This is a genomic window from Brucella tritici, from assembly GCF_008932295.1.
In the GTDB taxonomy this organism is placed as follows: Bacteria; Pseudomonadota; Alphaproteobacteria; order Rhizobiales; family Rhizobiaceae; genus Brucella; species Brucella tritici.
Map to the genome: position 1 here is coordinate 57,356 of NZ_WBWA01000018.1, position 40,756 is coordinate 98,111.

Below are 40,756 nucleotides of genomic sequence, written 5' to 3' on the forward strand. Positions count from 1 at the left end.
ATAAAGCGCTGCCAGAATGGATTGCGTTCCAACCATACCCGCCACGATATCGGTCATAGCAACGCCGATGCGCATCGGCTCGCCATCGGTTTGTCCGGTGATCGACATCAGGCCGCTTTCAGCCTGAACCACGAAGTCATAGCCGGGGCGGCGTGCTTCCGGGCCGGTTTGGCCATAACCGGATATTGAGCAATAGATGAGCCCGGGATTGAGCGCCTTCAAAGTCGCGTAATCAATTTTCAGACGTTCGACAGTTCCGGCACGAAAGTTCTCGACCACAACATCCGCCTGCTTGGCCAGTTCGTAAATTATGTTGAGACCTTCTGGCGACTTCAGATCGAGCGCCAGGCTTTTCTTGCCCCGGTTGGCACAGAGAAAATAGGTGCTTGCCCCTTTATAATTGGGAACCGACCACGCGCGCGTGTCATCACCGCCTTGAATATTCTCGATTTTCCAGACCTCGGCTCCAAGATCAGCAAGGCTCATCGTGGTCCAGGGACCGGCAAGAACGCGCGAAAGATCAAGAACCTTTATTCCAGCCAGCGGAAGGGCAGAGTTGTTATCGCCCATAACAGGAACCTCAAGTTCGTTCATTATTTTCAAGGTCACGTCCTTCTCAAACATCCGCGATAAGCGGCACCTGATAGTCAAAGTTAGTCACGGGAATTACTGAGGTGATCGCCATTCCTGCGGGAAGTGACACGCGACCGCGTGTCCGTCTCCCTGAAGCTGCAATTCCGGCCTGACTTCCGCGCAGATCGCTTCCGCCCTGAAGCAGCGGGTTCTGAACGGGCAACCGGATGGAGGATTGATCGGGCTCGGTACATCACCCTTGAGCAGAATTTGCTGCCGCTTCCGCTCAATGACCGGATCGGCAAGCGGAACCGCCGACATCAAAGCCTGCGTGTAAGGGTGCAGCGGTCGATTATAGAGTTCTCCAGCCGGAGCCTTCTCAACGATCCGCCCAAGATACATCACTGCAACCGTGTGCGAGATATGCCGCACGACAGACAGATCATGAGCAATGAAGATGTAGGACGTGCCGAACTCCGCCTGAATTTCCTGCAAGAGATTCAGCACCCCAGCCTGCACCGAAACGTCGAGCGCCGAGACAGGCTCATCGAGCACCATAACCTGCGGATTAAGCGCCAAGGCGCGCGCGATCACGACACGTTGCCGCTGGCCGCCTGACAACTCATGTGGATAACGCTTGCCGTGCTCCGGGTTAAGCCGCACCAGCCGCAGCATTTCCTGAACACGCTCTTTACGCTGCTGTTGCGAGAGATCACTGATACGAAGCGGCTCGGCGATGCTTTCTTCGATGCGCATACGCGGATGAAGTGAAGCAAACGGGTCCTGAAACACGAATTGCAGGTGCTTGCGTGCAGCCCGCATTTCTTTCGGCGAGAACTGCGCCACGTTCTGTCCCTGAAACAGAACCTCTCCGCTCGTCGGCTCGATCAGCCTGAGCAGGCAACGCCCGAGTGTGGATTTTCCGCAGCCGGATTCACCGACCAGACCAAGCGTCTCACCCTTGGCCAGATCAAACGAAATATCATCGACCGCCTTAACCTCAGCCACATCACGTTGAAAGATCGTGCCGCCTTTGATCGGAAATGATTTGCGAAGATTGCGGACCGAAAGAGCGGCATCCGACACGGAGGATGGAGCTGTTTGCGATGAAAAACTCTGGTTCATAGCGCGGCCTCGTTACTGACCGGTATGTCGGCCTTTCGTTGATATGCAGGCAGACTGTCGGCAAAGTGGCACGCCGATATGTGGCGTCCGAATTGCTGATATGTGGGAGCCGACGTCTTGCAGATTTCCTGTGCATGTGTGCATCGCGGATGAAACGCACATCCTTTGGGAAAAGCACCCAGAACAGGCGGCGCACCATCAATGGAATAGAGTTTGCCGCCGCTATCATTCAGTGTCGGGATCGAAGCGATCAGCCCGCGCGTATATGGATGACGAGGATTGTCGAAAAGTTCATAGACATCCGCTTCCTCGACCACTTCACCGGCATAGACAACGGCAACACGGTCAGCATGGCCCGCAAGGACACCAAGATCATGCGTGATGAGGATAAGTCCCAGACCAAGTTTATTCTGCAAGTCCCGCAACACTGCCATGATCTGCGCCTGAACCGTGACATCAAGTGCCGTGGTAGGTTCGTCCGCAATCAATAGGTCCGGATCATTAGCGACAGCCATGGCGATCATCACCCGTTGCCGCATCCCACCTGAAAACTCATGGGGGTATTGTCTCACACGCTGATCAGGTTGCGGAATGGAGACTAGCTCCAGCAACTCAATCGCCCGCGCCATAGCGGCTTTCCGATTGAGCTTTTTTTGATGAAGCTGCAAGGCTTCTATCAGCTGATCGCCAACCTTCATCACCGGATTGAGAGAAGACAGCGGGTCCTGAAAGATCATCGCAATTTTCGAGCCGCGAAGGCTCCGCATCTCACGCCGCGATTTACCAACCAGTTCTTCGCCCTGAAATGTAACCGAACCTGAAACCTTGGCATTGGGTGGCGTCAGGCCGATTGAGGCCAGCATCCCGATAGACTTGCCGGAACCAGACTCGCCAACGATACCCAGAACTTCGCGCCGCTTGAGTTCGAGATTGATACCTCTGACCGCGTCAAGCACCACACCATCGCGGCCAAAGCCGACACGCAGGTTTTCAACTCGGAAGAGACTGGCGTTCTCATTTGGATTTGTCATGTTGTTCTCCAATCACTTCGAACGCGGGTCGAAATAGTCGCGAAGACCATCGCCGATGAAATTGAAACCAAGAACGATCGTCAGGATTGCAAGGCCGGGACCCATGGCTATCCACCAGTTGTAGAAGTAGACTGCGCCTTCGGCGATCATGGAGCCCCATTCCGGCGTGGGTGGTGTTGCACCAAGGCCGATAAAGCTGAGCGATGCGGCAAGCAAAATGACCTGCCCCAGATCCATCGTCGCGCTGATCAATATGGGGGTCCAGCAGAGCGGCAGAATGTGCTTGAAGAGAACACGGGAGCCGCTGGCGCCAGATGCTATTGCCGCCTCCACATGCTCCCGCTCGCGCACTTCCAGCACCTGCGCCCGCATGAGGCGCGCATAGACAGGCCACCAAACAATGACCATGGCTATCGCAGCATTTTCGAGTCCGGGGCCGAGTGATGCAGCAACAGCCATTGCGAGAAGCATCGGAGGAAATGACAGCGTAATATCGACGAGCCGCATGATCGCCGAGCCAATCAAGCCGCCCTTATAGCCTGAGATAGCACCGGCCAGAGCACCAATGATAACCGCGCTCGCCACCACTACGAGGGCAATTGGCAGTGAATGTTTTGCACCGTAGAGCGTACGTGTCAGAACGTCTCTTCCGAGAGCATCCGTGCCAAGCCAATGCGACCAGCTTGGCGCCTGCAAGCGTCGTCCAACCATATCGAGCGGATCGTAGGGCGTCATGTGAGGCGCAAAGAATGTCGCAATGATCCAAAACGCTACGACTATAATCCCGATTGCGACCGGTAGGGTGAACCAGCGGGGTATTCTTATTCTAAGCTGACGCGATGGGGTGTTTACTACTGAAACCATCTGCTTTCCCCTAACCCAAACGCACGCGCGGATTGGCGAGAACATAGGCAACATCGGTGAGCAGGTTCGTTATCAGGAACATCACACCGCCGACGATGGTTACACCAATGATTGCTGGAAAATCCAGTGATCGCGCGGCCTCAACCGCATAAGATCCCATGCCAGGCCAGGCGAAAATTGTTTCGGTCAGCACGGCGCCCGTGATGAGATAAGCAAACGAATAGCTGATGACCGTCAGAACCGGCACAAGAATATTGCGCAGCGCGTGGCGGAACACCACCCGGAGTTCGCCAGCACCTTTGGCGCGTGCGGTGAGGATAAATTCACGCCCGATCACATCGAGCATATTGGCGCGTACGAGACGCGAAATCGTACCCGCGACGGTCCAGCCAAGCACCGTTGCCGGAAGAATCAGATGAGCGAGAGCATTTTTGAAAGCCGTGAGATCTCCCGCGAGCAGACTGTCGATTGTCATGAAACCCGTAACTGCGGCCGGCGGCGCCATGCGTGGGTCCAACCGCCCAGGTCCGGGTAGCAACTCAAACTGCACTGAAAAGACGAAGAGAACGGCAAGCCCCAGCCAGAAGACGGGCAAAGATGATCCCAGCAGCGCAAAAAGCCGCGCCACGTGATCGATGGCGCTGTCACGATAATAAGCCGCCAGAATACCGAGCAGAATACCGACAACAGAGCCTAGAATCATTGCCGACAAAACCAGCTCCATCGTGGCTGGCAACCGAGACATCAGGTCTGTGCTGACCGGGCGTTTCGTGACAAACGATGTGCCCATGTCGCCCGTCAGCAGGTTCTTGAGATAGATGACATAGCGTTCTGGAAGACTGCGATCGAGCCCCCATTTTGCTTTTGCCGCCGCCACAACTTCCGGATTGTTCATCTGCTGCTCGGCAACAATAGATGTAAGCGGGTCGCCCTTTGTGATTGTTGTGAGCGCAAAGGCCATGGTCACGATGCCCAGAACTAAAAATGGCATCGCAATGAGGCGCTTGAAGAGATAATTTGACATGCACGGTTCCCATTCTGGAAATCTGGCGCGGTTTTTGGTGCGTACTTGCACATAGTATTGACAAGCAAATTTGACGCCGTCAATATAATTGGAATTAAATTTCATTTTCTGTTGCGATATTCCTTTGAACTGAAACCGAGCACGCTCAGGAGACAACGTGAAGAAAAGAACGAAGCCCAGCTCATTGGACCTCGATAAAGACAGCGCTCAGGTTTCCAGCGCCCTGGTAAGGGGGCTTGAGATTCTGCGAAGCTTCACCCCGAATGATATTTCTTTAGGAAATCAGGAGCTTATTGATCGCACAGGCTTGCCGAAAGCTACCGTGTCGCGGCTGACACTCACCCTGGTCAATCTGGGCTACCTCAACTACGACGAGAATCTTGGGCGTTACAGTATCGGCCCTGCAACGATTGCTCTCGGCTATTCGGGCCTTAGCGCAAACGCCGTTGTCTATATGGCGATGCCGCTTATGAGAAAGCTCGCAGAGAAGACCGGCGTTGCTGTTGCAATGGGACTGCGTGAGCAACGCGAAATGGTCTATATCGCCAATGCGCGTTCGGAAAACCCGGTTTCTCTGCGTCTCAATGTTGGCTCGAGATTGCCCCTCTGGCGAACAGCCATGGGGCTTTCCTACTACGCGGGGATGGAAGAAACCCAGCGCGAAGCCCTGCTTGAACAGATGCTTGCAGCAGAGCCAGATCATGCGGAAAAAATTCGCCGCCTGACCAGCCACGCGCTTGAGGACTTTGCAAGAGACGGCTTCGTTGTTTCATGCGGTGACTGGTACAGTTACATTAACGCTGTTGGCGTTCCATTTCGCCCAACAGATGGCACCCAGCTTGTTGCAATTACCTGTGGCGGCATCACCGATATTGCACCACGCGGCGTCTGCTATGGCGAAATCGGACCAGCGCTCAAGCAACTGGCAATCGAGTTGCAAGAGCGTCTGATCGGCAAGATAGAAGCGCCCTCACCTTCCTTATCATAGTCATCCATAACGCGACGTCGCAGATTGTTGCAGGAAATCTCATGGCAACCGACATTCTCTATCCAAAAGTCAGTCTGGAAACGAATTCCGGCACAATCTCTCGTTGGCATGTGAAAGACGGTGATACAGTCAGCCAAGGACAGCTCCTTTTTGAAATAGACAACGATAAAACCGTTGTTGAGGTGGATGCGCCTCACAGTGGAATACTTAAAATTCTAAAGCCTTCGACATCAGATGAAATCGACGTCGGCCAGAGTGTGGCAAGCCTTTTTCTTGAAGGCGAAGCCATTTCCTCGGTCACTTCAAAACCCGCATCGGAACCCGCTGCCGTTTCGTTACCCCAAGCCACAAAGTCTTCGGAAACACCGGCGTTGGATATCCGTTCACACACCACACAAGCCGGCAGGACTGTAGCAACGCCACTTGCAAAACGTCTGGCCGGAAACGCTGGAATTGATCTTTCGCAGATCAACGGTAGCGGGCCGAGCGGGCGCATACAGAAGAAAGATGTTGTTGCGGCCATCGAAACGCAACAGCCCGCAGCAAGCAGCTCGTCCCAAACTATCAATGGTACTGAGCTGAACGCGGTATGGCTGCGCAAAGGAGAAGGAACGCCGATTGTCCTTCTGCATGGCTTTGCCTCGGATCATAATAACTGGCGTGGCTTGTTTGCCGGCACCCAATGGCAGCAACCCTTGCTGGCGATTGATCTGCCATCGCATGGTGCCTCACCGCTTCACGTTGTTGACGACATCGACGCAATTGCAGAACGCGTAGAAAAGACAATCCAACGGCTCAACCTCTCGCAAACGATTGTTGTCGGGCATTCTTTTGGCGCGGCAGTGAGCGCCCGACTGGCAGTCCGAGGGAATATCGATATCCGTGCGCTGGGATTGTTTTCACCAGCGGGTCTGGGGCCGGAAATCAATAATGGCTTTGTCGAGAACTTCGTTAAAGCCAAATCCAAAGAAAGCGTCATACCTTGGCTGCATGAACTTGTTCATGCAAGGGACGCAATTTCAGACGCCTTCATTTCAGCCGTGGTGCAACAGCGACAGAACCAGCCGCTGAATGACGCGATGAGCGCTTTTGCAAAACAGTTCTTTGCCGATGGAACACAAACCATATCAATCACGAACGACCTTGCATCGCTCGAAATACCGGTTCGAGTTGTCTTTGGAAAACAGGATCGCATCCTGCCTTTCAAACATAGTCGCAACCTACCAGACAATGTAGCGCTCCACGCTTTTGACGCCTGTGGACACATGCCTCATTTGGAAAAATGCGGCCTGTCGCTCCGTATCCTGCAAGAGCTTGCAAACTCTGTTCGCAACTAAAACATCATGGCAATAAAAAAGGCCGGAGATTTCTCTCCGGCCTTTTTTGTTTCATCTGCGATAGCTTATTTGGCGACTGAAATCTCAGCCAATGGCAGGTTGCAGCAAGCCGAATAGCGCACGCCGTTCACCTTGCTATTATATGCCAGAATGACGTCCGGGCTCAGCATCGGAATGATGACATTGGCAGCGGCCATTTTCTCACCAGCCTGGAACCAGACTTTATCAGCCTGATCGGCAGGCGCTTTAAGAGCATCGGCCATAACCTGCTGAATATCGCCGATCACGAATGACGGGTCACGCGCTTCACCGGCGCGCTTGGCCCAGAGGCTGCCCTTTGCCAGACCGAATGCATCGACATATTGCGATGTGCCATAGAAGTCAGGTGCATAATAGACGACAGTCAGCGGCGTGCCGTCACCATTCACCTTCTCACGCCACGTTGCAAAAGAAACAGGCTGCAGTTCAACCTTGATGTTTACCTTGGACAGATCCTGCTGGATCTTCTGCATCATCTGCGTGAAGTCGACGCCGTAGACGTTGAGATTTGGATAAGTCGCCTCAAGCTTGAAGCCATCTGGATGCCCTGCCTTTGCAAGCAGTTCCTTTGCCTTGTCGGGGTTGTATTCAGGTATCTTGTGATCAGAGCCACCCGGGAAGCCAATCGGAATGGCGGCACCAATCAGTTGGCCTTTGTCGCCCAGCATGAAATCGAGCAGGGTTTCACGATCGATTGCCGTGGAAATTGCCTCGCGTACTTCAGGTGTCAGCGGCACTTCGTTGGATTTTGCACCTGGTGAAAGTGCAATATAGATGAAGTTATAGGAGTGAATGGAATCGATCTTCACGTCGGGATTACGGATGGTCTTGGCAGTTTCCGGATCGATCTGCATGGCAATATCTGCAGAGCCATTTTCAAGCATCTGCGCCTGTGCAACCGCATCCTTCACCTGACGGATGACGACTTCCCCTACTTTCGGAGCCTGGCCCCAATATTTTTCATTCCGTTTCAGACGAAGTTCGGAATTGGGCTCGTAAGCAGCCAGAACGAATGGACCACTGCCAGCTGAATTGGCGAGAAACCAGGCTTCAGCATTGTCCTTTTCTGCAGCATCTTCGCCATTTACGGCCTTGGCTTCAGACGTAGCAACCTCACTATTGACGATGCCGAAATATGGCGAAGCCACAACATTGAAGAACTCCGAATTTGGCGCCTTGGTCTTTACGACCACCGTTGCCTCATCAGGCGTATCGATGGAAGCAATCGTATCTGCCAGAAATGAAGGGCTTGCCTTCACATTCTTGAGGCGCTCCCAGGACCACTTAACGTCCTTGGCTTCAACCTTTGAGCCATCCGAGAACACAGCTTTCGGATTTATCTTGAAGGTAAATTCGGTCTGATCGCCATTTGCAGTATAGCTCTCGGCGAGCACCGGCACGACCTTGTTATCTTTGTCGAGCGACAAGAGGCCTTCATAAACTGCCGAGTCATAAATCTGGCAGGTGTCGCAGAAGGTGCGATGCGGATCGAGCGAGTTGATGTCCATGTTGCGTGCGATCACAAGAGAATCTGCATTTTGCGCATAGGCTGCGGGAACCGCAGTCAGCAACGTCGCAGCCATCATCAGGCTTTTGAAATTCGTCATCAAAAGGCGGTTCAGCCCTGTTTTCCCATTTTTCATTTCGTTCCTCGTTTTTCTCTTCTTATGTTCAAACTCATCAGGCATTACGCGTGATTTTTTCCAGCGCCGCCCGAACCTTTTCCGACGACCCGAGAGCCGCCTTATTCAAGACCAGTGAAACCACAGGCGACGACAAACTGCCGGTCACATGGAGAATTTCATGGTCAAGATCGTTGAAGAAACGCCGCTGAATTTCAGCAGCCCAATGCCGTCCGAGCGAAAGCCCGCTCGCGACCTGCTCGGCAATCACTACACGGTTGGTCTTGGCTATAGACTGGCCGATAAGCTCCCAATCAATGCCCGTCATATCGAGGCTGCGCATGTCGATAATCTCGGCATCTATGCCGGATTCTTCCGCGGCTTTAACCGAGGCCTGTACCATCACAGATGTTGCAAGCACCGTACATGCCGAGCCTGATCTCACGATGCGGGCCTTCCCGAGAGGAATACAATAATCACGGTCTTCCTTGGGCACGAGGCTTTCACGCTGATAAAACTCAACATGCTCGATAATGGCCACAGGGTCATTTGACTTGAGCGCGCTGTTCATCAACCCGACATAGTCAAAGGCATTGGTAGGAGATACGACACGCCATCCCGGAAACATGGCAAACAATGCCGATGGATCACCCGAATGCTGTGAGCCGTAGCCAGTGTGCGGCGACACGCGAACGCGCAACACGATCGGCACGGGAAAACCATCGCCGAACATATGACGGACTTTGGAAATACCATTGGCAATCTGATCAGCCGCAACAAAGCAGAAGTCACCGAACATGATTTCCACAACCGGGCGCAGTCCCCGCAAGGCCGCTCCCAGCGCAACGCCCGTAAAACCATTTTCCGCAATCGGCATGGCGAGCACTCTTCCCGGAAACAGCTCAAGTGCGTTCTTGGTGAACCCGCTGACGCCACCGGCAAAACGGTGAACATCCTCACCCATGACGATGATTGTCGGGTCCTTCTCCATTGCCCGACCAAGAACATCGGACGCAGCCGCCGCAAAACGCACCTTCACAAGCTCGTCGGCGGAATAGTCCTCAATCTCGCTAAAGCGAGCATCAGAGAACTCCTGCCCGTCGCCAAGTATGCCTTCATCGACGCTTTCTGCTGAAGGCCATAGAGCATTAGGTATCCGCAGCACATTGCTACCGGGTGCTGTTTCGGTCAGGCGAGATCCTGCAGCCTGCACTGCAGCACTGACTTTCACGTCGATCTCGGCAAGCTCTGCATCGCTGGCAATGCCAAGCTCCTTCAAGCGCCGCTCTGCCTGCGCGATTGGATCACGGCGCTTCCACTCTTCTTCTTCTTCGCCTGTACGATAGCCGAAATCGCTCCCGGCCTTACTCCCGCTTTGATGAAGGTAGCGATAGCATTCCGCTTCAATAACGACCGGGCCGCCTTCTTCTTCAATGATCTGACAGGCATCACGCATTGCCTGATGAACAGCGACAACATCCATTCCGTCACACTCAATGCCAGGGAAGCCCAGCATTGGACCGCGCGACGCAATGCGTGTTTCGCGCGTGGCATCCTGAATGTGTGTCGATACCGCGTAGAGATTGTTTTCGACGTAGAAAATCACCGGCAAACGATAGAGTGCAGCGATGTTCATCGCTTCATAGGTAGCTCCCTGTAAGGAAGCACCATCGCCAAAGAATGCGACCGATATACCCTTTCTACCAAGCAGTTTATCGGCAAGCGCATAGCCGACGGCATGAGGAATGTTGCCCCCAACGATGGCACTTGTGCCTGCAATGCCGGATGCGGCATCGCGCATATGCATGGAGCCGCCACGACCACCGCAATAGCCGGGGTTAAGCCCCATAATCTCTGCCATCAAACGATACACGGCATCATTCATGTCGTCGGTAAAATCGGATTGAAGAATGTCGAAATCCGATGGCGTCTGTGCATTGATCAGCTTCGTCAGCACCTGGTGATGCGCACGATGTGTACCATTGATCTGGTCATTGGAACCGAGCATCGACATGGCGCCCACTGCTGCAGCTTCCTGCCCGATACTGGCATGAGCCGGACCATGAACCAGCCCCGCTTTCTCAAAGTCGAGTATTTTTTCCTCAAAGCGCCGGATGAGCTTCATCTGGCTATACCATTTCAGCAGATCACCGGCTTTTGCAGCGCGCCAGTCATCTTCCGTCACATTGAGCCGATACCAGGGCGCAGAAGGTTTCAGTTCAATTTTCTCGGCCATGATAAAGGTTCCCTAATTGCATTCTGCCAATGGCAGTTTCAGTTCTGCCCTGCGGCGCAGCCAAAGGCTGGCGCGATATCGCGGATCGCCAGTTCTCCCAAACATGCGATCCAGAATATGGACGACGATATCGGCTCCGATCCGGTCGCCCCATTCAAGCGGGCCATATGGATAGCCGAGTCCCAAACGCACGGCAGCATCGAGGTCATCGACTGATGCTATGTTTTGATGAACGATATCGGCTGCGATATTCACAATCATTGCCAGAACACGCTGGCAAACAGTTCCGCATGTATCTCCAACCAGCGATGCTTTGACTCCATCGGACTGCGCCAAAGCGAGAGCCTGTTGCCGCGTAAGGTCAGTTGCTCCCGGTGAAGCGACCAGCGTTCGGTGTCTGTCGATGCCAAATAGCGGATCAAAGCCAATGGTGTTGGCAGAGTTCAGACCTTCCCGCACAATTGCCGAGGTTAGATCATCACCGATCAAGCCGATCAGAACCAGCGCGCTCGCGCTTACATCATTGATGACTGGAACGCCTGCCTGCTTCGCGAGCTTATGCAGCGCCTTGTCAGGTGTATCGCCGATAATCGTCACCGATTTGGGCAGGCTCCGCGCGCCATCGCTTGCTACAGCTGTGGTGGCATCGTCTGAATAATCATAAAAGCCGCGGCCGCTTTTGCGTCCAAGCAGACCTGCATCAAGGCGCTGCCGTGTGATAACCGACGGACGATAACGGGGTTCGTGATAATACTGCCCGTAGATCGCTTCCATGACGGGATGCGACACATCAAGTCCCGTCAGATCAAGAAGCTCGAAAGGCCCCATGCGGAACCCGGCAGCATCCCGCAGAATTGCATCAATCGTAGTGAAATCGGCGATATTTTCCCGGATCATCGCAAGCGCTTCCGTGCCATAAGCACGACCAGCGTGGTTGACAATGAAACCAGGTGTGTCGGAAGCCATCACAGGTCGATGACCAATCCGCACAGCTAACTCTTTTAGAACATCAAGAACCCTGTCATCAGTCAGTGCAGCTTTGATCACTTCCACAACCCGCATTAGCGGAACGGGATTGAAAAAGTGAAATCCAGCTATACGCTGTGGACGTTGAGCTTTTCCGGCAATTGCAGTTACCGACAAAGACGATGTATTTGTCGCGATGATTGCTTCAGACGGGAGGCATTTTTCGAGAGCGGCGACCAACTCCCGCTTCACACCAATGTCTTCAAGCACAGCTTCTATGACAAGGTCGGCCACATCCAAATCGCCAAGAGCATCAACAGGCGTGATCCGATCAAGAACACCTGCAGCCGTATCTGAGTCCAGTTTCCCGCGCAAAACCCGGCTATCCAGGCGCTTTGCAAGCTCCTGTTTTGAAGCCTCGGCTTTTCCGGGAAATTGGTCGAATATATGAACAGTCAGGCCAGCCGCAGCCATGGTTTCGGCTATGCCGATCCCCATAATCCCGGCACCAACGATACCAACTCTATTGATAAGACTATATTGCTCCGACATCGCAGCCATACTAGCGCCCCTTGAACTGAGGCTTGCGTTTGGACAGGAAGGCGTCAATGCCTTCCCGCTTATCTTCCGTGTCGAAGAGAAGCTGGAACGCTTTACGCTCCAATCTCAGAGCCGTTTCAAGAGGTGCATCTTCGCCGTGAGTGACAGCCTCTTTGATTTGTTCCGCTGCAAGCGGTGGCATCAGGGCAATTTTTCCGGCGAGCTTTAGCGCTTCTTCCAACGCCTGCCCTTCGTCGGTCAATCGGCTGACGAGACCGTATCTTTCCGCGTCCACCGCCGAGATCATTTCTCCTGTCAGAGCAAGCAGCATGGTCTTATATTTGCCTATCGCGCGTAAAAGCCGTTGCGTACCTCCTGCGCCAGGCATCAATCCGAGCTTGATTTCCGGCTGACCGAAATTTGCTGTTTTTGATGCAACGATAATATCGGCGTGCATTGCAAGCTCACAACCACCGCCCAACGCATAGCCTTCCACGGCAGCGATCACAGGCTTGGGGCAACGAGCGAGGCTCTCCCAGTAACGATGAAGCCGCTGGGCGAGAATTTCTCCAGCACCAGTCTGTGCGAACACTTTAACATCTGAACCAGCGGCGAAATTTCCACCTTTGCCTGCAATGACGATAACCCGCGTTTCCGCATCACTTGCAAGCCGATCAACTGCTTCTGACAGTTTCTGGCGGATATCCATATTCAATGCATTGAGTGCTTCTGGACGATTGATTTCCAGTAAGGCCACACCTGCCGCCTGACGGCTTTCGATCACCACATCGGTAAGCTCGGTCATCCTCTCCCCAACTTCCCCTGAACCCATTCCAATCATGGCAAAACCACAAATGGAATTTAATTTCATTTTATATTGTCTCGAACTTTAATCTATGAAACATTCCCTTAGCAATAGGATATTTCTGCAAAACGCGACGTGTTTCATCTTTGTTGAAATCACCCGCGAAGGGGCACTTCATGATCCGCGACCCGGAGACCTTTCAATCACTGTTAGAAACGATCAGACGCTTTGTCAGAGAGCGGTTGATGCCCGTCGAAAGACAGGTGGAAGAAACAAACAGCATCCCCACCGATGTCATAGACGACATGCGTGCCATGGGCCTGTTCGGCCTCTCAATTCCTGAACAATATGATGGACTTGGGCTGACAATGGAGGAAGAAGTCCTCGTCGGTTTTGAGCTCGGCTACACCTCTCCGGCATTTCGTTCTGTCATCGGCACAAACAACGGTATCGGGTCGCAGGGGATTATCGCTGACGGCACCGACGCCCAGAAAACCTATTGGTTGCCAAGACTTGCCAGCGGAGAAATCATTGGCTCCTTCGCCCTGACAGAACCCGATGTGGGGTCCGATGCAGGTGCGGTCAAAACCACGGCTGTAAAAGACGGCGATGCTTACATTCTCAATGGCGTAAAACGCTTCATAACCAATGCGCCGATTGCTGGCGTATTCACGCTCATGGCACGAACAGGCGAAGCCGGACCTTCCGGCGTCACAGCATTTCTGGTTGACCGCAATTCACCCGGCCTCACCGTTGGTAAGGCGGACCATAAGATGGGACAACGCGGCACGCAGACCTGTGATGTCTATCTTGAGAATGTTCGTGTCCCTGCGGAAAACATCATTGGTGGTCTGGAAGGCCGTGGCTTCAAGACAGCAATGAAAGTTCTCAACCGTGGTCGGCTGCATATATCCTCCGTCTGCACAGGCATGGCAGAGCGATTGATTGATGAAGCCGTCGGCTTTGCCAAAGCCCGTGTTCAATTCGGCAAGCCCATTGCAGAACACCAGATGATACAGGCAATGCTGGCGGATATGAGCACCGAAGCCTATGCCGCACGATGCATGGTACTCGATTCAGCGCGTGCTTTCGATGATCGGGACCCCGCAATCATTCGCAAGGCAGCAAGCTGCAAACTCTATTGTTCTGAAATGGTGGGACGCGTCGCCGATCACGCCGTGCAGATACATGGTGGCTCCGGCTATATGCAGGACTATGCTGTCGAGCATTTCTATCGCGATGTGCGCCTGTTCCGTCTTTATGAAGGCACGTCACAAATTCAGCGGATCATCATCGCACGCGAAATGACGAGGGCTTAACCCATGGAAGTTACCGGCAAGAGCAAAATTCTTTTCGTTCTGGCACATCCAATCGGTCATGTGCGGGCAAGCCACGTCTTCAATACCCACTTCGATAAGACAGGGAAGAACGCAGCGGCGGTTCCCTTGCACGTTCATCCTGAAGATCTTGCACAAGTCACGCAATCCATTCGCAAAATGGGCAATGTAAGCGGCTTTGGTGTGACTATCCCACACAAGATCGCAATCATTCCACTTCTCGATGCTGTGACAGACGCAGCGCAAGAAATTGGTGCCGTCAATTTCGTGCGCCGGGAGGAAAGTGGTCGCCTTGTTGGTGACAATTTGGATGGCCCCGGCTTTATCGAAGGATTGCGCAGCAATGGTATCGAACCTAAAGGCATGTCTGTTTTGATGCTGGGAGCAGGCGGCGCCGGGCGTGCTGTGGGCTTTGGGCTGGCAAAGGCGGGCGCGCGTTCCTTGTAGATCGCCAATCGCGATACTGCAAAAGCTGCAGCACTCGCCACGGATATACAGTCGGCCTATCCAGACTGCTCATTTCAAAGCGGACCGGATCATAGCTCCCATTTCGATCTCATCGTCAATACGACTTCGCTTGGCATGGCCGAGCAAGACGAGCTTCCGCTTGATCTGACAGGAGTCTCGTCCGACACCATAATATCCGACATCATCGTCAATCCGCCAATGACGCGCTGGCTGGAATTGGCGCAAGCTAAAGGATGCAGGATCATCAATGGTGTCCCGATGCTTGATGCACAGATGGTTCTGGCATGCAAACATATGGGCATTTGAGTCGTGGTGATGAATTGATATATTCGACCGCTCGACAAGGATACGTCCGGCAATTGGAGCCTATTGATGAATGTTGTAAACGAACCGGACAACAGCTTGACTGAAACCGATGAAGCTATCGCGGAAGAAGCTCAGGCGGAATCTGGTGAGGTGTTGTCCAACACTGTTTACAATACGCTCAAATCGCAGCTAATGCAGGCGCAACTTCTTCCGCTGCAGCGGCTCAAGGTCCGCGATCTTGCGCGCTCGTTAGGAACATCTGAGACCCCTGTCCGTGAAGCTCTGATTCAGCTTTCGCGCGAAGGCGCCATCGAGATCAAGCCGCGCTATTACATCCGCGTGCGAAAGCTTTCAGCCGATGAATACGAAGAGATTCGTGCGATGCGTCTGGAACTTGAACCTATGGCGGCGGAGCGCGCATTGCCGCATATCACCGAAGACGACATTCTCCAGCTTGAAGACCTGCATAATAGGCTGATCGCTGCAGAAAAATGCGGCGACTGGCCTGAAGCATTGCAGACAAACTTCGATTTCCATTTCATCATCTATCGTCGTTCAGGCATGAAACATCTGATTGATGTGCTTGAAGCATTCTGGATGCGTATTGGTCCAATCCTGTCGGAACTCTATCCCAACGCTGTGCCTTCTTATGCCGGACCTCACCAGCACGAACAGGTTCTGGCAGCCTTGCGTGATCGAGACTCTTACGCTCTGCGCATGGCCATCCGCATGGACCTGATCGAAGGCGGAGCAGCTCTTGTCAGACATCTGAAATCGTCAGCCTATACAGATTGATCCAAACAAAAAGCCGACGCCACTCGGGCGCCGGCCTGACATTGCATTGGGACTTTGCTTATTCAGCAAGCCAGTTCTGCCAGCGCTCACGAAGCATGTTGCGGTTTTCACCAATCCATTTGAAATCCGGGACAAGCAGCAGCTTGTAGTTATCCGGCGACGTTGCGTAGTTCTTCTGCTCAGCTTCAGGCAGCAAAGCCACACCTTCTTTTGAATGGGTCGCGTAGTTTGCTGTCTTGATGAAGGCAGGATGGCCTTCTGCATGACCGTAGAAGTAATTGATAAACTTCAGCGCGCCTTCCGGATTAGGGGCATCTTTCAGGATAGCGAAATAGCCTGTATCCATCACTGCATCGTTCCAGCTTACATTGAATGGTGCGCCATCATTCATGGCGCTCAATGCTCTGCCGGAATAGGACATCGTCATGGCGACTTCCTGATCGCGCATGATCTGTGCCACCTGATTGCCAGTCTTCCACCACACGCTGATATGCGGCTTGATCTCGTCGAGCTTTTTATAGGCCCGGTCCAGATCCATCGGGAAAATCTTGTCGCGTGGCACGCCATCAGCGATCAGTGCGATAGCCGGCAACCACCAGTCACGATCACCGGTGTCCGGCAATCCGCGCGGGCCGGGAAACGTGTTCACATCCCAGAAGTCGGCCCATGTCTGAGGCACCTTGTCCTTGTAAACGGATGTGTCATAGGCCAGCAGCATGCCGCCCGTCGTTCTTGCAACACCCTTTTCCTTGCAGGAGCCTTCGACGCCTTTCGCTTCGACATTCGGTAGTTTCGAGCAATCCATCGTCAAAAGAAGATCAGCTTTGTCGACCAGATCGGGACCCGTTGCCGTAACAATATCAAACTCAAATTTGTTGGCGCGCTTCATGGCTTCGACACGCGCCCATTGATCCGGCACCTCAATATCAAACGGCACGACATCCGTGCCGCTTTCTTCCTTGAAAGGCCCGTAGAACTCTTTCTCGAGCGTCTGGCGCATCTGTCCGCCAGTCGTCGCATAAACAACGCTGTCAGCTTTGGCCACTATCGATCCGGCTGCAAGCAGCAACCCGGCGCACATCAGCAATCTGGTAGTTTTCTTGAACATGTTTCCCTCACTTCTATGGTTTTCTTATTCTTCAGACACAGCCTGCTGTGAACGCGTAGCAAGCGCGCGCAGCCCTGCGGCCCCCACCAGAACGATGATGGAAAGCAGCGTGAGCATCACGGCAATCGCTGGGATAATCGGTGTCAGATTCTGCTCGATATCATCGAACATCATGCGCGGCAGGGTCTTGTCGCGCACACCTGCGAGAAAGAACGAAATTACCGGTTCATCAAACGATATGACGAAGGCAAACAACGCGCCCGATAAAACATTCGGCCATATCAGCGGCAAGGTCACGGCGCGAAAAGCCAAAAAGCGATTGGCGCCACAACACATTGCCGCATCTTCCAAAGCGGGATCGACCTGCGAGAGCGCTGCTACAATCGTAAACACGCTGAAAGGCAATGCTATAATTGTGTGCGCAAAAACGTAACCGGCCGTTGTCTCTGTCAGTCCGACACTTTGAAACATCAGATAGAGCGCAATCGCCAAGGCGATATGCGGCACAACGATGGGGCCAATGAGCAAAGTCTGGAAAATGGTCGCGAGAGCACCCTTGCCGCGCACAATCGCATAGCTTGCACATAACCCAATAATTGCACTCGAAATCGCCGTGAAAAATGCAATTTTCGCGCTGAATGCCGTTGCGCTCATCCATTGTGCAGATTGAAAGAAGGCACCAAACCACTGCCACGTAAACCCGCGTGGCGGAAAGGTGATGTAATCCGTCTCACTAAACGCCATTGGCAGAATGATAAGGATCGGCACAACGAGAAAACACAGCACCAGATAGACATAGGCATTGAGGAGCAAATTGCGGCTGTTCATGCATTGCCTCCCATCATCCGGTTGAACTTGAACACACGACCGAAGACCAGCGAAACAGCCATCACCAGAAGTGTAAGAATCCCCACCAGTGCTGCTGCGAATGGCCAATCCAGTGTTTCACGCAGCTGCTGGGAGATCAGCGTCGCAATCATCATTTCTTTCGGCGAACCAAGCAGCGAAGGCGTGATGAAATAGCCAAGTGCGGTGAGAAAGGTTAGGATCATCCCGCCCATAACTCCCGGCAGGGTGAGCGGAAAAATGACCTCGAAAAAGGTTCGTATGGGGCCAGCGCCGAGGATGGCGGCAGCTCTCGCATAATCCCGCGGCACGTTGCGAATAGCGCCATAGATTGGCAGAACCACAAACGGCAGGAGAACATGCGTCATAGCAATGAGAACTGCGGTTTGGGTATAAAGCAGCTTCAGCGGCTGATCTATGAGGCCAAGTTGAAGCAAACCTTGATTGACCAATCCATTACGCTGCAAAAGCACTGCCCAGGCAGCGGTTCGCACCAGCACAGACGACCAGAACGGCAACAGGATACAGGCGGTTATAAATATTAGTTTTGGTCCGCTCGAATGCGCCATCAACCATGCAATGGGATAAGCCATCAGCAGCGCGATCACGCTGACCAACGCGGCAATCAAAACAGTGCGTCCCAGCACATTGAGATAAACCGGATTTGAGAAAACCCGCTGATAATTGTCCAACGAGACCGATGGCTCTGTCACGGATAAAGCGAGCAGACTGACCAACGGATAGATAAAGAACAGCAATAGCAACGAGAAGAATGGCAAAAGCAGAAGAAGCATTCCGCCTTTCGATAGCTTGCGCCCGTCTGGCTCAAAGAACATTTTCAACATCGGCTCAGCTCGCACGGGAATAGACGAGGCTTGCTTCGGAAGCAAAGCCCAATCGCAGCTTTTGTCCTGCGCCAATGTCAGGAACCGCTGCACTCGCCAGTCTTGCGCGCAGTTCTGTTCCGTCGGCCATTACCCCTAGAATAGCGGTGTCCGGACCGGCATAGATCACATCACGAACGGTGATTTCCAATCCCTGCTCCGCAGGAATTAAGCGTTCCGGACGAACTGCCATCAACGCATTGCCGGATTTGGCTCCCATGACATTTTCAGAGGGTATCGAAACCACGGTGCCGTCAGCGGCTTGCGCCTTGGCCCCATCCCACACGATCGGGATGAGGTTCATTTCACCGACAAAGCTTGCGGAAAACAGATTGGCGGGACGGTTGTAGAGTTCACGCGCGCTAGCAATTTGTTGGATATGCCCGCCTTGCAGGATAGCAACGCGATCCGCCATCGTCAGCGCTTCACTCTGATCATGGGTGACGAATACGATGGTCATGCCCAGTTCGGCATGAAGGCGCTTGATCTCGATCTGCATTTCTTCACGCAGATTTTTGTCCAGCGCCGACAAAGGCTCATCCATCAGAAGAACGCGCGGCGAATAGACAATAGCGCGAGCCAGCGCAACACGCTGCTGCTGCCCACCCGACAATTGCTTCGGGCTGCGATTGGCGAAATCGGCAAGTCGCACGCGTACAAGTGCCTCGCGGGCAATACGATGCCGTTCTTCTTTTGGCACCCCCCTTGTTTTAAGTGGGAAAGCCACATTATCGAGCACCGTCATATTGGGAAACAGCGTGTAATGCTGAAACACCATGCCGATATTGCGTTTATGCGGGGGTACGCGGGTATAATCGTTGCTTCCAAACAGAATACGCCCTTTGTCGGGGCGCTCGAACCCGGCCAGCATCATCAGGATAGTTGATTTGCCGGAACCCGATGGTCCCAGCAGGGCAAGGAACTCACCCGGCGCGATCTCCATATCTAGACCGTCTACCGCTGTGTGGCTCCCATAATTTTTAGTCACTCCCTGAATGCTAATACCCAGCCCGGAATCGGGCGTGCTCTTCTGGCTAGCCATGCTTTCCCCTGACGTTTTTGTTGTTGGCAGAGCTTAACCCGCATTTCGCATTCATGTCTATAATGATATATCAAATTTATCGATCAAAATAACAGAACCCGATTTTCCGCACTGTTCTGCCTAGTATCTCCCTCCGATCATGCTGCAGAATGCCCGAATTCTCTCACCAGTGACGCCAAAACCCCTCGCTGCGGCAATATTTATCTCAGTTATTGGAATCACCCTTGACATATCATCGCTACACGGATCATTTTTGATATATCATAATTTGAGGTGATGAACGTAAAAGCGTCGTCAAATGGGAGACTATCAATGCCTGCGCATTCCACTTCGGCCCAAACCCTGAGCGAACACAATCCAGACGCAGAGCTTCGTGCACGCGCAGAACGTGTGATCCCTAACGGCATGTGGGGACATCAGCGCGCAGCGTCGCTTCCAGAGGGATATCCGCAGTATTTCGCATCAGGCGAAGGCGCGCATGTTACGGATGTCAACGGCAACAGCTATATTGATTTCATGTGTGCTTGGGGTCCCATCATTCTGGGTCACCGCCATGCGCAGGTGGACGCGGCTGCACTCAGCCAGATAGAGGCAGGCGATTGCCTCAATGGTCCAACAGCGCACGCTGTTGAACTTGCAGAGCTGCTCGTTGAAACAGTCCCCCATGCCGACTGGGCATTGCTGCAGAAGAACGGCACCGACGCCACGACCAGCTGCGTAACAATCGCACGTGGCGCAACCAAACGCCGCAAGGTGCTCGTCGCAAAGGGCGCCTATCACGGCGCTGTGCCATGGTGTACGCCATCACTGGTCGGCGTAACGGCCGAAGATCGTGCTCACCTCGTCCACTATGTTTACAACGACGTTGAAAGCCTCACTGCCGCCGCAAAACAGGCCGGTGACGATCTGGCTGCGATCATTGTCTCCGCCTTCAAGCACGACCTTGCCATCCCACAGGAACTTCCCTCCACAGAATTCGCCAAGACGGCACGCGCCCTTTGCGATGCGGCGGGTGCGGCGCTCATTCTTGATGATGTGCGTGGCGGCTTCCGCCTTGATCTGGGTGGAAGCTGGCGCGGAACCGGCGTTGAGCCGGACCTTGCTGCTTATTCCAAGGCAATCGCCAATGGTTATTCGCTTGCAGCAGTCACCGGAACCAACCGTTTCCGTGAATCTGCAGGACAAGCTTACATGACTGGTTCCTTTTGGTATGCCGGTGCATCCATGGCCGCTGCGGTTGCCACCATCAAGGAACTGAAGCGTATTGATGGACCTGCACGCATGAAACATGCGGGCGAACGCCTGCGCACCGGCCTTGATGCTCAGGCACGCGCACATGGTTTTGAGCTGCTGCAAACCGGACCTGCCGCAATGCCGCTGGTGCAATTTGTCGGCGATATGGATGCACAGCTTGGCGCACGTTTCTGTCGCGAAGCGCTGAACCGCGGCGTTTACCTGCACCACAAGCACAACATGTTCATCTCCTGCGCACACACGGATGCGGTGATCGACGACGCTCTTTCCCGGACGGAAGACGCTTTCAAGGCAATCTCCACCCGGTAAGGAAAAAGCGTGAGTGAACAGCCGGGCGACGAAAGGGATAACCTTTCAGACATTGTGTACCAGCAGCTCAAATCAGGGCTGCTGCGGGCACAGTTCAAACCGCATCAGCGATTCAAGGTTCGTCAACTGGCTCAAGATCTGGGCACATCGGAGACACCTGTTCGCGAAGCGCTCATGCAGTTGTCACGCGAAGGCGCGATTGAAATCAAACCGCGCTTTTATATTCGTGTACGACGTTTAACGCTGGCTGAGTACAATGAAATCCGCGCGATGAGGCTCGTTCTGGAGCCTCTCGCAGCCGAACATGCGCTGACAAACATATCCGATGAAACCATCACCAGACTGGAAACCATTCATCAGCATCTGACCGAAGCCGAGCGCATGGAAGATTGGCGCGCGGCCCTGCAGATAAATTCGGATTTCCATTTCACGCTCTACAAACAAAGCCAGATGGCACATCTGATAGATGTGCTTGAAAGTCTCTGGATCAGGGTCGGCCCACTTGTTTCAGAGCTCTATCCAACGGCAAAACCGAGCTATCCCGGACGCCACCAGCACGAGAAAATTTTAACGGCGCTCAGCAACCGCGACAGCTATGCGTTACGCCTCGCCGTCCAACTCGACCTCATCGAAGGAGGCGCTGCCCTTTTGAAGCGCCTTCAGCAATACGAACAAGACAACCCCTGCGATGCCGATCGTTCAGCATTGAACAGCAATCAGAATTTTTGATTCAAGGAGGAAGCTCACAATGTCCCGCGACAAGTTCAATTTTCCCGAAATGGGGCCGCATGCGATCAAGCCATGGGCGGTTCGCAAAGGCTTTGCGGACGAGCACTTTCTTTCAGACTATCGCTATCAGTTTCCACGTGAAGACCCTGCTCTGCCCGAAGTTTTCGTCTACACGGAGAAGATGTCTTACGACCCCGGTGAAACGGTCGAGTTTCATGGTTCCACCACAGCCAAAACGTGGTCGATCCAGATATATCGGGACGGCCACGAACCTCAGATGATGGATGAGGCTTTCGACCTTCCAGGCAGCTTCACCAAAACATCAGAAACGGCCTATATGGACGGCTGCGACTGGCCAGTTCTTTATAGCTGGAAAATTCCCGACGATGCGCGCTCGGGCTTCTATCGCGTTGTCTCGACATGTATGCGCCCCGATGGCGAGCGCTTCGTTCAACATCATTTCGTTGTGGTCCGCCCGACGAAGAAGACCCGTTCGGGCCGCATTCTCCTCATGTTCGCAACTGGCACCTGGATGGCTTACAATGACTGGGGCGGCGCGAACCACTATTTCGGAACATGGGGTCCAAATAAGAATGAAGGCTCGCCGATCTTGAGCCTGCGTCGTCCATGGTCGAAAGGCATGATCTGGCTGCCGCAGGGGGCTGCGCGCGTTTGTAACCCGGTCTGGCAGGACATGGGCGATGCGACCCGATACCCATCCAAGGAGTGGGGCTATACGATGGGGTTCTCGCAATATTATTCGTCTGCGGGCTACGCCCAGTATGAGCGCTATTTCGTAACCTGGGCTGAAGCAGCGGGCTATCAGATCGACTATATAACCCAGACCGATCTCCACTATAATCCCAGCATCCTTGATGATTACAATTGTCTGGTCACTGTTGGCCATGATGAATATTGGTCATGGGACATGCGCAAAACCGTCGAGGATTTCGTCGCTCGCGGCGGGCATCTCGCACGTTTTGGCGGCAACTTCCTCTGGCAGATCCGTCTTGAGAACGATGGTCAGACACAGGTTTGCTGGAAAACCAAAGCGCCTACGCAAGACCCCATTATGCAAACCGATCAGAAACACCTATGCACTGCGAACTGGGCAAGTGGTGCGGTTAACTGGCCGGGGGCTTCGACTGTCGGTGTTAACGGTGAAAACGGAATGTATGGCAGCTGGGGTGGTTTCTCTCCCCGTGGCTCTCGCGGGCTCACCGTCTACCAACCAGAGCATTGGATCTTCGAAGGCACGCATCTGCGCTATGCAGATATCTTTGGTCACGAAGCCCAGATCTTCGGTTATGAGGTCGACGGGCTCAATTACTCATTCAAGAACGGCTTCCCCTATGCCGTTGAAGAGCACGGTGTGCCGACCGAAAAGATCGAAATTCTCGCCATGACGCCAGCATCGATCTACGAATATGAACTCGACGGTCAGGGACATCGTTACTATGTTCGCGATAGCGATCTGCAGGGCATCTGCGAAATGGCGCCTGATGGTTATGAAGCGGCGCGCAAACGCCTGGCACATGGTGCGGGTATGCTCGTTTCCATGAAGCAAGGTGACGGTGAAGTGGTAACTGCCGGGCTTTGTGAATGGGTAATGGGCCTCAAGCGCAACTGCGCCTATACCACCACCATTACCCGCAATGTGCTGGACCGGTTTCAGGAAACGGGACCTTCCCGCGCCTGATCCATAATGCAAATCAGGCCCGAATTTTCATTCGGGCCTGTTCTTATCGGCGATCAGCGCGGCATCGGTTTGCTGCCGTAATATCCATAACGCGCGCGAACTTCATCCAGTTCAGCTTCGCTCAGAAGAACCGGATCGCCAATCTGGCATGCCAATATGTACTGGCGTGCCAGCGTTTCAAGTTTCTCTGCCAACAATGTTGCGTGGGTCATATCCCGGCCCCACACCACCATACCATGGCTTGCCATCAGACAGGCGCGATGGTTGCCCATAGCGCGCACGATTTCATAGGCCAAAGCATCAGAACCAAATACGCGGTAATCAGCACAGGGAACCTCGTTCCCGCCAAATGAAGCAATCATATAATGGAAAGCGGGCAATGGCTTACGCAGACACGACAATGCAACACAGCTATCCGCATGCGAGTGGATCACAGCACCTGCTTCGGGATGATTACGCATGATTTCCGTATGGATGCGCCATTCGCTGGAAGGAACCCTGCCCCCCAGGTGCTCACCTTCAACCGAAACCAGGCTCATGTCTTCGGGCTTCATAAGCGATGTAGCGCCAGTCGGCGTAACCCAGATGTGTTCACCTTCCCGAATACTGATATTACCGCTGCTGCCGTGATTGAAGCCCTTCTGTTCCATATGACGCATCGCATCCACGATGGCGCGACGTGCTGTAAGGCTCTGATCATAATCGGTTGGCATCGTCTGTTCCCCGTTGTTGGCAGCCAAGAGTTTGTGATGATGCCTAACTTCATAATCCCGGCAATTGACGTGGTCTATCAAAATGATACCTAATTGGAATTAAATTTCATTATCTGCGACGCGCAATTACGCATGGCATGATACGAGGATAAAAATGGGAAATAACGGCACTCTTGGGATCATCGCCGACGATATGACAGGCGCGTTGATGGTCGCTGCTTATTATGAAACAGCAGGCATTAGAACCGCTGTCGTGACAGATATCGAAGCGATCCGCGAATGTGCAGGCGAAGCTGTCGTCATATGGGCCGGCAGAACGCGTCTTGCTGAGCCGGATGAAGCAAAACGACAGATCACACGCGCAGCTGATGCATTTGATGCAATCGGTTGCGATCAGGTCATTTACAAAGTTTGTGCCAGTTTCGATTCAACAGAACAGGGCAACGTCGGGCCTGCCGCCGATCTGTTGCGCGCACGCTATAACCCCAGCAGTCTTCTATTCTGCCCCGGCTTTCCCAAGTTCAACGCCACGGTTCATCAAGGCTATCTCTTCTATCGAAGCCGCCTCATCTCTGAATCCGTGAAGCGTTATGACCCGGCCACTCCAATGAGCGATCCCGACATGGTGCGTTTCATCGGAAAACAGACGAACGAGCCGATCGGGCTTTTGCCCCACTCCGTACTGCTTAAAGGCAAAGACGCAGCACAAGCACATCTTGATGAGCTCGCAAATGCAGGCAAATGCTATTGCGTTGTCGATGCGAGCGATGACGGTGACGTCAGGATAGCCGCCGAACTGGCACGGGCACAGCCAACAATGGTCAGCTCCGACGCTGTTCTCATTCAGCTTGGAATTGATCGCTTTGCGCCCAAGCCAGCCATCACCGTTGCACCACCATTACCAAGCCACGGAACTGCCGCGGTTCTGGTGGGAACAGTTGGTCCCATTGCGGATGGACAGATTGCGGTTTTTGCCAAACAGCACCCGGTTTTGACTCTGGACCTTACAAAAGATGGCGATATCGACGCCATGGTGTCAAAAGCAATGGAATGGGCAAAAGATCATCACGGCAAACAGCCTTACCTCATTTCAACGGCGGTCAGTGATACTCGTGTCAAAGAAATCCAGACAGAGCTGGGCGTTCGCGGCGCAAGCGAAAAGGGTGAAAAGCTTATATCTGAGCTTGCTGCAGCAATTTCCGAACTCGGCGTCGACAAGCTTATCGTGGTTGGCGGTGAAACATCAGGTGGTGTCATCAAGCGCCTTGGCTTGCAGCGACTACGCGCCCTCCCTGATAACGGGATTGGAACCGGTTTCTGTCGAAGCGAGGGCAATGACCAGATCATCTTCTTCTTCAAATCCGGAAAAACAGGAACAGAGACGGTCTTTCTCGATTCACTGGCCGCGATGTGACGTCAGATAAAATGACAGCACAGGGCGCTTCAAAAAGTAAGGCATATAATTGTAGAAACCAGGCTCATGTATAAGCCTGACACGATTTGAACTGCGCAAAATACTAAAGGGAGCATAGAAAGCTCTTAACATATGGCAGAATTGTACTTCTGTCACACGTTGAAGCTCGTCAGCTCCTCCATATTTCCCGATTGCTTGCTTCACAATGACATTCGATATCAACTTTTCTGGAACAGAAAAAGCAGGAACCTCGCGTGCCTTTCTGTCGCCAATCAGATAAACTCAATGACCTGGCGAATAGCGTTACCTGCCGCCAGGCGTTCAAAGCCTTCATTGACGTCGTCCAGTTTCAAGCGGTGGGTCAGCAGCTTGTCGACAGGTAATTTCCCACGCTTATAGAGATCAAGGAACATCGGAATGTCGCGAGAGGGTACGCCCGACCCCAGATAACTGCCACGTATTGTCTTTTCTTCCGCAACCAGACTGACCGCTGGAATGGAAAGCATGTCCTTTGGATTGGGCAAGCCGGCAGTGAGCACCTGACCACCGCGTCTAGTTAGCGCATAACACATGGCGAGAGCCTTGGCAGAGCCAGCATATTCAAAAGCTGCGTCGACGCCGCCCCGACTATAGGATTTCACGGTATCAACGACATTTTCATCCATAACGTTGAAAGTCTTGGTCGCACCGAGTTGCCGTGCATGTTCAAGCTTGTCATCATTTACATCCAGGGCAATGATTTCACTTGCCCCTGCCGCAACCGCTCCCATCACAGCCGACAATCCGACACCGCCGAGCCCCGCAATCGCCACCGTGCAGCCCGGCCGGACCGCGCCACTGTTGAAGATCGAACCAGCGCCGGTCAGGACTGCGCAGCCCAGCAATGCAGCGATCGACAGCGGAATGTCCTTGTCAATCTTGACCATCGAATAACGCGACAGAATAGCGTATTCGGCATAGGCTGAAACGCCACAATGATGATAGACATCAACAGCCTCACAGGACAGGCGCAAGCCCCCGGCCAGCAATTCGCCCTTGCCATTGGCCACAGCACCGGGTTCGCACAAGGCCGGGCGACCTTCCGAACAGGGAGCGCAATGACCGCAATTGGGTGCAAAGAAACACACAATATGATCGCCGGGCTGGAGATCGTAAACTGCGCGCCCTACACTCTCTACAATGCCAGCGGCCTCGTGCCCCAACACCATCGGCGTCTGGCGCGGCCTGTCCCCATTTATGACCGAAAGGTCGGAATGGCACAGACCTGCCGCAGCAATACGAACCAGAACTTCGTCCGGCTTTGGATCAGAGAGCTCCACTTCCCGAATTACCAGCGGTCTGGTTTGATCATAGGGTCGTTGGACTCCGGAACGTTCCATAACCGCCGCACGAAATCTCATCATTCGCTGCTATCCTTTGAAAAGCCAGGTCAATTGTTCAGTTTTTTAGTTGAGCCGCGCAGTGCCAGCCCACTCGGCTGCAAAGTTTTTCCATCCGGTCGTTGTCCAGCCGCGCCAAACTCCAGTGTGTCTATCAACAGATTGGTGCCATCCATCCCCATCTGATGGCTTTCAAGCACCACCGTTGTCATCTGCGGATGTAAGAGTTTGGCCAGCGGGCCGTCGCTGAGCGTGACAATCGACATGTCATCAGGAAGCTGATAGCCGTCCTCATGCAAGGCACGCATAGCGCCTGCCCCCGTCATCAAGGTTGCGGCAAAAATCGCCGTTGGCTTTACGGAAGCCTGCCGGACCAGCTGCCGGGTTGCTTCGACTGCAACTTCGGCGTCATAGCCGATTTCCAGCACCAACGACGGATCAAATGCTACGCCATAATCCGCCAGCGCAGCCTGATAGCCTTTCAAACGATTGCTGCCGTTATAACCCTTGAGATTACCGCCAAGGTGACCGATATGCCGATGCCCCAATTGCAAAAGATGCTGGGTAGCCATGTAGGCTGCTGCATGGGAATCGTGCGCGACGTAGCCAATACCTTTCAGACCACGACGATTAAGCATCACAACAGGAACACGAACGCTGGCAAGCCCCTCAAGTAGCTTGTCATCGGAATCATAGCTTATCACCAACAAACCATCGACCCTGTTTGCCTCGGTCAGGTGAAGGAAAGCATTACCACTCTTTTCATTGAATCGATGCGAAATCAGCACCGAATAGCCTCTGGCGCGAGCCGCTGCCTCCACCCCTTCAAACATGTCGGCAAATACCGGATTGTCGAGACGTGGCAGAACCAGACCAAGCGTCTGGCTGCGAGCCGTACGCAAACCCCGTGCCATGGCATTGGCTTTATAGCCAAGCGCCGTCACCGCTTCATTGATACGCTGGCGGGTATCTTCGCGCACTCGCTGGCTATCATCGCCGCGAATGACGCGCGATACCGTCGAAACGTCAACACCGGCCCTGCGTGCGACGTCAATAAGTTTCACAGATCTGCTGCGTTTTTGTGGTTCGCCCGTCATTGTCACCGTCGCGAAAGTTTCTTCCCGCGCAGCCTGATAAGGAAACCAAACAGAGCGAGGCAAATTGATATTGCAATCAGCAAGGATGCGACGACAAGAATGGACGGATCGAGCTGTTCACGCAAGCCCGCAAACATCTGGCGCGGCAGAGTGCGCTGTTCTGGTCCGGCAATGAACAGCGCCACCACCACCTCGTCCCATGACGTGATAAATGCAAACAAGGCACCGGTCAGCACGCCAGGCAAGATGATCGGCAAGGTAATCCGACGAAATACTGTCAATGGCCCTGCACCAAGCGAAGCTCCTGCTCGAAGCAGGGCAAAATCGAAATTGGCTAATGCGGAGGTGACCGTGACCAGCACAAAGGGGGTCGCCAATACTGTATGAGCGATGATCAGCCCGAGATAGCTGTTGGTAAGCCCGATGCGCGAAAAGACTAGATAAAGGGCAAGAGCAACAGTAACCACCGGAATGGCCAGCGGCATCAGCAGGATACCCATCACCATCTGAGCCTTCGGCATACCTTTCCGTACCAGTCCAAAGGCTGCCATAGTGCCTAGGGTCGTGGCTATCACAGTGGTTGCCGTTCCGACAATCAGGCTGGATTTCAGAGCTGCTGTCCACTGCGATGAGGTGAGCACAGCCTCGTACCACCGTAACGAGAACCCTGCCATTGGATAGGACATGTAGGGCTCAGAATTGAATGACAGTGGCACAATGGCGATGATCGGCGCGATCAGAAATAGCAGCACCAACCATGAGAACAGTCCAAGCAGTAGCCAGCTAGGTTTGAAAACTCCGTTCATTTAGCCCTCCACCTGACGCAGCAACTCGACATAGCGATTGTAGATCACATAGACGACCAACGTTATGGCCAGCAGGATGGTGCTAACTGCCGCCGCCATGCTCCAGTTGACTTCCTGATTGAGATAATAAGCCACATAGTAGCTGAGCAATTGGTCCGAAGGTCCGCCAAGCAATGCAGGTGTGATGTAATAGCCCAGACACAATATGAATGTGAGCAGGCAACCAGCAGCGACACCCGGCATGGTCATGGGAAAATAAATCCGTCGGAACGATGCCAAAGGCGGTGCGCCCAGCGATTGCGCAGCGCGGGCGTACACGGGAGAAATCGACTTCATCACACTGTAGATGGGCAACAAGGTGAATGGCAACTGGATGTGAATCATCGCCAGGATTGTGCCAACCCGATTGTAGACCAGCTGAACTGGTTGCGACAACACGCCCAGACTGACGAGTGTATCATTGATGACGCCGTGGGTTTGCAGCAGGATCAGCCAGGCGGCTGTGCGCACCAGAATTGATGTCCAAAACGGCAGCATGACAAAGATCAGCATGATAGCTTGCACTGTTGCGGACTGATGCACCATGAAATAAGCGAGCGGATAAGCCAGCATGAAGCAAAGTGCGGTCACCAGAAAGCTTATTGCGAAAGTACGAACAATGGTATCGAGAAATATGGCCTCTTCCGCTGGAGCTGACTGAATATTCCCTTGATTATCGCGTTCGAGATCAATGGTTGCCAGCAGATAACGGTCCGTGATCGGACTGACCACCTTGCGCACCAGCCCCCAGGTCGCCGGCAGTTGCCATACCGGATCTAGCGCCATTAGTTGAGTTGCATTGAACGAAGCATCGGCCGCGGCTTTTCTTGCGGCATTTGTCAGCGGCGCACGCATCGACGAATCCATGGACGCAACGCGCTTAACGAGCACGCCAAGACGACGCTGCTTTTGCGCAGCCGCTATATCAGTGATGAATGCCTCAATGACCTCTTCGGGCGGATTGCCAACATCTTCCCATCGATCCAGTGAAGCACTCAGCTGGGGCATAAGTGCACGCAATTCCGGTTCACTCACTGCGCGTGACAGGGTGTATATGAGCGGCGCGATAAAAAACACGGTCAGGAAGACCAGCAATGGCAATACCAGCAACAAAGCCCGACGCCGTTTTATATTTTTGATCGCCATGGCCGCTCCATCCAAACCATCTGCGACCAGAGCGCCTGCAACGTGTTGAAAACACTCTGGTTCATTAAACTAAACAACGATGATGGCTGCCGCTATTGCGCAAGCCAGTTGTTGAAGCGTTTTGTCAGTGCTTCGCCATTTTCGGCCCAGAATTTGGCGTCATAGACCAAGGGATTTTGCATGTGGCTCGGATTGGTTGGCAAGGTCTGCGCTCTTTCTGCCGGGATCAACGCCACAGCATCGTTGTTGGCTGGCCCATAGGCGGAAAACTCCGACTGTTTGGCCATCACGGCAGCATCAGAAGCAAAAGCAATGAACTTATAGGCATCATCGATATTCTTGGTACCACGCGGAATAGCCCAGAAGTTGAAATCAAGTGCCTGTGCATCCCACATGATTTCAAATGGTTTCTTTTCCGTGCTGATTGCAGTCTGGATGCGCCCGCTCCAGGCTGTCGTCATGACCACTTCCTTGTCTGCAAGAAGCTGGGCCGGCTGCGCACCGCTTTCCCACCACACAACATTCCCCTTCAGTGTTTCAAGCTTTGCAAAAGCGCGATTTATACCTTCAGGCGTCGACAGAATCTTATAAACCTCCTTAGCTGGAACACCGTCAGCAATCAGCGCCCATTCGAGATTGACGTAGGGGCGTTTCCACATGCCACGCTTGCCAGGAATTTTCTCGACATCAAAAAAGTCTGCAACAGTTTTCGGTGCTTCTTTGAGAACGGTTGTATCGAACGCACCGACAGTCGAAACCACAATGGTTCCCACCGCACAATCGGTTGCCGCCCCATCGACGAATTTTGATTTGTCGGCGATCTTGCCATAGTCGAGCACTTCAAACAGACCGTCATCGCAACCAGTGACAATCATGTTGGAATCAACATCTACTACGTCCCAGGTCACATTATTCGTGTCGACCTGCGCCTTTATTTTTGCCAGTTCTCCTGAATAGGTTTCCTCGATAACCTTGATGCCTGTCTTGTCCGCAAAGGGTTCAAAATAGGTTTTACGTTGCCCATCTTGATAGGTTCCTCCCCAGGACGTAACGGTTATCTGCTCTGCCTGTGCTACGACAACCGAAGCGATAAGACCGATGGTCGCGAAAAATGCCGTTCTTTTGTTCATATTACCCTCCGAAGATTCTCGTTTTCTATTTTCTGAATGCAAGTGTATCGTCGGCCCGCCAGCGCAGCGTGCAAGTCGAGCCGGTATTAAGAAACTGATGAACCGCCCGCTTGTGGATTTTGGCGGTCAGGACTTCGTCGGAACGCCCAACGCAAGTCAGCAGCAGAGCATCACCCAAGTAGGTGATGTTGGTGATCGTGACGTCTGCGGTATTCTCGACAGATGTAATTTCATTGAGCTGCATGTCTTCGGGCCGCACGGCAAATATTGCCTGGTCGCCGGGCCGCAAATCGCGCGGATTGCGAGCCACCACCGTTCCGAGGCTGGTGGCAAGCCGCACGCCCAAGTCCGATACATCAAGCACCTGTCCGTTCATCCAGCTGGTTTCACCAATGAAGCCGGCCACGAACGGATTGGCAGGATTGCCATAAATATTTTCCGGCGTATCGATCTGCTGTATTTTACCGGCATTGAACACCGCGACCCGGTCGGACATGGTTAAAGCTTCCGACTGGTCATGGGTGACAAACACCACTGCTACACCCAGCTTTTGCTGCAAGCTGCGAATTTCGATTTGCATCCTTTTGCGCAGTTCGTTGTCAAGCGCACCGAGCGGTTCATCCATCAGGATCAATTTGGGTTGAAACACAATGGCTCTTGCCAGCGCAACGCGTTGCTGCTGTCCTCCAGACAGCTGGGCAGGCTTACGCTCCATATGCTGCTCGAGGCCCACCATTGTCAGAACATCACAGACCCGGCGGTCACGCTCGGCACGGGCCAGTTTTCGCATTTCGAGCGGAAAGGCAACATTCTCGGCAACGGTCATATGTGGGAACAACGCATAGTTCTGGAAGACAACACCAATATCGCGCCGATGCGAAGGTAAGTTGGTGATGGTGTTGCTACCCATTCTGATGATACCGGCCGACGGCATCTCGAACCCAGCCAGCATGGTCAGAATGGTTGTCTTGCCCGACCCGGAAGGGCCAAGCAAAGTCAGAAATTCTGTACTTCCAACCTCCAAGTCAAGCTTGTCGACAACGTTGGAGATGCCGTCATAAGACTTCGTCACTCCCTGCAGAGTGACGAAGTCTGGCAAGCCTCGCACATTGACTGTACTGGAATTCATCATTCCTGCGCCTTCAGCAACCGACCGATCTTGTCAAACATGTCGGCAATTTCATCTTCTGTGGAAATCAGCGTCGGCGCGAAAACCAGCGTATCGCCGGTATAGCGGATGACGAGATCGCTCTGGTGATAGGCATTGGAGAAAAGTGACCGCGCCCTTGTTGTCGGCGCACCGTCGATAGGCTGCAGATCAATTGCACCGGCGAGGCCAATACAACGAATGTCCTTGACCATCGGATGATCCCGTAGCGACATCAGTTGCTGTGCAAAAAACGGCTCGAGTTGTTGCGCGCGGCTATAGAGGCCACCCTTTTCATACATATCCTGAGCCGCATGTGCCGCAGCCATTGCCATTGGGTGACCGGAATAGGTGTACCCATGAAACAATTCGATGAGGTATTCGGGACCTTGCATGAAAGCGTCATAGATACCCTCACGGATCATAACCCCGCCAAGCGGAACCACACCGGAACTGACGCCTTTGGCAAAACAGATCATGTCTGGTTGCACATCGAACCGCTCGGCGGCAAAGGCATGTCCCAATCTACCAAACGCGGTGATAACCTCATCGAATATCAGTAGAATGCCATATTGATCACAGATCTGACGGAGACGCTGCAAATAGCCTTTCGGCGGCGGCAGGATGCCGGTCGAACCCGACATTGGCTCGACGATCACCGCCGCAACGGTTTCACCACCATGCAGTTCGATTACACGCAACAGATCGTCCGCCAGATCTGCGCCATGTTCCGGCTCTCCAGCCACAAACCGATTCAGTTCGGGTTGATGGGTATGACGGATATGCGCAGTGCGCAGCAACAGATTCGGAAAAGTTTTACGGTTGGCAACCATTCCGCCCACCGAAATCCCCCCAAAACCTACCCCGTGAAACGCCCTTTCACGCCCGACCAGCATCGTGCGGCGCGGTTCTCCGCGTGCTATTTGATAGGCTAGAGCAATCTTAAGTGCCGTATCGGTCGCTTCCGATCCAGAGTTGGTGAAGAATACGTGGTTGAGGTCACCCGGCGCACTTTGTGCCAGACGCTCTGCCAAGGAGAAGGCTGCCGGATGACCGAACAGAAAACTTGGCGCAAAATCCAGCTGATCCAACTGATCGACAATCGCTTCTCGCATCTCCACCCGATTGTGACCGGCATTGCAGCACCAGAGGCCAGACACGCCATCAAACTTCCGGCGCCCATCCTGACCGATGTAATAAGCACCCTCGGCACCAACCAATTGCATTGGATCCTTCAAGGTCGCTCGGTTAGGTGTGAATGGCATCCAGAATGCCGAGCGCTGATTGTGCGTATCGCCCGTGTGGCTTGTCGATTCTTGAACCAAGGCTTCCTCCCATAATTGCATGAACAAACGTTTGCTCCAGAAACAGCATGAAGTTCGATCTGTCAAATTCAATTTGCTGATGGACTCTGATACCGCTCCACAATGTCGTGATTAATCGACTGCAACGCTTGCTGAATACGCAAATAGTCGTCGAAATAGCCGTCATAAAACCGAACGGAAGCCGCTTCTGGTTCATGTACGGCAACAACACGCACCTTACGTGCGAGCTCATTGGAATTTTGGATCAGACCAGCGCCCAGTCCGGCCACCAATGCAATTCCAAAGCTAGCATCGGCGTTTTCAGTCAATTCGACACGCGTATCCAGGACATTGGCGAGAATCTGTCGCCAGAGTGGACTGCGTGCTCCGCCACCCGTCGCCCGCAACATATCAAACCGAATGCCACTGGCGACAAACTGTCGGCGGCAATCACGCAACGAGCATGCAACCCCCTCATAAAGCGCGCGGATCAGATGCCCCGGCCCGTGCTGGAACGACATTCCGACATAGCTGGCACGCAGTTTTGGATCGAAATAAGGCGCACGTTCGCCGTTAAGATAGGGATGAAAGAACAACCCATCAGAACCTGCAGGAATATTTCGCGCCAAAGCCTCCATCTCGTCATAGCTCTTGCCACCACCATCCGAGCCGGCAAAGGCCGTTTTACGTAGCCAGGCGTGAGCGGAAGCACAGGAATTGGTTCCGGCAATCTGAAACCACATATGTTCGGGGTAATAGGGATAGGAAACCAGAGACTGTGTCGGGTTTGGCTCATTGCGCATACAACTCATTGTGGCCGCCGTGGCAAGTTTCACCACACCGATACCGTAATCCAGCATTCCTGCCCCGATGTCTTCCGCAGCCGTGTCCGACATACCGCATATCACGGGCGTGCCTTCGCGCAATCCGGTCTCGGCTGCCGCCCGGCCGACAACAGTGCCCACAATGTCGGTGGATTTCACGATTGTAGGCAAAGTCTCCAAACGCCAGTCGATCAGCTGGCAGATTTCACCCGACCAGGACTTCGTCACATCATCCACCATCAATGTACCGTAGGCGTCAGTGATATCGGTACACCAGTCTCCTGTCAGTTTTGAACGCAGCCAGTCCTTGGCCAGATACACCCGCTCAACCTTACGCACGAGATCGGGCTCATACTCGTTCAGCCACATCAAGTGCGGTAACGTCCAAGTGGGCGTAACCTTGTTCTTCGACTTCCGCCGGATCAGCTTATCCGCCCGCTGGATGAGCTTTTGGCACTGATCACCAGTACGTTGGTCGTTCCACATGATTGCACGACGCAGCGGATTACCCGCCGCGTCGGCAAGAACCGCCGAATGAGCGCCGGCAGAAAAGGAAATCGCAACAATCTGATCCGCCGACACATCCGCCTTGCTCACGGCCTGTGCCACAGACTTCTGGAGTGCAATCCACCAATCCTGAGGATCCTGCTCACTCCAGCCTGCCAGAGGGGCGTGAGTAGGGACCGCATGAGCTCCCTCCCCTTTGCATTGACCGTCAAGAGTAATGAGGCTTACTTTTAGCGAACCTGCGCCAAGATCTATGCCGAGCAGCAATTGCATTCCCTTACCGCCTTGCCCGTTCAGCCGTTAATGCTAACTGCATCTGCAGCCGACCGCAGCCCCAGCTTGCCTGGGTTGACCAGGTTTTCTGGGTCCAGGTAATCTTTAATTGCCTGAACCAGATCTAGCCCTACACCGAGTTCATTCTTCATCCACTTGCCCCGGAAGACGCCAACACCGTGGTGATGAGAAATCGAACCGCCATTGTCTAGCGCGAGCTGCTGTAGCACATCCCATATCGCCGCGTGCTGTGGCAAAGCTACCTCGTCGTCCATCGGCGGCAAGCGGAAGGTCATATACTGGCAAGCACCATCAGGATAGACGTGCGACCAATGCGAGCCAAAATGGACGTCCTCATTGATTGCCTTAACGGCCGCTTTCATCTTGGTGTAGGCATCATTAAGCCGGTCGTAAGGCAGCACCACCTCTACCGTGTCCATGAAATACCCCTGATCGGTCCAACGCTGCGACAGCGAAACGTAACGCGATTCCAGCCAGTCATTGAAGGCGTCGAGCGGCGCGATCTTGCCACCCTCCGAGTGGACGATATCGAGGGCAATCTTCTTCTCGGCGGCGACGAGTTCGCGATGCCCCGAAAACGAAAGGAACGTCATCACGGGGCGGCTTTTGAACTCATCCTGACCCTCTGTCCGGCTGGCTGTTTCCGCATCATCATAGATGCGAACAATCGCCGGACGGAGTTCGGCCTGCATGATGCGGCGCGCTGCACTGACAGCCTTTTCGACATCGGCGTAGGCAATGACGAGGTTCTCGACTACTTCTGGCTTACGCCAGATGCGCAATGTCAGCTCGGTGATAACCCCCAACACACCTTCGCTGCCAATGAAGATATCCTTAACCGACGGACCGACGGCGCGTCTCGCTTCTGGAGTGATGGCCATCATCTGCCCATCCGGTAAGACAACTTTCAGACCGACTACAATATCCTCGATCTTGCCATAACGGCTGCTCGCCTGCCCGCCACCGCGACAGGCGGCCCAGCCACCGACCGTCGAAATCTTGATCGATTGCGGATAGTGCCCTGCTGTCCAACCAACTGCATTTAAAGCTTCCTCAAATGCCCAGCCATTCATTCCTGCCTGCACCGTAACGAGGTGATTGATCTCATCAATATGCAGAATTTTATCGAGGCGGGTCAGATCGATTACCAGCTCATTACATAGTGGGATGGTCCCGCCCAGTACACCTGAACTCGTTCCGACAGGAATGACACGGATGCCATTGGCACGGGAAAATTTCATGACCTCGGAAATATCTTCCGCGCTCGCAGGACGTACCACAGCAACAGGCAATGTGCCCGGCAATCTTCCGGAGCGGTAGCAGAACTTGGCGTATGGCAGGCTGTCACGGCCGTAAGAAAGCCTAGTCTCCTGATCCGTCAGGACATTGTCCTTACCCACGAGCTCGTGCAGTTGCGCAACGAACTCATCATTGAGAGTTGGCGATACGGCCAACTGCTTCAACCCACTCAATTCAGCTTCATTGAAACGTACGGCTATGTTGTTGCTTGACACTGGGCCATCTCGACTTTGATTGAACAAACGTTTGTTCATTGTGCTATTGGATTTTTAATTTCATGTCAATATACCGTCTCCGAGAATTGTGTTGTTTTGCTGCGTGAATTGACCCCGCTTTTTTGTTGCCGTGATCGTTAGGAGAATTTAACCACTGGAAAATATGTCGGTAACTTAGCCCAGCTCCGACATTTCTCCTTGGCCCGAGCATTAGGAGTTTTTTCCAAGCATCTCCTTCAGAGCCGATACGTCCAGCATCGCGTCAGCCAAAAGACGTCTCAATTTGGCATTCTCGTCCTCAAGAGACTTCAGGCGCTTGGCGTCGGACACGTCGATGCCGCCATAATTCGAGCGTCATTTGCAAAACGTCGCATCACTGACGCTGTGCCTTCTGCACAACTCAACGGTCGACATCCAAGCCTGATGCTCCTTCAATATTTTCCGATGATCTGTTCTTCGCTGAAGCGGGATCGTTTCATGTTCCGTCTCCTTCTCCGGAGAACAGACCAACCAAATTGCGAGGACATTTCAGGGGAGCAGATCACCTATAGTCTCGCCACCACCGAGCTTTGAGATGGAGCATCAAGTTGGCTTAGAGGATCAAGGACATGTGAATGCCGCTGGTCATCGTTACCAGCAAGTTCAGCCATTGGGCATTTCCCAATACCGATTATGTTTTCGAGGCGCATTCCGCCGTCAGAACCTACTGGGATTCCACGGCGGCAATCAATGTGGTCCTCAATTTGACGATCGATGCCATTGCGGTGAAGCTCGGACCGAAAGCGCTGCAACATTACGAGAAAATACGAGAAATGGCCGACGCTCAGGTACAAAATAGATGAAATTTAATGGCGTAATTTGACGGATGTAACGAGGTTTACTCATTTCCCGAAGCAGAGCCACCCCAACTTTGTCGGCTTTGACAGGGGGCAGACCCGGCTTTTTTATGCAGTATCTTTTTGTTTTTACGCACTTTTTGAACGCCGTTTCGAGCTTTTCGACATACGATCTCAACCGACATAAAAAAGCAGGGCTTCCGCCCTGCTTTCAACTAGTTGGCTGCACGTTTAGGTGCATTGTTTTGTAAATCAACCAAATCGTTCACAATAGCGGCTGCCTCATTTTGTAGAACGTCTGTCGCGCTCTTCCGGTTTTTCTCAATGGCGAGATCAGCACTCAAGCTTCGCTCGTTCGATTGCAGGCCGTCATCAATCTGCGTATCGATGCCATCATTGACTTTTCCGCGCGCCTTGGTCCGCTTTTCCTGAACGGCCATCTCGTTGCGACGTTCTGTTTCATTGAGGGAGATGACTGTCTTCTCGCGCTGCGCCTTCAGCGTTGCCACATCTTGCACAAAGTCCTGGAATTCCGGGCTTTTCTGCACGCGCTCATCGTGCAGGCTTTGCAGCTTTGGCAACAACGTCTTTATGGCGTCCGAAAACTTGTATTTTGCTGCCTTGACCTGTGACCAGGGCAAGGCATTGTCGAAGCTTGATTCACCGACAAGTTTGAGATCGAAAAGCCCCGGCAGGCTGATATCAGGCGTCACGCCGCGCAATTGCGTTGTCCCACCGTCAATCCGAAAGAACTGGGCGACTGTGAATTTAAGCTCGCCATATTCCGGTTTAGGATTTTTGGCCACTTCGTCGAGATCAACAACGGTCTGTACGGTTCCCTTGCCGAAACTCGTTTCGCCGATGACCACGCCACGTCCATAATCCTGTATCGCCGCAGCAAAAATTTCGGAAGCCGAAGCGGACCCGCGATTGATCAACACGCCCAGCGGCCCCTTCCACGCGGGCGTAGGAAAACTGTCGCTTTCAACCTTGACTTCACCGCTTGCATTGCGCTGCTGGACCACAGGCCCTTTTCCAACAAACAGGCCAGTCAGATCAATCGCCTCACTGAGTGAGCCGCCACCGTTGTTGCGGAGATCGATCAAAATGCCATCGACCTTGTCCTGCTTCAGCTCTGCAATGAGCTTTGCAACATCGCGGCTTGCACTCCTGTAATTCTTGTCGCCTTTGCGTCGCGCTTCGATATCTTCATAGAACGCTGGCAGAGTGATCACTCCGATCTTACGCGAAGCGTCTCCCTCCTTCACTGAAAGAACCTTCTTCTGCGCGGCCTGCTTATCGAGACTGATCTTGTCACGAACCAGAGTGATGACGTGGTGCTTGCCATCCGGGCCAGCATCAACCGGCAGAATATCGAGCCGCACAGTTGATCCCTTGTCCCCGCGGATCATCTGCACCACCTCATCAAGACGCATGCCGATCACTTCCTTGATCGGGCCTTCTGTGCCCTGCCCAACGCCAACGATACGATCACCCACGGCGAGCTTACCTGATGACTGCGCCGGGCCACCCGCAACCAGTTCGCGAATGGTCGTATAATCATCCCTTTCCTGAAGAACGGCACCTATGCCGACCAGAGACAGCTTCATTGAGATATCAAATTCGGCTGAGGCCTTTGCGCCGAAATAATCGGTATGAGGATCGACCGATGTCGTGTAGGCAGCCATGAATGACTGGAAGGCATCGTCGCTGTTATATTTAAACGTGCGCTCAATGGAATTTTCGTAGCGTTTATCGAGCGTCTTGCGAATAGTCGCATCATCTTTGCCGGCCAGCTTCAGGCGCAGCCAATCGTTCTTGACGCGCTTGCGCCACAGGTCATCGCTTTCCTCAGTCGATCGCGGCCAGGGGGCCTTGTCGCGCACGATCGCGAAATCTTCCTGCTTGCTGAAATCGAAGCCCTGCTTGAGCAGGCTGCGCGCAAACGTCATGCGCTCAATGATGCGCATCTGGTAAGTATTGAAGATGGTAAACGGGATGGTCAAATCCTGACGTTCGATAGCGTCATCGATTTCCTTGCTGCCCGTCAAGAACTTGTCGACATCCGCCTGCAGAAAGATGAGCCGATCCGGGTCCAGCGAGTCGATAAACCGGTTCATAATCCGGACCGACAACGCATCATCCAGCACGATGGGCCGGTAATGAAAACGCGTAAGAAACTCTGCCGTCAGATGAGCGGCTTCAACTTGCTCCGGCGATGGCTTCAAAACGGCAGGTGAACTGACTTCAAGAGCATGCGCCGATGAAATGCCTGCCAGGAAGAGACAAACCAAACCAATTTTGATGCGTTTCAAGCTATGTTCCAATTCCGACATTGAGCGCCTAGTTCCAACCCTTGTTGAGCAATTATGGTTTTTTGGCAACCCTCTGTATAAACTGATCAGGAGCATGTGATCGCTTCGCTTTTGCATAAGACCATAAAGTTCGAGGCAAAATCACGTTGCTTTATGCCTGTCGCATTGGTGGCCTGGAACACATCACGGAAAATGTGACACGGTGTGCGGAACAAGATAGACGTCAAGACAAACCATTAGGGTCCAGACTCAATTGATCCACCATGTGACGATGGCGGCGATGTAGCAGGTTGCTGCGAAGTTAATCATGAGCTTGTCATATCGTGTCGCGACACGCCTCCAGTCCTTGAGGCGGCAGAAGGTG

The 40,756-nt window shown here is 53.4% G+C and carries 35 protein-coding genes and 2 pseudogenes (1 of these 37 only partly in view); 11 read left to right on the top strand and 26 right to left on the bottom strand.

Annotated features, from left to right (window positions below):
- The 5 genes from F9K91_RS17335 to F9K91_RS17355 all read right to left on the bottom strand — a co-directional run.
- Window positions 1-594 carry the 5' portion of a CaiB/BaiF CoA transferase family protein gene (locus F9K91_RS17335; protein ID WP_151678337.1) on the bottom strand. It extends 660 nt beyond the left edge of the window, so the window shows 594 of its 1,254 coding nt (coding positions 1-594); its start codon is at window positions 592-594; the stop codon falls past the left edge of the window.
- Between the two features lie 72 nt (window positions 595-666).
- Window positions 667-1,698, bottom strand: a complete 1,032-nt coding sequence (locus tag F9K91_RS17340) for an ABC transporter ATP-binding protein (RefSeq protein WP_151678311.1) — start codon at window positions 1,696-1,698, stop codon at window positions 667-669.
- Window positions 1,695-2,729: an ABC transporter ATP-binding protein gene (locus tag F9K91_RS17345; protein ID WP_151678312.1), complete on the bottom strand. Its 1,035-nt coding sequence runs from the start codon at window positions 2,727-2,729 to the stop codon at window positions 1,695-1,697. Before F9K91_RS17345 ends, F9K91_RS17340 begins: the two co-directional genes overlap by 4 nt.
- A 12-nt stretch (window positions 2,730-2,741) precedes the next feature.
- Window positions 2,742-3,593, bottom strand: a complete 852-nt coding sequence (locus F9K91_RS17350) for an ABC transporter permease (protein WP_151678313.1) — start codon at window positions 3,591-3,593, stop codon at window positions 2,742-2,744.
- Between the two features lie 10 nt (window positions 3,594-3,603).
- On the bottom strand, window positions 3,604-4,617 hold the full coding sequence (locus F9K91_RS17355; protein ID WP_151678314.1) for an ABC transporter permease: 1,014 nt from the start codon (window positions 4,615-4,617) through the stop codon (window positions 3,604-3,606).
- Window positions 4,618-4,774: 157 nt separating this feature from the next.
- Between F9K91_RS17355 and F9K91_RS17360 the strand changes: the two genes are divergently transcribed.
- On the top strand, window positions 4,775-5,605 hold the full coding sequence (locus F9K91_RS17360; protein WP_151555559.1) for an IclR family transcriptional regulator: 831 nt from the start codon (window positions 4,775-4,777) through the stop codon (window positions 5,603-5,605).
- Window positions 5,606-5,646: 41 nt separating this feature from the next.
- Window positions 5,647-6,942, top strand: coding sequence for an acetoin dehydrogenase dihydrolipoyllysine-residue acetyltransferase subunit (locus F9K91_RS17365; protein ID WP_151678315.1), 1,296 nt, complete (start codon window positions 5,647-5,649; stop codon window positions 6,940-6,942).
- A gap of 65 nt (window positions 6,943-7,007) precedes the next feature.
- Here F9K91_RS17365 and F9K91_RS17370 read toward each other — a convergent pair whose 3' ends face one another.
- The 4 genes from F9K91_RS17370 to F9K91_RS17385 all read right to left on the bottom strand — a co-directional run bounded on the left by F9K91_RS17370 (window position 7,008) and on the right by F9K91_RS17385 (window position 13,216).
- Window positions 7,008-8,567 carry an ABC transporter substrate-binding protein gene (locus F9K91_RS17370; RefSeq protein WP_151678338.1) on the bottom strand — a complete coding sequence of 520 codons (1,560 nt, stop codon included), beginning with the start codon at window positions 8,565-8,567 and terminating at the stop codon, window positions 7,008-7,010.
- 94 nt (window positions 8,568-8,661) lie between these two features.
- Entirely contained in the window at window positions 8,662-10,839 is a 2,178-nt protein-coding gene (locus tag F9K91_RS17375) for a dehydrogenase E1 component subunit alpha/beta (RefSeq protein WP_151678316.1), read from the bottom strand.
- Window positions 10,840-10,851: 12 nt separating this feature from the next.
- Window positions 10,852-12,366 (bottom strand): 3-hydroxyacyl-CoA dehydrogenase, encoded by a 1,515-nt coding sequence (locus F9K91_RS17380; protein WP_151678317.1) that lies wholly within the window; start codon window positions 12,364-12,366, stop codon window positions 10,852-10,854.
- 1 nt (window position 12,367) lies between these two features.
- On the bottom strand, window positions 12,368-13,216 hold the full coding sequence (locus tag F9K91_RS17385) for an enoyl-CoA hydratase (RefSeq protein ID WP_151678318.1): 849 nt from the start codon (window positions 13,214-13,216) through the stop codon (window positions 12,368-12,370).
- 110 nt (window positions 13,217-13,326) lie between these two features.
- Between F9K91_RS17385 and F9K91_RS17390 the strand changes: the two genes are divergently transcribed.
- The 4 genes from F9K91_RS17390 to F9K91_RS17400 all read left to right on the top strand — a co-directional run bounded on the left by F9K91_RS17390 (window position 13,327) and on the right by F9K91_RS17400 (window position 16,056).
- Window positions 13,327-14,469, top strand: a complete 1,143-nt coding sequence (locus F9K91_RS17390; protein ID WP_151678319.1) for an acyl-CoA dehydrogenase family protein — start codon at window positions 13,327-13,329, stop codon at window positions 14,467-14,469.
- A gap of 3 nt (window positions 14,470-14,472) precedes the next feature.
- Window positions 14,473-14,934, top strand: coding sequence for a shikimate dehydrogenase family protein (locus F9K91_RS26370; RefSeq protein WP_235913144.1), 462 nt, complete (start codon window positions 14,473-14,475; stop codon window positions 14,932-14,934).
- A gap of 135 nt (window positions 14,935-15,069) precedes the next feature.
- Window positions 15,070-15,261, top strand: coding sequence for a Rossmann-fold NAD(P)-binding domain-containing protein (locus F9K91_RS26375; RefSeq protein ID WP_235913156.1), 192 nt, complete (start codon window positions 15,070-15,072; stop codon window positions 15,259-15,261).
- Window positions 15,262-15,327: 66 nt separating this feature from the next.
- Window positions 15,328-16,056: a GntR family transcriptional regulator gene (locus F9K91_RS17400; RefSeq protein ID WP_235913166.1), complete on the top strand. Its 729-nt coding sequence runs from the start codon at window positions 15,328-15,330 to the stop codon at window positions 16,054-16,056.
- Between the two features lie 58 nt (window positions 16,057-16,114).
- On the opposite strand, the gene F9K91_RS17405 is transcribed toward F9K91_RS17400, so the two are convergent.
- The 4 genes from F9K91_RS17405 to F9K91_RS17420 are packed head-to-tail and all read right to left on the bottom strand — an operon-like array spanning window position 16,115 to window position 19,936.
- Window positions 16,115-17,164 (bottom strand): extracellular solute-binding protein, encoded by a 1,050-nt coding sequence (locus F9K91_RS17405; protein WP_151678320.1) that lies wholly within the window; start codon window positions 17,162-17,164, stop codon window positions 16,115-16,117.
- A 24-nt stretch (window positions 17,165-17,188) separates the two neighbouring features.
- Window positions 17,189-17,992, bottom strand: a complete 804-nt coding sequence (locus F9K91_RS17410; protein ID WP_007878229.1) for an ABC transporter permease — start codon at window positions 17,990-17,992, stop codon at window positions 17,189-17,191.
- Entirely contained in the window at window positions 17,989-18,855 is an 867-nt protein-coding gene (locus F9K91_RS17415; protein ID WP_007878228.1) for an ABC transporter permease, read from the bottom strand. Before F9K91_RS17415 ends, F9K91_RS17410 begins: the two co-directional genes overlap by 4 nt.
- Before the next feature lie 4 nt (window positions 18,856-18,859).
- Window positions 18,860-19,936: an ABC transporter ATP-binding protein gene (locus F9K91_RS17420; RefSeq protein WP_151678321.1), complete on the bottom strand. Its 1,077-nt coding sequence runs from the start codon at window positions 19,934-19,936 to the stop codon at window positions 18,860-18,862.
- A gap of 312 nt (window positions 19,937-20,248) precedes the next feature.
- Here F9K91_RS17420 and F9K91_RS17425 point away from each other — a divergent pair, with 312 nt between their 5' ends.
- The 3 genes from F9K91_RS17425 to F9K91_RS17435 are packed head-to-tail and all read left to right on the top strand — an operon-like array spanning window position 20,249 to window position 23,927.
- The gene (locus tag F9K91_RS17425; protein WP_151678322.1) at window positions 20,249-21,499 is read left to right on the top strand and encodes an aminotransferase class III-fold pyridoxal phosphate-dependent enzyme; all 1,251 of its coding nucleotides are present in this window, start codon (window positions 20,249-20,251) and stop codon (window positions 21,497-21,499) included.
- A 9-nt stretch (window positions 21,500-21,508) separates the two neighbouring features.
- The gene (locus F9K91_RS17430; protein ID WP_151678323.1) at window positions 21,509-22,228 is read left to right on the top strand and encodes a GntR family transcriptional regulator; all 720 of its coding nucleotides are present in this window, start codon (window positions 21,509-21,511) and stop codon (window positions 22,226-22,228) included.
- 19 nt (window positions 22,229-22,247) lie between these two features.
- Window positions 22,248-23,927, top strand: coding sequence for a N,N-dimethylformamidase beta subunit family domain-containing protein (locus F9K91_RS17435; RefSeq protein ID WP_151678324.1), 1,680 nt, complete (start codon window positions 22,248-22,250; stop codon window positions 23,925-23,927).
- 53 nt (window positions 23,928-23,980) lie between these two features.
- Here F9K91_RS17435 and F9K91_RS17440 read toward each other — a convergent pair whose 3' ends face one another.
- On the bottom strand, window positions 23,981-24,640 hold the full coding sequence (locus tag F9K91_RS17440; RefSeq protein ID WP_151678325.1) for a class II aldolase/adducin family protein: 660 nt from the start codon (window positions 24,638-24,640) through the stop codon (window positions 23,981-23,983).
- A 193-nt stretch (window positions 24,641-24,833) separates the two neighbouring features.
- On the opposite strand from F9K91_RS17440, the gene F9K91_RS17445 reads away from it, so the two are divergent.
- Entirely contained in the window at window positions 24,834-26,054 is a 1,221-nt protein-coding gene (locus F9K91_RS17445) for a four-carbon acid sugar kinase family protein (RefSeq protein WP_412842178.1), read from the top strand.
- A gap of 272 nt (window positions 26,055-26,326) precedes the next feature.
- On the opposite strand, the gene F9K91_RS17450 is transcribed toward F9K91_RS17445, so the two are convergent.
- From F9K91_RS17450 to F9K91_RS26380, 10 genes and pseudogenes are all read right to left on the bottom strand, one after another.
- Window positions 26,327-27,454: a zinc-dependent alcohol dehydrogenase family protein gene (locus tag F9K91_RS17450; RefSeq protein WP_151678340.1), complete on the bottom strand. Its 1,128-nt coding sequence runs from the start codon at window positions 27,452-27,454 to the stop codon at window positions 26,327-26,329.
- Window positions 27,455-27,483: 29 nt separating this feature from the next.
- Window positions 27,484-28,497 carry a LacI family DNA-binding transcriptional regulator gene (locus F9K91_RS17455; protein ID WP_235913171.1) on the bottom strand — a complete coding sequence of 338 codons (1,014 nt, stop codon included), beginning with the start codon at window positions 28,495-28,497 and terminating at the stop codon, window positions 27,484-27,486.
- A 35-nt stretch (window positions 28,498-28,532) separates the two neighbouring features.
- On the bottom strand, window positions 28,533-29,336 hold the full coding sequence (locus F9K91_RS17460) for an ABC transporter permease (protein WP_151678328.1): 804 nt from the start codon (window positions 29,334-29,336) through the stop codon (window positions 28,533-28,535).
- Complete coding sequence (locus F9K91_RS17465; RefSeq protein WP_151678329.1) at window positions 29,337-30,521, bottom strand: ABC transporter permease; 1,185 nt, start codon at window positions 30,519-30,521, stop codon at window positions 29,337-29,339. It lies immediately after the preceding gene.
- 92 nt (window positions 30,522-30,613) lie between these two features.
- Window positions 30,614-31,651, bottom strand: coding sequence for an ABC transporter substrate-binding protein (locus tag F9K91_RS17470; RefSeq protein ID WP_151678330.1), 1,038 nt, complete (start codon window positions 31,649-31,651; stop codon window positions 30,614-30,616).
- Between the two features lie 25 nt (window positions 31,652-31,676).
- Complete coding sequence (locus tag F9K91_RS17475; protein ID WP_235913182.1) at window positions 31,677-32,783, bottom strand: ABC transporter ATP-binding protein; 1,107 nt, start codon at window positions 32,781-32,783, stop codon at window positions 31,677-31,679.
- Entirely contained in the window at window positions 32,780-34,123 is a 1,344-nt protein-coding gene (gene aptA, locus F9K91_RS17480; protein WP_235913196.1) for an omega-aminotransferase AptA, read from the bottom strand. The genes F9K91_RS17475 and aptA overlap by 4 nt, the downstream gene beginning before the upstream one ends.
- Before the next feature lie 68 nt (window positions 34,124-34,191).
- Window positions 34,192-35,706, bottom strand: coding sequence for a xylulokinase (locus tag F9K91_RS17485; RefSeq protein WP_151678331.1), 1,515 nt, complete (start codon window positions 35,704-35,706; stop codon window positions 34,192-34,194).
- A 20-nt stretch (window positions 35,707-35,726) separates the two neighbouring features.
- Complete coding sequence (locus F9K91_RS17490; protein WP_235913201.1) at window positions 35,727-37,241, bottom strand: FAD-binding oxidoreductase; 1,515 nt, start codon at window positions 37,239-37,241, stop codon at window positions 35,727-35,729.
- A gap of 219 nt (window positions 37,242-37,460) precedes the next feature.
- Window positions 37,461-37,720, bottom strand: a pseudogene (locus tag F9K91_RS26380) (transposase); the annotation flags it as partial.
- Between the two features lie 135 nt (window positions 37,721-37,855).
- Here F9K91_RS26380 and F9K91_RS17495 point away from each other — a divergent pair.
- Window positions 37,856-38,083 (top strand): MurR/RpiR family transcriptional regulator, encoded by a 228-nt coding sequence (locus F9K91_RS17495; protein ID WP_151678333.1) that lies wholly within the window; start codon window positions 37,856-37,858, stop codon window positions 38,081-38,083.
- Window positions 38,084-38,292: 209 nt separating this feature from the next.
- Here F9K91_RS17495 and F9K91_RS17500 read toward each other — a convergent pair whose 3' ends face one another.
- Together F9K91_RS17500 and F9K91_RS17505 are read right to left on the bottom strand one after the other, a co-directional pair.
- Window positions 38,293-40,413, bottom strand: coding sequence for a carboxy terminal-processing peptidase (locus F9K91_RS17500; protein WP_151678334.1), 2,121 nt, complete (start codon window positions 40,411-40,413; stop codon window positions 38,293-38,295).
- A gap of 228 nt (window positions 40,414-40,641) precedes the next feature.
- A pseudogene (locus F9K91_RS17505) lies at window positions 40,642-40,756 on the bottom strand (IS5/IS1182 family transposase); the annotation flags it as partial.

Bases quoted from the DNA above. Each gene is read 5' to 3' on its own strand.
- F9K91_RS17370 (WP_151678338.1), bottom strand. From the start codon at position 8,567: ATGATGGCTGCGACGTTGCTGACTGCGGTTCCCGCAGCCTATGCGCAA.
- F9K91_RS26370 (WP_235913144.1), top strand. From the start codon at position 14,473: ATGGAAGTTACCGGCAAGAGCAAAATTCTTTTCGTTCTGGCACATCCA.
- F9K91_RS17420 (WP_151678321.1), bottom strand. From the start codon at position 19,936: ATGGCTAGCCAGAAGAGCACGCCCGATTCCGGGCTGGGTATTAGCATT.
- F9K91_RS17415 (WP_007878228.1), bottom strand. From the start codon at position 18,855: ATGTTGAAAATGTTCTTTGAGCCAGACGGGCGCAAGCTATCGAAAGGC.
- F9K91_RS17375 (WP_151678316.1), bottom strand. From the start codon at position 10,839: ATGGCCGAGAAAATTGAACTGAAACCTTCTGCGCCCTGGTATCGGCTC.
- F9K91_RS17450 (WP_151678340.1), bottom strand. From the start codon at position 27,454: ATGAGATTTCGTGCGGCGGTTATGGAACGTTCCGGAGTCCAACGACCC.
- F9K91_RS26375 (WP_235913156.1), top strand. From the start codon at position 15,070: ATGGCCGAGCAAGACGAGCTTCCGCTTGATCTGACAGGAGTCTCGTCC.
- F9K91_RS17345 (WP_151678312.1), bottom strand. From the start codon at position 2,729: ATGACAAATCCAAATGAGAACGCCAGTCTCTTCCGAGTTGAAAACCTG.
- F9K91_RS17365 (WP_151678315.1), top strand. From the start codon at position 5,647: ATGGCAACCGACATTCTCTATCCAAAAGTCAGTCTGGAAACGAATTCC.
- F9K91_RS17350 (WP_151678313.1), bottom strand. From the start codon at position 3,593: ATGGTTTCAGTAGTAAACACCCCATCGCGTCAGCTTAGAATAAGAATA.
- F9K91_RS17340 (WP_151678311.1), bottom strand. From the start codon at position 1,698: ATGAACCAGAGTTTTTCATCGCAAACAGCTCCATCCTCCGTGTCGGAT.
- F9K91_RS17460 (WP_151678328.1), bottom strand. From the start codon at position 29,336: ATGAACGGAGTTTTCAAACCTAGCTGGCTACTGCTTGGACTGTTCTCA.
- F9K91_RS17435 (WP_151678324.1), top strand. From the start codon at position 22,248: ATGTCCCGCGACAAGTTCAATTTTCCCGAAATGGGGCCGCATGCGATC.
- F9K91_RS17405 (WP_151678320.1), bottom strand. From the start codon at position 17,164: ATGTTCAAGAAAACTACCAGATTGCTGATGTGCGCCGGGTTGCTGCTT.
- F9K91_RS17355 (WP_151678314.1), bottom strand. From the start codon at position 4,617: ATGTCAAATTATCTCTTCAAGCGCCTCATTGCGATGCCATTTTTAGTT.
- F9K91_RS17385 (WP_151678318.1), bottom strand. From the start codon at position 13,216: ATGAAATTAAATTCCATTTGTGGTTTTGCCATGATTGGAATGGGTTCA.
- F9K91_RS17500 (WP_151678334.1), bottom strand. From the start codon at position 40,413: ATGTCGGAATTGGAACATAGCTTGAAACGCATCAAAATTGGTTTGGTT.
- F9K91_RS17495 (WP_151678333.1), top strand. From the start codon at position 37,856: ATGCCGCTGGTCATCGTTACCAGCAAGTTCAGCCATTGGGCATTTCCC.
- F9K91_RS17390 (WP_151678319.1), top strand. From the start codon at position 13,327: ATGATCCGCGACCCGGAGACCTTTCAATCACTGTTAGAAACGATCAGA.
- F9K91_RS17400 (WP_235913166.1), top strand. From the start codon at position 15,328: ATGAATGTTGTAAACGAACCGGACAACAGCTTGACTGAAACCGATGAA.
- F9K91_RS17445 (WP_412842178.1), top strand. From the start codon at position 24,834: ATGACAGGCGCGTTGATGGTCGCTGCTTATTATGAAACAGCAGGCATT.
- F9K91_RS17470 (WP_151678330.1), bottom strand. From the start codon at position 31,651: ATGAACAAAAGAACGGCATTTTTCGCGACCATCGGTCTTATCGCTTCG.
- F9K91_RS17425 (WP_151678322.1), top strand. From the start codon at position 20,249: ATGCCTGCGCATTCCACTTCGGCCCAAACCCTGAGCGAACACAATCCA.
- F9K91_RS17440 (WP_151678325.1), bottom strand. From the start codon at position 24,640: ATGCCAACCGATTATGATCAGAGCCTTACAGCACGTCGCGCCATCGTG.
- F9K91_RS17410 (WP_007878229.1), bottom strand. From the start codon at position 17,992: ATGAACAGCCGCAATTTGCTCCTCAATGCCTATGTCTATCTGGTGCTG.
- F9K91_RS17465 (WP_151678329.1), bottom strand. From the start codon at position 30,521: ATGGCGATCAAAAATATAAAACGGCGTCGGGCTTTGTTGCTGGTATTG.
- F9K91_RS17380 (WP_151678317.1), bottom strand. From the start codon at position 12,366: ATGGCTGCGATGTCGGAGCAATATAGTCTTATCAATAGAGTTGGTATC.
- F9K91_RS17485 (WP_151678331.1), bottom strand. From the start codon at position 35,706: ATGCAATTGCTGCTCGGCATAGATCTTGGCGCAGGTTCGCTAAAAGTA.
- F9K91_RS17475 (WP_235913182.1), bottom strand. From the start codon at position 32,783: ATGATGAATTCCAGTACAGTCAATGTGCGAGGCTTGCCAGACTTCGTC.